This is a genomic window from Pannonibacter sp. (assembly GCF_051860505.1).
Taxonomy (GTDB): domain Bacteria; phylum Pseudomonadota; class Alphaproteobacteria; order Rhizobiales; family Stappiaceae; genus Pannonibacter.
Genome location: NZ_JBHYDX010000006.1, coordinates 55,504 through 113,174, shown reverse-complemented (window position 1 = coordinate 113,174; position 57,671 = coordinate 55,504). Strand labels below are relative to the sequence as shown.

The following is a 57,671-nucleotide window of genomic DNA, read 5'->3' as shown; positions in this document are numbered from 1 at the left end:
GCGGATGACCTGATGGGCCTGATGACCCCGGTGCTGAAGGGCGTCCTCACCGATGTCGGCTTTGCCAATGCGGTCAACGCCCAGCAGCTCTATGGCGGCCATGGCTACATCGCCGAATGGGGCATGGAGCAGTTCGTGCGCGATGCCCGCATCGCCATGATCTATGAGGGCGCCAACGGCATCCAGGCGCTTGACCTGGTCGGTCGCAAGCTGCCAGCCAACGGTGGCCGCGCCGTGATGACCTTCTTTGCCGAGGTTGGCGACTTCCTGAAGGCCAACAAGGAAAACGAGGCACTCGCCCCCTTCACCAAGCCGCTCAAGAAGGCGCATGACGACCTGCAGGCCGCGACCATGTGGTTCATGCAGAATGCCATGGCAAAGCCTGACAACGCCGGCGCTGGCTCCACGGACTACATGCACCTCTTCGGTCTGGTGGCCATGGCCTACATGTGGGCCCAGATCGCCAAGGCCGCTCAAGAGAAGATCGCGGCCGGCGAGGACAAGGAACGCTATGAGGCCAAGCTGGTCTTCGGCCGCTTCTTCATGGAGCGCACCTTGCCGGAAACGGCCGCGCATCTTGCCCGCATCTCGACTGGTGCAGACACCATGATGAGCCTGCCTGCCGAGGCATTCTGATCCGGATGGCCCGGCGCAACCGCCGGGCCACGCCTTGATCCCATGCCTGTGGTGTCATGCCATGACGGGAGGAACGCATGGCCGCGTATGTACTGCATTGCTTTGCCCAGTCGGGCTATTCCTACAAGGTCGCCCTGATGCTCCAGCTGGCCGGGGCAGACTGGGAGCCGCGGTTCGTCGACTTCTTCAACGGAGCCACCCGGTCGCCGGAGTTCCGCGAGACAGTCAACGAGATGGGCGAAGTGCCCGTGCTGGAGCATAACGGCCTCAAGCTGGTGCAGTCCGGCGTCATTCTCGACTATCTTGCCGAGGAGCTTGGCGAGTTCGGAGCCCGCACCGAGGAAGAAGCTCGCGAGATCCTGCGCTGGGTGCTGTTCGACAACCACAAGCTCAGCAGCTATGCGGCGACGCTGCGCTACCTGCGGCAATTCGCAAAGACCGGGGAAACACCGGTTACTGCCTTTTTCGAGGCCCGGGCCAAGTCGGCCTTTGCCATCCTCGACAAGCACCTGACTGGCCGCGATTTCGTGGTCGCGGACCGGCTGACGACGGCCGATCTGTCCCTGTGCGGCTATCTGTTCTGGCCCGACGAAATCGGGATCGACCTTGCCGCCTATCCCAACATGTCCCGCTGGCTTGACCGGCTTCGTGCCCAGCCTGGCTGGGCTCCCCCCTATGCGCTGATGCCGGGCCATCCACTGCCCGCATCTGCCTGACCAACCACGACATTCAGGAGGATTCCATGCCTGAGGCTTATGTATTTGACCACGTGCGCACGCCGCGCGGACGCGGCAAGAAGGACGGCTCGCTGCATGAGGTGACCGCTGTCCGCCTCGCCGCCGTCGCCCTCGAAGCCATCCGCGACCGCAACGAACTCGACACCAGGCTTGTCGATGACGTCATCCTGGGCTGCGTCGACCCGGTCGGCGAAGCAGGCGGCGACGTTGCCCGCGCGGCCGTGTTTGCTGCCGGCTATGACAATTCGGTGCCCGGCATCCAGATCAACCGCTTCTGCGCCTCCGGCCTCGATGCGGTGAACATGGCGGCCGGCCAGGTGATGTCCGGCCAGCATCAGCTGGTGATCGCCGGCGGTGTCGAGAGCATGAGCCGCGTCGGCATCGGCGCATCCGGTGGCGCATGGCCCGTGGATCCGCAGGTGGCCCTGCCCTCCTATTTCATGCCGCAGGGCGTGTCGGCGGACCTCATCGCCTCCAAGTACGGCTTCACCCGCGATGACTGCGACAGCTACGCGGTTGAGAGCCAGAAGCGCGCAGCACATTCCTGGGACAAGGGCTACTTTTCCAAGTCCGTCATCCCGGTGAAGGACGTCAACGGCATCACCATCCTGGCCAAGGACGAGCACATGCGTCCAGGCACCGACATGCAGTCGCTGGCCGCACTCGGCGCATCCTTCGAGATGATGGGGGCGATGGGAGGCTTTGATGCGGTCGCCGTTCAGGCGCATCCGGAGCTGGAGCGTATCACCCACGTGCACCATGCCGGCAACTCGTCGGGTATCGTGGACGGTGCCGCAGGCGTGCTGATCGGCTCGCGCAAGGCCGGCAAGTCGGCTGGCCTCAAAGCCCGCGCACGCATCAAGGCCTTTGCCAACATCGGCTCCGAGCCGGCGCTGATGCTGACCGGTCCGGTCGATGTGACGGAGAAGCTGCTGCGCAATGCCGGCATGAGCCTCAAGGACATCGACCTGTTCGAGATCAACGAAGCCTTCGCCTCGGTCGTGCTGCGTTTCCGTCAGGCTTTCGATCTCGATCCGTCGGTGGTCAACGTCAACGGCGGCGCGATCGCGCTCGGCCACCCGCTTGGCGCCACCGGCGCCATGATCCTCGGCACGGTGCTCGACGAACTGGAGCGCCGCGACCTCAACACCGCCCTCGTCACCCTCTGCATCGGCGCCGGCATGGGCACGGCGACGATCATCGAGCGCGTCTGACGGCTGTCCTCGGGGAGAACCACAATGGCTTACACGAACTTCACCCTTGAAACCGATGCCGACGGCATCGCCCTCATCACCTGGGACATGCCGGAAAAGTCGATGAACGTCATCGACATCTCGGTGATGGACGACCTCGACAAGATCATCGCGGATGTGGTGGCCGATGCGGCCATCAAGGGCGCCGTGATCACCTCCGGCAAGGCCGCCTTCTCGGGCGGTGCTGACCTCACCATGCTCGACGGCCTGCTCAAGGGCTTCCACAAGGAGCGCCGCAAGGATGCGGAAGCCGCAGCCAAGACGTTGTTCGAAGGCTCCCGCCGGCTGACGCTGATCTACCGCAAGCTCGAGACCTGCGGGAAACCGTTTGTTGCTGCGATCAACGGCACCTGCATGGGCGGCGGCACCGAACTGGCGCTGGCCTGCCATGCCCGCGTTGGCGTGGAAGATGACAGCTTCAAGCTGGGCCTGCCGGAAGTGAAGGTGGGCCTGTTCCCGGGCGCTGGCGGCACGCAGCGCGTCATGCGCATGACCGATGCCCAGGCGGGCCTCACCTTCCTGATGCAGGGCCAGACCCTGCGCGCCGACAAGGCCAGGTCGATGAAGCTCATCGACGATACCGCACCGGCCAAGAAGCTGGTCGAGACGGCCAAGAAGATGCTCAAGGCGGGCGTGAAGCCGGTGAAGCCCTGGGACGAGAAAGGCTTCAAGCTGCCGAACGGCCCGGTCTACTCTCCGGCCGGTTTCCAGTTCTGGCCGGCCGCCAACGCCATCTATCGCCGCGAGACCCAGGACAACTATCCGGGTATTCGCGGCCTGCTGAAGTCCGTGTTCGAAGGTCTGCAGCTGCCGATGGATCTCGCCCTGCAGGTCGAGAGCCGTTACTTCGCGCATGTGCTGCAGACACCGGAAGCAGCCAACATGATCCGCTCACTGTTCGTCTCCATGCAGGAGCTGAACAAGGGCGCACGCCGACCGGCCGACGTGAAGCCGAACAAGATCAAGAAGATCGGCGTCATCGGCGCAGGCTTCATGGGCGCAGGCATTGCCTATGTCACGGCCAAGGCCGGCATTGATGTCGTGCTGATCGACCGTGACCAGGCCGCCGCTGACAAGGGCAAGGCGCATTCGGACGAGCTGATGAGCAAGTCCGTCTCGCGTGGCCAGGCAACTGCCGAGGACAAGGAAAAGCTGCTGGCGCGCATCAACGCGACGCCGGACTATGACCAGCTGGCGGACTGCGACCTCGTCATTGAGGCCGTATTCGAAGACCGTGAGGTCAAGCGCGTCGTCACCGAAAAGGCCGAAGCAGCGCTGAAGGCCAAGGCGATCTACGCGTCGAACACCTCGACGCTGCCGATTTCCTCGCTGGCAGAAGCCTCGTCCCGCCCGAAGAACTTCATCGGCATTCACTTCTTCTCGCCTGTCGACAAGATGATGCTGGTCGAGGTGATCCTTGGCAAGAAGACCTCGGACAAGGCGCTGGCCATGGCGCTGGACTACATCAAGGCCATCAAGAAGACCCCGATCGTCGTCAATGACAGCCGTGGCTTCTACACCTCGCGCGTGGTCATGACCTACGTGCGCGAAGGCCTGATGATGCTGGCCGATGGCGTACCGGCGGCCATGATCGAGAACGCCGGCAAGATGGCCGGCATGCCGGTCGGCCCGCTGTCGCTCGGCGACGAAGTGGCGCTGGACCTCGCCTGGAAGATCGTCTCGGCCACCCGCAAGGACCTTGGCGTCAACTATGTCGAAGGCCCGCTGGACAACATCCTGGAAGAGATGGTGGTCAAGCGCGAGCGCTTCGGCCGCAAGAACAGCAAGGGCTTCTACGACTACAAGGGCAAGGAAAAGTCTCTCTGGGCCGGGATCCCGGATGTGGTCGGCAAGCCGAAGCCGGCTGACGCCTTCAATGTCGAGGAGCTGAAGCAGCGCCTTTTGGTGATGCAGGCCCTCGAAACCGCCCGCATCTTTGAAGAAAAGTGCCTGACGGACGTCCGCGAGGCCGACGTCGGCTCGATCCTCGGCTTCGGGTTCGCCCCGTACACCGGCGGCACGCTCAGCTACATCGACATGATGGGCACTCACGCCTTCGTTGAACTTTGCAAGAAGTTCACCAAGAAGTGGGGACCGCGCTTCAAGCCGAACAAGCTGCTGCGCGAAATGGCCAAGAACAACGAGAGCTTCTACGGCAAGTTCCCGCCGCAGGGCGAGGCCGGATCGGCAGCCGAGGCGGCCTGAGACAGGTTTGATTGAGTGAAATGTCAGGGGCGCAGTCGCACGGCTGCGCCCCTGCTGTTTGTGTGCATGCGTGCGCTTGAATTGACAATTTCAATCTAAAATTGAAAGATCAAAAAAATCAATCTAAAGTAACTTCTTCCAAACTAACGTAATAAACTCAAAGCGCCGCCCCCTGAATCGGAAACGATCAGAAGTTTTCCACAGCAGTGCTCTCAATGTTCTTTTTCACAACTGCGTGAACAAAAAGCACATCAGCTGTTTAATCAAATGCCACAGTCGGCATTGAAAAGGCATGTTCTTGCGCAAGCGAATTGGCTCGGATTTGATTTGTGCCTTGCGAAAAGGAAAAGCCCCGCGCGGTTGGAAACCGGGGGGCTTTTCCATGCAGTCCAGACATACTGGCAGATGTTCTCGCACTGTTTTCGACATTGTTCGTTCGTGATGGGGCCACGTATTCTCGAAAACGAAGCGAAACCGCTGCAAAAGATGCGTCAATAGTGACTTGCAAAGTGAGGCAAGCTGACCCGCACTGCACACGAACATAGGAAAGTTCGCATGATCCGCCAGATATGACGCAGCGGCAATAACGTCTTTCATCTAGATATATGCCGCTTTTCCGTGCCGCTGTCGTTGTCACAATCAGCCGTATATTTAACTAAACGTGCCAAAATAAATAGACCGAAGGCAAAGCTGACGAAACTTTGACCTATTGCGCCAGAGCGGCGTCTATAGAACACTCGTCCAAACCTCTTGCAGGGAGGGCAGGAACGTGTTGGAGCACACCCGAGGGACACGGCGGCTACAGGACGACTGGTGCCGTGCAGATACGCTGCAAGCGCTGGAAATCGCCTGCAAGCTGAAGCGTCTCGACTGGGCAGCTATTGCAAGACACTATGGCGTGCGTGCAGATCAACCGCATTGTCCGGCCGCGACGGTCGACTATCGAACAGCGATCATGATGTTCGAACATGTGGCGCAGGCCTGCAATGACGATGGCTTCATGCTGGATGTCGCCTCGTCCCTGCCTCTGGGCTTGTTTTCAACCTTCGACTACGTCGGCATGTGCGCACCTAGCCTGGCGACAGGCTTGATGAACTGGTCGCGCTTCTTGCCTCTGCGGACCAACTTCTACCGGCTGACCTTCACCGAGGAGGCTGAGTATGGGATCCTCGAATGGCATGTCCCCGACTGTGGGCTGCCCAGGATCCAGAGCACATATGAACGGGTGGCATGGGCTGTCGGACGCATCGAGTTTGCGATTCAGGACCCGACTGCAAGCCTTATCATCGAGATTTCCCAACCCGCTCCACGGCGCACCTCCGACTTCCAGCGCCGCCATGGCTCTCGGCTGCTGTTCGGCAGGCAATATGATCGCATCTACATTCCCAAGCACTATCTTGCTCTCCCAACCCCGCGCAGCGAGGCAAATCTCTACGCAATCGTCGAGCAGGCCGCGATCCGGGAAATGGAAGAATATGGCGGCCGCAATGAGCCCCTGACACGAGTGGCGGAGCGCATCAATGATGCGCTCAAGTCCGGCACCGTGTCTCTGGAACATATCGCAGCCGACCTTGGCATGTCGCAGCGCTCGCTGCAGCGGCTGCTGGAGGCGGAAGGCACGTCCTTCCGCAAGCTGACCGAAACGATCCGCCGCAACATGGCAGCGCGTTATCTGAAGGACACGTCCCTGCCGATGAAGGAAATTGCCTTCCTGCTGGGGTTCTCGGAACTCTCGGCTTTCTCGCGCGCGGTAAAGGCGTGGTATGGCGTGCCGCCGAAGACCGTACGTCTCACCGGCAGCCCCGGCACGGGTGAACCCCTGAAGCGGACGTCAGCCTAAGGGAATTTCCGCTCCACTGACAGCACGGGGATGCACATTGTCTCGCGATCCCTTATCTAGGGGGCCGGGAGTGCGACGCAGCGATGGAGCAAGACATGTCGGGTGATGGACTGAGCCGGTTCCTGGGCGATACGCCGTTGCGCGTTGCCGTCCGCCTGATTTTCCTGTCGCTGGTTGTCGGCGTCATCCTGTCTGCCCTTGACCTCGACCCGCTGGGTCTGGTCGACCTGTTGTTCTCGTTCATCCGCAAGCTTTGGAACATGGGCTTTTCGGCCGTCGAGCAGGTGGGACAGTATCTGGTCCTGGGGGCCGTCATCGTCGTGCCGCTGTGGATCCTCAGCCGCGTGTTCGCAGCGCGGCGCTGACCGGATCAGCCAGGCCGGCCAGCCTGTCCGGACTGTACCGCAATGGCGGCGCGCAGCAAGGTGAGATGGCGGTCAGCCAGTTCGTCGATATCCGCTGAATAGCCGCCGCCGAGCACGCCGGCCAGCGGAATGCCGCCCTGTCTGACCAGTCCGATGACATACTCGTCGCGGCGGCGGAGTCCCTCGCGCGACAGCGCCAACCGTCCGAGCTTGTCGCCTGCAAAGGGATCAACACCGGCGTTGTAAAAGACGATGTCGGGACGGGCTGCTTCCAGAACACCGGGGAGGACCTCCGCCAGCGCCTCCAGATAAACCGCGTCCTCGAGCCCGTCCGCGAGCCCGACATCAAGCGACGACGGTACCTTACGGACAGGATAGTTCTTTTCCGAATGCATCGAGAAGGTGAAAACGTCCGGGTCTGCGGAAAAGATATCAGCCGTTCCATCGCCCTGGTGCACATCAAGGTCCACGACCAGTGCGCGACGGATTACTCCATCGGCCTGCATGACCCGGATGGCAACTGCAACATCGTTGAAAACGCAAAACCCTGCCCCATGCGCCCAGCGCGCATGGTGGCTGCCGCCGGCCGTATTGCAGGCCAGCCCATGATCAAGTGCAAGATATCCGGTAAGCACCGTGCCCCCGGTCGCGCACCGACCGCGCAGGGCAACGCTTTCTGTCATCGGAAAACCGATTTCACGCGCGATAGGCGCCGGGACGTCGGCCGCAAACACCTGGTCGACATAGGCCCGGTCATGCGCCAGGGCGACCCATTCGGCCGGTGCCGGCCGGGGCCGATGGAACCTTCCGTCCGGGACCAGCCCCTCAGCCAGGGCCAGTTCGGCGACCCGGCGGAACTTGTTCATCGGGAACCTGTGTCCGTCTGGCAGGTCGGCACAGTAAGCCGGGTGATGCACGACCGGCACGTCAGCTGTTGCAAACATCAAACCACCTGCACGCCCTGCCCTGCCTTTGCTCCGTCAGGCCAGCGGACGAAAATGCTTCGACAGTTTCAAGGCCTGCCCCTGGTAATTGGAGCCGATTCCTTCGCCGTAAAGGCTGTGCGGCCGTTCCAGCATGTGTTCATAAACGAGGCGGCCAACGGTCTGGCCATGTTCAAGGATGAAGGGCACGTCATGGGAGCGCACTTCCAGCACCGCACGCGATCCGGTGCCGCCCGCACTGCCGTGGCCAAAGCCGGGATCAAAGAACCCCGCATAGTGGACACGGAACTCGCCAACCAGCGGATCGAATGGCACCATTTCAGCGGCAAACAGCGGCGGCACATGCACCGCCTCCTGGCTGACGAGGATGTAGAATTCGTTCGGATCGAGGATCAACTCGGCAGGTCCGCGCCGGTGGATCGGTTCCCAGAAGTCCAGCGGGTGATGGGCATCCTTGCGGTCGACATCGATGACACCGGTATGATGCTTGGCGCGGTAGCCGACGAGACTTCCCTCACCCTGCCCGGCCAGATCGATGGACAGTTGCACGCCGCCGCCGATGCGCTCATGGCCTCCGCTGACGAGACGCTGCAGTTGATGCACGCTTTCCAGTTCATTGTCTGCAATCAGCGGCTCGCCGATGCGAAAGCGGATCTGCGACAGGCGTGAGCCTTCGCGAACGAGGATCGGAAATGTCAGCGGCGAAATTTCAGCATACAGCGGACCGCGATAGCCGGCTGGAACCGTATCGAAGGCCCGGCCCTCGTCGGTAATGACCCGGGTGAAGACATCCAGCCGACCCGTGGAACTCTTCGGATTGGCCGTTGCCGATATCGCTTCCGGCAAGGTGAGGCTTTCCTGCAGGGGGACGATATAAACGCAACCGGTCTCCAGCACGGCCCCTGGTACGAGATCGATCGTATGCAGGGCGAATGCATCCAGCTTGTCGGCGACCATCACGCCTTGCCCGGGCAGAAAACTGGCACGAACCCGATAGGCGAGATTGCCGAGGCGCAGGTCGAGACTGGCGGGCTGTATCTGTCCATCCACCGGTGCGCTGGCACTGAGGATACCACCAGAGCGGAACATGTCCTCGATCATATGGGCGGGCAGAATGCCTTCAGGGCGCATGGACAGACCTCTCCAATTCGCATCGCGCCAATGACAAGGGCCATCAGCACGCCGGTCCTGTTGCTTAGCCGAAGGTTTCTCTCCGGCCAACCAAGTTTTCTGCCTGTGATTGACGCACTGCCGGGAATGGCGTAATGCGTCAGCTGTTCCGTGGTGATTTGGGCCGGCCGGCTTGCAGCCACGTTAAATAAGTAGCTAAAAAGGTCGGGAGGTGAATCCCGGCCCCTATGGCCGGTTTTTTTGTATCTGGAGCCTCGACCCATGACCGCATCCGACGACACGTCCGCCCGCACAGGCGCCAACAAGGACGGCCAGACCTCCGGCCTGTCGGGCATGCGCACTGCGACCCGTCTTGTGCATGGCGGTACGATCCGTTCCCAGCATGGCGAGACATCCGAGGCGATCTTCCTCACCCAGGGTTTTGTCTATCCGAATGCCGAAGCCGCCGAGGCGCGGTTCAATGGCGAGGATCCGGGTTTCGTCTATTCGCGCTATTCCAACCCGACCGTCGCCATGTTCGAACGGCGGATGTGCGAGCTGGAACAGGCCGAGGCCGCAATCGGCACCGCCAGCGGCATGGCCGCGGTCAATCTGGCGCTTATGGCCAGCGTCAAGGCGGGTGACCACGTGGTGGCAGCCAAGGCGCTGTTCGGTTCCTGTCGCTACATCGTCGAGACCCTGCTGCCGCGCTTCGGTGTGACCAGCACGCTTGTCGACGGCACGGATCTCGATCAGTGGCGCGCTGCAGTGACGCCAGCGACCCGAGCGGTTTTCCTCGAGAGCCCAACCAACCCGACGCTGGACGTCATCGACATCGCTGCCGTCGCCGGGATCGCTCATGCGGTCGGCGCGCGGGTGATCATCGACAATGTCTTCGCCACACCGATGTTCCAGTCGCCGCTCACACTCGGCGCGGACGTGGTCGTTTACTCGGCAACCAAGCATATCGATGGCCAGGGCCGCTGCCTCGGCGGTGTCGTGCTGTCAGATGCCAAGTGGATCGAGGACGAGGTGTTGCCCCTGGTGAAGCACACCGGTCCGGCCATGAGCCCGTTCAATGCCTGGGTGCTGCTCAAGGGCCTTGAGACACTGCCCTTGCGCGTTGCGCGCCAGACCGACAGCGCCGCCGCGCTTGCTGACCGGCTCGCCGGACATCCAGCGATCTCCCGCCTGATCTATCCCGGCCGGGCAGACCATCCCCAAGCCGAAGTCATTGCCCGCCAGATGACGGGCGGCTCGACCATGCTGGCCTTCGAACTGACCGGGGGCAAGGCCGCTGCCTTTGCCTTCACCAATGCGCTTCAGGTGATCAAGCTGTCGAACAACCTGGGCGACGCCAAGAGCCTGATCACCCATCCGGCCACGACCACACACAAGAACGTCGCCGAGGATGCACGCCTGGAACTGGGCATCACCGACGGAATGCTTCGGCTATCGGTTGGCCTCGAGGATCCGCTCGACCTGCTGGACGACATCGCGCGTGGCCTGGCTGCTGCGACGGCTGCCTGAACCCGGCCTTAAAGGACCCTGATGGCGGTGGCAATTCGTGCCGCCGCCGACACGCCGCACAGGGCGGCAAAGCCATAGGCAAGCAGCGCAAAGCCCGCCGGCCATAGGCACATCAGCGCAAAGACCAGAATTGTCTCCGCGCCTTCCGCGAGGCCACCGAGATAATAGAGCGACTTGAGCCCCCGGCGCGAAGTTTCAAGGCGCTTGCGCTCTGCCATGATGGCAAAGGTCAGGAAAGCCGCCCCGTTGGCGTAAAAGCTCAAAAGCAGCACCGCCGCGGCAAGAGCATTGCTGGAGGGATCCTGCAGCGCAAAGGCCAGCGGGATGGCGCCGTAGAACAAGAAATCGAACACGATATCCAGATATCCGCCGAGGTCCGTCCGTTCGGTTGCCCGCGCCACGGCGCCATCAAGACCATCGGCAAGACGGTTGGCAAGGAGCAAAGGCAACGCCATGAGCGGATAACCGGCCGCAATAAGCCCGGCAGCGGCCAGTCCAAAGCCGAGGCCGATAACGGTGACGGCATTCGCAGTCAAACCGATAGCAGCCACGGTCCGCCCGGCCGCATTGAGGGGCGGATCAATCAGCGGACGGAGGTGGGCGTCGAACATCTCATAGTTCCAGCTTAGTCTGTTCGCCTGTTTGCGCCGCAGCGCGGCCCGCGGCAAGCCCCCTGCCCGTCACAGCTGCGTCATGGATTGATCACGCAAAGTCACGCGGCCGGAGTCCTCGATCCTTGCCACCCCTGTGCAACAGGAAAGGATCCCCCTATATGCGTCGTCAAAGGGGACAACTGTCCCATCGCTCCGCAGGATTCAGCATGTACAGAGCAACGACACAGGGCATCCAGATCACGGTCGAGCCGATGTATCTGGAAGAGCAGTCAGAACCGAAGAACGGACGGTTTGTCTGGGCCTATACGATCGAGATCCGCAATCTCAGCGCCACGCCGGTCCAATTGCGTCGCCGGCACTGGATCATCACCGATGCAATGGGCCGTGTCGAAGAGGTCGAAGGCGCCGGGGTCATCGGAGAACAGCCCGTCATCCTCCCCGGCGAAGCCTTCGAATACACATCCGGCTGCCCCCTGCCGACGCCATCCGGCATCATGGAAGGAAGCTACAGCATGGAACTGCCGGACGGCCGGATGTTTTCGGCCGAAATTCCGGCGTTCTCGCTCGACACACCCTCGATGCGGCGCATCCTGAACTAGGCCTCAGGCAACGCGGAAGCGCGCCTGGGCAGAGCGCTCAATGGCGGCAACCGTCAGTTTGTCGAGGCTAAGCCGGTCGCGCAACAGTTCGAGGAGACGCAGTTCTTCCTCCGGCACATCGCCATCAGCAGCCGCAACTTCGACGGCAAGGGCATAGGCTGTGTCGTAGAGCCGCTGCGGCAGGCTTTCGGCGATGAGATCAAGGATGTTGTCGAGGCCTTCCGGATCCTGCAGCAGCTCGCCGCAGGCCTGGGCAACCTTGACGATGCTGTCGCCGTCAAACCCGGCAAAGACCGGCAGCGCCTTGACGAGGTCGCCGATGGAGTGGAGTTCATTGTCCGGCATGGCGCTGTCGGCGGCCGACATTGTCACCATCACATAGAGAAGAGCTTCCTGAACGCTGACTTTCTGGCTCATAGACACGAGGGCCTCTCCTAACGGGGCATGAATTTACCTGCCCGCACTGGTAATGCCTCCCCGGCGACAGAACAAGCGCCGCTTTGCGCTTGGGCCCGAGAGTTTCATTGACGGACCCTTGCGGCTTTTCTAGTGTCCGCCGACCTGCTGCCGCGCCGCACAACACCGGACGGTGGCCGGCTTTCCGTCTTGTTCAAGACATATGCATGGATCCCGCTAGACATGAGCGCACATACACTCCCTTCGCTTGACCTGTCGCCCGAATTCGTCGAGGCGGCCCGGACCTCCAAGGCCTGGCCGTTCGAGGAAGCCCGGAAACTGGTGAAGCGGGTGGAGAAACGGGATCCATCCATCCCGGTGCTGTTCGAGACCGGCTACGGCCCCTCGGGCCTGCCGCATATCGGCACGTTCGGAGAAGTGGCGCGCACGACCATGGTGCGCACGGCCTTCCGCCTTCTGACCGAAGACAAGATCCCGACGCGGCTCCTGTGCTTCTCGGACGACATGGACGGCATGCGCAAGATCCCGGATAACGTGCCGGACAAGTCGTTTCTTGAGCCCTACCTGCACATGCCGCTGACGGCGGTGCCGAACCCGTTCGGTGGCGATTTCGACAGTTTCGGCCATCACAACAACGCCATGCTGCGGCGCTTCCTGGACACGTTCGGCTTCGAATACGAATTCGCCAGCGCGACCGAGTACTACAAGTCCGGCAAGCTCGACGGCATCCTGCTGCGCGCGGCTGAACGCTATCAGGCGCTGATGGACGTGATGCTGCCGACGCTGGGCGCTGAGCGTCAGGCGACCTACAGCCCGTTCCTGCCGATTTCCCCGATCTCGGGCCGCGTGCTTTATGTGCCGATGAAGGAAGTCGACGCCAAGAACGGGACGATCACCTTCGAGGGCGAAGATGGTCGCGACTGCACGCTGCCGGTCACGGGCGGTCATGTGAAGCTGCAGTGGAAGCCGGACTTCGGTGCCCGCTGGGCAGCCCTCAGCGTCGACTTTGAAATGTTCGGCAAGGACCATGGTCCGAACATGCCGCTCTACGACAAGATCTGCGAAATCCTCGGCGGCACGCCGCCCGAGCACTATGTCTACGAGCTGTTCCTGGCTGACGACGGCGCCAAGATCTCCAAGTCCAAGGGCAATGGCCTCACCATCGACGAGTGGCTGACCTATGCCGCGCCGGAGAGCCTGGCGCTCTACATGTTCGGCAAGCCGAAGACCGCCAAGAAGCTCTATTTCGACGTCATCCCGAAGGCGGTGGACGAGTACTTCGCCTATGCGGAAAAGTTCCCGGCGATGTCGGCGGACCAGAAGCTGATGAACCCGGCCTGGCATATCCACTCCGGCGACGTTCCGGCGATCAACATGCCGGTGCCGTTCTCCATGCTGCTGAACCTGGTTTCGGCCTCCAATGCCGAGAACAAGGACGTGCTGTGGGCCTTCATCACCCGCTATGCTCCGGGTGTGACCAGGGAAACCCATCCGAAGCTCGACGAACTGGTGACCTTTGCCATTCGGTACTTCGATGATTTCGTCAAGCCGACCAAGCAGTTCCGCGCACCCGATGACGTCGAGCGGGCGGCCCTCATGGAACTCGATGCCGCGCTGGCGGCCCTGCCGGCTGGTGCCGATGGCAGCACGATCCAGGACGCAGCGCTCGATGTGGCGCGTAAGATCGAGCGGTATCGGGACCACGCCAAGAAGAGCCCGGACGGTGGTCCCGGTGTCTCCGTGGCCTGGTTCCAGGCACTCTACCAGGTGTTGCTGGGCCTGCAGCAGGGCCCGCGCTTCGGATCTTTCGTTGCGCTTTACGGCATTGCCGAAACGCGTGCGCTGATCGCCAAGGCCCTCAGCGGCGAACTCGTCGCCGGTTGAGCCAGCACGCAATCAATTGGGAACACCAGACCCGGGGGCGCCTTGCGCTTCCGGGTCTTTTACATCGAATGGATTGACCCAGTCCCGGTTCGCAGTGGTGCCAGGCGCGACGACAAGGGGTTCGCCCGCCTCACCACCAGAGGAGACACCAGGATCGACCATTCCCGGCTCAACCGGCGTGATCAGCAAAGGGGGCGCGAGTTCGGCGACCCATTCCGCTTGCCATTGCCCGACCTTTGCAGCGCGTGCGGCCTCGACCGCGGCGATATAGGTGTCCGGCGCGTCTTCCGTCGGCACGGCCCATCCCTGCGACACCAGCCATAGCCCAAGATCGGCCGAGCCTTTGGCACAGGTGGCAGAGACCTCGCGTTCGCCGACCGCCGCCACCCTCTGGCAGGACAACGTGTAGGCACGGACCAGCCCCTGAAGCGAAGACCTGGCGCGCGCACCACAGGGCCAGTCGCCGCCGAGCCGGGAGGTACAGGATTGCTTGGGCCCCAGCGCCGTGACATGGGCAATGTGGACAAGCAGGCGCCCCGCCTTCAACGTCCCGCCGTCCAGCACCACAGCAGCCTTCACCTCAAACGCATCCTTTGGCAATCCTGCCTCCGGATCCCTGGGCTCGGCCAGCTTGCCGACCGGCGCAACGCGGATCAAGGGACCAGAGACGTCCGGGGTCGCCATCCCAGGTGGGGACACATTGCGGATTGCCGACGGAGGCGGTGCCGGATCCTGTGCCTGGGTCAGAACGGGCCAGAGACCGGCGACGATTGCCGGGCAGACACACAGCACGCCTGCCATCAGGCGCACCGGGACAGACAGACGCAAAGCCATGACGCGCTCCGGAGGGTCGGCCGCCTGAGGTACAAGGCGACCGGGGTTACTGGCTGGCCCAGACGATCCTGGCGATCCAGTCGATCTGGGCAAGGTCGAGCACGACAATGGTGCCGGACGCGGACAAGGGATGCAACTCGATGGTGCGCGCCGTGCGGCGATGCAGCACATGCAGGTCGATCCCACCGTCACTGGTGCGCACGACCACCTTGTCCCCGCGCCGCACCGGCGCCTTTGGAGCGACGATCACCGTGTCGCCGTCACGATAGGCTGGCAACCAGCCGGTGCCAGAAATTTCTAGCGCAAACAAGGGATTGCCATCCAGGTCCGGAAACGGGATGGCGTCCCAGCCCTTTCCGACCGGGTTCCCTTCATCGTCAAAATACCCCTCGGTCGTCGCCTCCGGCAGCCCGGCAAAAGGCAGTGTGGTCCCCGCAGGCACCACCGGACAAGGCGGCGTCTCCTCCGGAGAGACGAGAGCGACAAACTCGGTCAACGGGGCCCCTGTCGCCTCGAGAACCTTGGCAAGGGATTCGGTTGACGGCCAACGCGGGCGGCCATCAACGGCGATCCGCTTTGACGGGTTAAAAGTCGTCGGATCCAGCCCGGCACGCCGTGCCAGGCCGGATGGCGATAGACCCTTGCGGGCCGCCAGGGCGTCAATCGCTGCCCAGACACGTTCGTGCGAGAGCATGGTGCTCACCTCCCGGGTTGCAATTCAGGAATATATCCCTTTCAACCGCACCAAACTCCGGCTATTATTCCTGATGTCAAGAAAATACTGCCCGAGAACCTTGGCCGCATCGGTTGTCCAACGCAAATGCAGCGTTTAGGGTCCGCGCCAGCCTGACGTGTTCGGGCGAATGGCATCCGGTAGAAACAACGGCTTTCCGACATGACGCTCATTTTCAAGATCCTGCCCGAGGCCCTGTGGCGCGATGCCATGAACGCGGGCGTGTTTCACGGTGCCCCCGTAGACCTTTCGGACGGCTACATCCATTTCTCGACTGCAGAGCAGGTTCGCGAGACGGCCGCGCGGCACTTCGCCGGCAAGACAGACCTCGTCCTTGCCGCAATCGACAGTGAAACCCTTGGTGACGCCTTGATCTGGGAGCCGTCGCGCGGTGGCGCGCTGTTCCCGCATCTGTATGCCCCTCTGTCCCCGGACCAGGTCCGTTGGGTGCAGCCACTTCCGCTCGGCCCTGATGGCGTGCATCTGTTTCCGGAGCTTGACGCATGATCACCTCGCTTGCCAGCCGCTTCGCCTTGGGCGCGCTTCATTGTCTCGACGCAGAAGCGGCCCATGGCGTGACGATCCGCGCGCTCGCGGCCGGCCTCCATCCACGCACTGACAACGCGCGGTACAAGTCGCTTGCCCAAACCGTTCTCGGTCTCGACTTTCCCAATCCTCTCGGGATGGCCGCCGGATTCGACAAGAACGGCGAAGTGCCTGATGCGGTGCTGGGACTGGGGTTCGGATTTGCCGAAGTCGGAACAGTGACGCCCCTGGCACAGGCCGGAAATCCGAAGCCCCGCCTGTTCCGCCTCCCCGCGGACTGCGGCGTCATCAACCGGTTCGGCTTCAACAACGAGGGCCATGCAGCCCTGCTCGCACGGCTGGAGGCCCGGCGCCGGCGCGGCGGCCTTGTCGGTGTCAATGTCGGGGCCAACAAGGACACGGCCGACAGGGTCGCTGATTATGTCGCCGGCATCCGGACCTTCGCGGCTGTGGCCTCTTACTTCACGGTCAACATCTCCTCGCCGAACACACCAGGCCTGCGCGACCTGCAGGCAAAGGAAGCACTGGATGCCTTGCTTGCTGCCGTCATGATGGAGCGAGACCGGGGCGCTGTCGCGGCGGGGCGCAAGGTGCCCGTGCTGCTGAAGATCGCCCCCGATGTCTCTTCAGAAGGCCTCGAGGATATTGCTGAGGCCGTGCAGCGGCATGCTGTTGACGGACTGATCGTGTCGAACACGACCCTGTCACGCGTTGGCCTGCGCGACGCGGCAACCGGCAAGGAGGCGGGGGGCCTGTCGGGACGTCCGCTGTTTCGCCGCTCCACCATCGTCCTTGCCCGCACGCGCAAGCTGGTCGGCCCGGACCTGCCGATCATCGGCGTTGGCGGGATTGATTCCCCGGAAGCTGCCTTCACCAAGATCACGGCAGGGGCGACGTTGCTGCAACTCTACTCGGCACTGGTGTTCAAGGGCCCGCAGCTCGTCACGGACATCCTGGCGCATCTGGACACCGAATTGCGCCGGCGCGGGTTGTCCAACCTTTCCGAAGTGCGGTCGGCCAATGTCGATGGCTGGGCCAATGAGACGCTGGACTGATCTCCAGCGTCTCCCAGTTGTCATGAGATCAGGAGCGGGCGTGCCGGAGTTCGGCCACTTCGGCCCGCAAGGCGCGCAATTCTTCAAGCACGAGTGTCGTCTCGGATTGCAGGGCCTTGCGGTCCTCCTGCGCTTCGTGCTCATGCTCGTCCTGCATTGCCGAAACAATGATACCGACGAAGAGGTTCAGCACGGTAAAGGCCGTGCAGAGAAGGAAGGGAATGAAAAACACCCAGGCATAGGGATGAACTTCCATTACCGGACGGACAATGCCCATGGACCAGCTTTCCAGCGTCATGACCTGGAACAGGGTGTAGGTCGAGCGACCGAGGTCCCCGAACCAATCGGGAAAAGTCGCGCCATAGAGTTTCGTCGCCATCACTGCAAAGACGTAATAAACCAGTGACATCAGGACGATGATCGATCCCATTCCGGGCAAGGCGGCGAGAAGGCCGCCAATGACGCGCCGCAGGGATGGGACAATCGAGATCAGGCGCAGGACACGCAAGATCCGCAGGGCACGCAATACCGAGAACGGCCCGCTTGCAGGAACCAGGGCGATGGCCACAATCGCGAAGTCGAACAGGCTCCACGGGTCCTTGAAGAAAGACAGGCGGTGAGCATAGAGCCGCAGCAGCAGTTCGACAACGAAGATCCCGAGGATCGCACCGTCGATGAAATGCAGTTGCGGGCCAATTGCCGCCATCACTGTTCCGCTGGTTTCAAGCCCCAGAGTAACCGCATTGAAGACGATAACCGATATAATGAATGCTTCCCAACGACGGGATGAGGTAAGTGCGAGAACAGCGTCACGCATGATGCAATAAGCTCCAGGCCGAGAGTTCGACGGCCGCACCGTGGCAAGGCTCCACGGTTCACGCAAGTGAAATTATTCTTTCTAATCAAACTGTAAGACGCTCGTTTCGGTCCGTGTGCAGGCCTTGCAGCGGGCACCATTTGAGCCGCCTTTGGAAATCCCGCCGCAACGCTTGACTTCCAGGCGGCAAGGGGCGATCTATGATCCCGCGCGGGTATGGTGAAATGGTATCATGCGAGCTTCCCAAGCTCTTGGCGCGGGTTCGATTCCCGCTACCCGCTCCAGTCCCCCTTGCCAAATGCCCCTCCATGCTGCTCCCTCTGCCCTAGCGGCAGGGTTAAGCTTTTGTTGTCGATGCTGCAAATTTTCGCGGTGGCGGTAAGGCCTGCCTAAGGTCTTATGCATCAGGATTTCCCGCATGTTTCAAGCGGCGGGGGACGCCAGATCATGACCACTTTGAACCTTGCCTTGACGTCAAAGCTCCAGGCAACTTTGGGCAAGCCCGGGGCCTATGCCTATGCCGTCTATTTCGATGCCGACGGGACAGCGCACTGGACCAGGATGGTTGTGAACGGCTCAGTCAGTTCCGATGGCACCTATGCCATCGACCTGCCTGAGCAGTTGAACGGGGGCAAGGTCTATTTCCTCATCCAGAGCCAGGATCCGACTGCCGCTCAGACCGACCTGACCACGCTCATTACGCAGCAGAGCCAGATCAACTGGGGGGCGGCCGCCCAGTATCAGTTCCGGTATGACAGTTTTGAGGTCACCCTTCTGGGGCAATCCGGTGATGTCGGCAATCTGACTTCCGTCGAGGGCTTCGGCATCCCGATGGAAATTGAGGTGCCTTATGCGGACGGCACCTCACAGTCGCGCGGGTATGCCGGCTCCGGGAGCGTGATGTTCTCGAACCTCAAGGACGCCAACGGTCAATCGCTCTACACGTTTTCTGACGGTCCGCTGGCCGGAACCTATCGCGCTGCCATCTCGCCGGCGCAGTCAGTTGCCCAGGCCAGCGGCAATCAGCCCTACACCGCGTCAAGCTGGAATGGCTACATTGATACGCTGAAGACAGGCGCACCTGGCGTTTCGGTCGGAGGCTTCTTCAATGGGGCCAAGGATGGCAACGGCGTCTATCACAAGGCGGGTTTCTTTGCCTATGAGCTGGAATGGGTATCGGGCACTGACGGTGGCCCCGGATATTTCTGGCTGAGTCCGACAGCGACAAGCCAGATCAAGGGCCACATCAAGATCACGGCCGACGCGCTCGCCAACAGCATCTATTCCACGCTCGGCAACGTGGAGATCTACGCCAGCAAGACCGATGCCACGGCCTACACGATCCTGAACTCCGGTTCCACGGAGATGAACACCGGCGCAAACACCCAATGGGGTGAAGTCCTGACGCAGTTCCTGACCGGCTTTACAGCCGGCTACTACGGCACGCTCGGACAGGCGCTCAACCCGTTCGTCAGCCAGACCGTGAACCTCAGCCACAACTGGAACTGGGACCCGACCTACGCATTCAGCCAGAATCTCGCGGGAAAGGAAGCGCCCTTCCACGACTTCTACTCACAGGTGTTCTTCAACCTCTCCAACTCCTATGGCTCCGGCTATTCCGACAACCTGATGTCAGCCTACGCCCAGGGGGGCCCGCTGATCTCCGTCTCGGAAGAGATCAATGGCGCCTGGAAAAACGTCGACGCCATCAACCTGACCCTGTTCGACGACAGCGAGACACCTGGCGGCTATGTCCAGCCAATTATCTACAACTACATCGCCCCGGTTGGCGAAGTTGACTACGGGACCAAGCAGTTCTTTCTCGGGAGCTACAACATCCCCGCGTGGGAAACCGTGAACCCATGCTCGATCACGCTGAATTTCTTCAATCAGAACGCCATCCTCAAGGGCGACGCGTCAATCACGCTCCGGATCTTTGACGGCACGGTGAATGGTGTGCCATCGTTCCAGGAGGTCACGCTCAATGGAACCGGCGGCGACAGTCTCTGGCAGAACTGGACTATCTCGCAGAATGCTGCAACCGGGACATATGTGATCAATCCCGTTCCCGACACGCCGCAAACCGCAGGCTCTCTGGTCATCAGCAGCCTGCCAACGGTTCAGAACGGCATCGGCTGGTACCAGGTCGTCGTCGGCAAGGGTCCGTCTGCCAAGACCTTCAATCTCTATACCAAGACCGAAGACGGCGCCTTTCTCAATCCCGCGGTCGCCAACCAGGCCGGCAGCCTTGCGGTGGACGGGCTCGCCCTTGTCAGCCCGCAGAGCTCGACGAACCAGACGATCGAGACTTTCGCAATCGACTTCCTCTACAGCGGCAGCGCGACACTTGACCCTGCCCTGCTGACCTGGAACACGGATCCGCTGCATGTCAGCCAGCAACCCGCAGGCACAGCGCCTGTCGCTGGCACGATCACGGGGACAACATTCACCGCGCTTGACGGACAGACCAACCTCGTCAGCAACACAGCCACCAGCACGACCGCCGAAGTTGCCTTTGCCTGGACAGGAGCGAATTCTGCGGCTGGAACCGCAAGCTGGATTTCCGGGACCACCAACAAGGTCAGCGCGACCAATCTCGCGGCGCTTTCCTTCCAACAATCCGGCGTGAACGTCCTTGCCCCCATCTTTGCGACCGGCGACATCGACGGAATGTGGCAGACCAACGCGGCACAGGCTCTGGGCAATGGAACCTATACGGTGACCGTGACCGAGATGCTGGCTGCCGGCAGTGGCATTGGCGCAGCTGTCGGTCCGGCGAGCAGTGCACTCACGCTGAAGGTCAACGTGGAAGAAGCTCCGATTGTAGCCAACACCACTGGCAACGGAATCAAGATCGATCTGACCAGCACACCCGATGCAGATGCAAGCTGGGTCCGCCTTGCTGCGGTTTCGGAAGCCTCTGACACGGGGATCACAGTTCTCGTCTACGCGGTCGATCAGGCCGGCAACTACATCAACAAGGCAGGTGCCACTGGCACCAACCTGACCTTGAAAGATGCAGTCCGCGGCAGCATCGGGGCAGCGACGGATGACAATGGCGACACGCTGGCACTTGGCACACAGTCCATCCTGCTGCGCCCGGGCGAGGAGCTGCGCTTCGCACTGTTGTCTGGCAATGACACGATCACACTCCAGCCGGACGCCGTCGTCACGGGCGTATCCGGTGGATCGCTCACCGTCAGCGTCGGCAATCTCACGCTTTCGGCAACGACCAACAATGACCTGAGCAGCGGCGCCCTGCTGGCTGACGCGCAACGCCGGACGGACCTTCCCCTGCTGTATCTGGATCAGGGGCAAACGTTGGACCTCCTGCTGACCGGCAGCACGTCCCTGACCAACAGCCTTGCCTTCGTCCGGCTCGATGTCGATCTGAACGGGGCGGTGAGCCTGAACGGGATCAACCTGAGCGAGGGGGCGGCTTTCCGCTCTGAAGTCGCCAGATCGCTGGATGCAGGCGGAACCTTCACTTTTACCGGCACCGAAACATCACCCGTTTCGGCAAATTGGACCGTCGCCGGCAAGAGCGGCTACTATGCCCCCGTCCTGAAAAGCGGCACGCAGGAACTCTTTGTGTTGGGGCTCGCCAATTCTGATGGCGCCGAACACATTCGCCTGCTTGGAGAAAACATCTTTGGCTTCGAGGATCTGACCGTTGCACAGGGCGGCGATTTTGACTTCAACGACCTGATCGTCGGGATCTCGATAGGATCTGGGTCCACATCGCAGATATTCGGCTGACCTTTCGAAATCTCAGGGCAACCGAATGTCACGGGGTGCCGCGGCCGACCGGCAAGGCCCGTTGGCGGGCCGTGCCGTGGGTTGTCTTGTGCCAATGATGCGGGCGGATCACGAAATCCCAGATGGCGCGATAGAAGGCGAGGCTGGCGCAAAGCCAGTAGACCGGGATTCCAGCCACATCAATCAACCGCAAGGGTATCGCCCGCTTTCGCGCGGCGGTCATACCGGCAAAGACCGTCGCGCCATAGCCGACGGTTGCTGTCAGACTGCTGAGGATGACGACCATTTGCCCGACAAGGGTCTCGGTCAGGGGCAAGCCCCAAAGGCCGAAGAGATATCCGATCATCACCACGGTGAAGACCGGATGGACCGCCAGGGTCACAAGGCTCCCGGCAATGAGGATGCTCATGGGGATGGTCTTGGCAAGACCGGCCTGCTTCAAAAGGAGAGCCGGATCGCGCAGGTGAACGAAGCAGGTCTGCAGCCATCCCTTGTACCAGCGCGCCCGCTGCGCAGACCAGGACTTCCAGGTGACTGGCGCCTCTTCGTAAGTGGTGCTGTTGAGGGCCGCGCTGTCATAGCCGAACCGGGCGAGACGAATGCCGAGATCTGCATCTTCGGTCACGTTATAGGGATCCCATCCACCCGCTGCGATCAGGGCCGACCGACGAAAATGGTTCGAGGTGCCCCCCAACGGAAAGGCCCAGCCTTCGGCCGAGAACCAGGGGATCATCTGATCGAACAGGATCGCATATTCCATCGCAAACTGGCGGGTGAAGAAGCTGTCGCCGGCATTGTCGATGGACAGGCTCGCCTGCAGGCAGGCAAGTTTTTCTGGCGACGCGCGAAATCGCTGCACCGCTCTCTTCAACTGGTCCGGTTCCGGGCGGTCTTCAGCATCAAAGATCGTGACGAATTCGCCTTTGGCCGCCGCCAGACCATAGGACAGGGCACGCGGCTTGGTGCGCGGATGCCCCTCGGGTACGACGACGACTTCCATATGCGAAAGCAAAAGGCCGCTGAAAGCGGCCTTTGTGTCGAGATCATCGCATTCGATGAGAAACTTGATATCCAGTTTGTCACCCGGGTAATCGAGGGCCGTCAGTGCCCTGACAAGCCCCGGTACGACCGCAGCTTCCCGGTAGAGCGGCACGAGGATGGTGTAAAGCGGCCACTCTTCCGAGGCAGCCGGCAGGGCGGCGACACCGAAATGCGGCTCGATCCGGTCACAGATGGCCAGTGTGCCGGCCCGGACCGCGCTGACAACCCTGCCATAGCCCGTTGAAATGCAGCTGAGGCCAACCAGGAGACTGAAAGCAAAAGCCTGCGCCTCCAAAGGCAGCAACAAGCCGGACGCAAAGCCGGTGCTGAGCATCGACAGGCCGGAATACTGGCCCGGCGTAACCCGCTCGCGGGCCGACATCTCCGGAAACCGCTGCTCGAGTTCACCAGCGGGTGCCTTGAGAACCGTGATGGCGATGCGCATCGCCGACGGGGTCGTGATGCGAATGCACCGGGCCCAGTCCGGATAACGGCCAAGAAGAGCCCGAAGTTCGATGAGATCCTCAGCTGCCGGAGCAATGGCATAGATGGGCCGCCCGGTCTCGATCCCGATCAGCAGCGGGCCAGCCTCCCCTTCGCCGAACTGCATCACCACATCGCCGATCACAAGTGGTCGAAACGACCCGTCCGGCAGGAACGGAACTGCACAAGTCTCCGCTACGGCGCTGTAGTAGGTCTCTTCGGTGATCAGGGAATGCCGCAGAAGATGGTGCGCCGGATTGCCACCGTGATAGGATGCCATCAGACAGGCCCAGTCCACCATTGCAGCCGGAAACCCGCGTGCGACAAGAACCATCAACTCTGGCTCTATCCATTCCGGGCGGTGTTGCGAGATGCCGAGATTTTCGGCAGACATTGGCACAACCAGGGATGGTTCGCGCCGCGAAGTCGGAAATGATCCGGTGTCTTCCAAACCCATGTGCTTGCCGAGCCTCCCTGATCGGTGTCGCCCAGATGCCTGGTGAACGTAACGGAATGTTAACCATCAAACGCAACATTCGCGCAATGGTTACATTGTTTCTTCTTTCTCTTTTCACGATTATAGTTAACTCGAAAGTTGTGGCGGCCGACGAACTGCCCGCCTCTGGCTCGTCTGCCATCCTTCTCACCCAGAACGTCCCAAACTTTTGGGATCCACGCAGCCTGATGGAGCGGCCGGCCGAGACGCCGGAACGGATCGAGTTCCTGTCAACGGATGACTTTCCGCCCTTTGCTTTCCGGGACAAGTCAGAGCGCTTGACTGGCTTCCATGTCGACCTTGCGCGCGCCCTGTGCGAGGAGTTGCAGAGTTCTTGCAGCCTGCGCGTCAAAGCCTTCGAGGCCCTGGCCGACGCGCTGGAGGCGGACGAGGGCAATGCAGTGATTGCGGGGCTCGCGAAAACACCGGAACTTGCCGGGCAGTTCAGTTTTACTGATCCCTACTTGCGCATGCCGGGCCGGTTTGTGACCCGTCTTGCCGACGGTGCCGGCCTGGATGGATTGCAGTTCGCAGGAACAGAGGTGTCCGTCGAACGTGGCAGCCGCCACGCCGCATTTCTCAGGGCGCGAATGCCAGAGGTGGTGCTGAGGGAATACGATACCATCACCGAAGCACGCGAAGCACTGCGGTCAGGTGACGTCGGTGCCCATTTCGGGGATGGCATGAGCCTGTCATTCTGGCTGGGCGGCGCCTTTTCGGAAGGCTGCTGCATGTTCGTTCCCGGCCCTTGGCTGGAGGACGCTTACTTCGGCAACGGCCTGCGCATCGCCGTCCGCCAGGACGACGCTGTCCTTCTCGAAGCGCTGAACTATGGTCTTCGTCGGTTGCAGGAAAAGGGCGTCTACAGCGAGCTCTACCGGCGCTATTTCCCCATCAGCTTCTTTTGAAGCCTTGGGCTGCGTGATTGCGGACCTGATCCTCCTCCGCTAGATCAGCACTGACTGGGCCTGAGCGCAGCCTTCATCAACCGTCCGTACCCCGAGCGAAAGCACACCTGCATATGACCGAACTCCTCTGGACACGCCCCGAGATGCCGCCCGTCGCAACGCTTTTGTTCGCGCATGGCGCAGGAGCTGCGATGGACTCCAGCTTCATGAACCGAATGGCGGCAGCACTGGCGGAAAATGGGGTTGCGGTGGCCAGGTTCGAATTTCCCTACATGGCTGCGCGCCGCAGCGGCGGCAAGAAGGCTCCGCCGCCCAAGGCTGAGTTGCTCGTCAGCGCATTTCAGACCGCCTTGCAACAGGTAATGCCGGAGGTCGAGGGCACTCTTCTCATCGGCGGCAAGTCGATGGGAGGCCGCGTGGCCGCAATGCTGGCCGGCGGCGCTTCGCTGCCCGGCCGGGTGATGGGTGTCGCCTGCGTCGGCTATCCCTTCCACCCCACCGGCAAGGCCGATGTCTGGCGCCTGGAGCCGTTGGCCGAATGCCGCCGACCGGTTCTCATAACACAGGGCGAGCGCGACCCTTTCGGATCTGCAGCAGACCTGGAATCTGTGGCCCTGCCGGACCAGGTCGCCATCACCTATCTGGAAGACGGCAACCATGACCTTGGCCCGCGCGGTCAGTCTCCCGCGACATGGGATGGCAACATTCACAGGGCTGCCGAGGCAATCGCGGCTTTTGCTGCCCGGATTGCCTGACACCTGACGTTCTTGCATCTGTCGCCGGCGGACTACTCCGCCGGCACGATCCCCTTGCCGGGTGCTTGTGCCGCATCATCCCCCGCGACCGCCGACCCGCGGCCCGGCTCGCGATGAAACACGATGCGGCCGATGTCATCGCCGATGACCAGCAGCGACGGAACCAGGAACAACACCAGAAGCGTCGCGGTTCCCAGACCAAAGACAATGGTAATGGTGATCGGCAACAGGAACTGCGCCTGGATATTGTCCTCGAACAACAGAGGCCCCAGACCGGCAATCGTCGTGAAGGACGTGAGGATCACGGCCCGCAGACGATCACAACTTGCCAGCACCGCCGCCTCGCGAAACGTCGTCCCCTCCCGGATGCGCTCGTCAAAGCGCGACACCAGAATAATCGCGTTGTTGACGAGAATGCCGGACAGGCCGAGCAGGCCGATCAGGCTCATCATCGTCAGTTGATAGTTCATGATGTAGTGGCCGCAGACAGCCCCAACCACGCCGAAGGGGATGATGACCATCACCACCAGTGGCCTTGCATAGCTGGCAAATGTCGCCGCGAGGATCACATAGATCATGACCAGTGCCATGAGCACGCCGACGCCCAGATCGCCCATGGCATTGGCCTGCTCTTCGGCTTTTCCGGCAAACTCGTAGGCAAGACCGTAGGTGTCTGCGAGGCGCGGCATGAACTCCTTTTGCAACTCGGCCACGATTTCCGTGTTCGAGGTGACCTTTGTGTCGATATCCGCCACCACGCTGACGATCGTCCGTCCGTCACGGCGCTGGATCACCGAGAAGCCCTGGACATCCTTGAGAGCGACGACTTCTGTGAGCGGCACGAACTCACCGCTCGGCGCGCGCAGCAGAAGGTCACGCAGCGCGTTCGAGCCCTGGCCATCAAAGCCCTGCCGGACACGCACGGTCACTTCCTCATCACCTTGAGCGAATTTCCGGGCGATTGCCCCTTCCACCGCATTGCGCACCTGACGCGCTGCCGTCTCGACCGTGAAGCCAAGTGCGCGGCCACGCGGGGTCAGCTGCATTTGCAGCTCCGGCTTGCCATAAGGCAGATCATCGGTGACACCGGAAGTGCCGGGATAAGCCGAGAGGGCATCCTGCAGTTCTGCTGCGGCCTGCTTGAGCCTGTGCAGCGGCGCGCCGGACAACCGGATGTCAAGGTCCCGCCCCGGAGGGCCGCCACGGGTCTGTGAAATCGAGAACCGGGCCAGCCCCGGGATCTCGGGCAGGGCCCGGCGCCAGGCCTGCACGATATCGGGGGTGCGAATGGTGCGCTCCTCCGACAGGGTGAGTTGCACCGAGATCGAGGCCACATTGTCGCCCCGGTTGTTGCCGGCACGGCCAAGCAGGGCATAGCTTGCCGCCACCAGCGTCTCGCCATTGTCCTGCGTCAACCGTCCTTCCGCCTCGTACAGCGCCTTCTCAATCGCCGCGACACCCGCAATGGCCTCGGCCTCCGGAATTCCGGCCTGGAAAAACACCTGGGCTTGAATGTTCTCGGACTCAGGCGAGGGGAAGAAGGTGAAGCCAACACGCCCGCCCCGTACAAGTCCCACCGTCATCAAGAGGCTGCCGATGGCGATGGCCAACACCACATAGCGCCAGTTGACCGCCAGCCTGACAAGGCCGCGGAACGGGCGGTCGCGGAACCATCCGAAACCGGCATCAAAGCTGCGCCGGAACCGGCCCGGCTCCTGCGAGGCCGGTGTGCTCTTTTCGCCTGCGCGATGGCGCAAGGCGGTCAAACCGGCCTCGACGGCAAGCGCGACCAGAAAGCAAATGCCGATGACGAGACCGGCAAAGACCAGCAGCCCGGTTTGGTTCAGCATCGCGCGCAAGGGGTCGGCGAGCATTGCCAGTGCCGGTGCTACACTCATCTCCGGCCGCTCGGCAACACCGATCAGGAACACCGCCGGCAGGCCCGCAACGAGCACAACGCGCCACCAGCTCCAGCCAGAGCGCGATCCAAGCGAATGCGAAAGATGCCCCGGCAGGACAAAGAAGCACTCGACCAACGAAGCCAAGATGATGGAAATGACCACCACCGGCAGAGCCATCATGATCTGCCCGAGCACATCCCCGATCATCAGAATAGGAAGAAACGCCGCAATCGTCGTTGTTCCGGACGCGATCACCGGCCAGAACATGGTGCTGGCGCCATTGATCGCAGCGATGTCCGGCGTGTCTCCCAAAGCCAGACGTGTCGCGGTGTGTTCCCCCACCACAATCGCGTCATCCACGATGACGCCCAGCATCATGATGAAGGCAAAGAGCGAGATCATGTTGATGCTCTCGCCAATCAGCCACATCAATCCGAGCGCTGCGCAGACAGCGACCGGAATGCCCGTGGCGACCCAGAGCGCGATCCGCCCGTTCAAAAACACATAGAGGATCAGGACCACGAGCGCGAGGCCGCCAAGCCCGTTCTCGACCAGCAGCAAGATGCGGCCCTCGACCTGATCCGCGCGCACATCATACTGCAGCAACTCGAGGGTTGGCGGCAGGGTTGGGCGAACTTCCTCGAGGTAAGAGGTCAGGATCTGAGCCGCCTTCAGGGTATCGGTATCCTCCAGCCGCAGGACCCGCAACTCGATGGCACGCCCCCCCTTCGAGAACCCCTGGAACTCGCCGTCATCGAAAGACCGGTTGACGTTGGCGATATCGCCGAGACGGGTCTTCTCGCCGGATTCGAAGGCCTTGACCTCGATGGAACTGATCGCTTCCGGAGACTGGGCCTCAGCCACGGCACGGATCTGTCGCTCGATTGCGCCGTTGAGATTGCCGGCAGGCAGATCCTCGGTGTTCTGGCTAATACGATCGGAAATGTCGGAGATCGTCAGATCGAGGCGGCGCAATTCGCGTTCCGGGACTTCGATCAGATATTCCGGCGAGCGATAGCCGTTGAAGTCCACACGGTCGATACCCCGGGCCAGAAGATCATCGCGGATCTTGCGGGCATAGACCTTCAGTGCATCCTCGGTAAACGGACCACGCACGGCGAGAGTGGCGACGGCGTCAGTGAAAGTGGAGGCTGAAACGACCGGCGCCTCCGCCTCGTCCGGCAGGGTGGAAATGGAAGCCACCGCCTGTTCGACGTCCGACAATGCCTTGGGCATGTCGGCGCCTTCCTCAAACTCGAGAGTGATCGTCCCCGAGCCTTCGCGGGCATAGGCGGCAATTTCCTTCAGAGCCGTCAGAAACCGCAGTTCCGGTTCCACCACTTCAAGCACATTGCGCTCGACATCCTCTGCCGACGCGCCGGGCCAGGCGATGCTGACCGTGATCCGGTCCGAACGGATGGTTGGAAAGAACTGCGTGTTGAGCTGGCTGAGACCGAAGACCCCGAACATCAGCATCACGGCCATGAGCAGGTTGGCCGCGTTCGGATGGCGTGCAAACCCGGCAACCCAGTTTCCCGCATCAGCGCGCATTTGTAGCCTCCGAACCTTGCGGACGTGCTGCGGCCGCATCTGGTGCGGCTGTTTCGCCGAGTGGGCGCACCTTGACGCCGCTGCCGCCACCCGCGATGCGGGTCGTCACGACGACGTCTCCATCCTGCAGCCCGCCGGAAACAATCACATAACCCTGATCATAGGCTTCGATCCGCGCGTCGCGCGGAGACATGCGGCTGTCATTGACCACATAGATCCGACCATCTTCATAGACCGCCGTCTCGGGCACCCGGGCCGTCGCAGGATAACTGCGGTCCGGAATAGAAATCTCGACGAATGCGCCAGGGCGCAGAGGAACGGCACCTTCCGGCGTCACCACCCTGGCAAAGACATCGACACCGCCCCGGGTTCGGGCCACATCGGCCCCAACCCGGTCCACATTCGCCCGGTACCGGACCGGCTCGGTTCCCAGGACCCAGGAGACCTCTACAGGACGTCCAACAAGTGAGCCAGTCTGGGCGATCAGCCGGCCGTACTGATTGTCGGAGAGGGTGAAGCGCACCTCCAGCTCGTCGCGCGCATAGAGCGAGGCAACCACATCATTGACATTGATCAGCCGCCCGACCTGGGCAGCTTCACTGCGCACGACAGCATCAAAGGGAGCGAGCAGCACCGTGCTGGCGAGATTGCGCTCGGCCAGTTCAAGACGCCATTGCAGCCGCTGGATGACCGCTGCCTGTTGCTCGATGCCTGTTTCTTCAACCGCCAGGGTGTTGCGCACCTGTTCCTCGGCTTGTCGGCGCTGCGATACCAGCAGACGCCGCTCGTCGAGCGCCCGTTCGGTCACGGAGCCGCTCTGGCGCAGCTGTTCGGCCCGCTCCAGGTCCCTTTCAGCAAATGCAAGTTGCTCACGGGCCCGCTCCAGGCTGTCCCGGGACAGGGCGACCCGGCTCTCGATCTCGATCTTCCGGGCCTCTGCTTCCTGGAGATTGGCACGCGCCTCCCGCACAGCCCCTTCGAAGTCAAACCGGTCAACAGCGACAAGCTCAGCGCCCTTCCGGATGCTCCCACCCGCTTTCAGTTCGGGATTGACGGAAATGATTTCACCGGCGACCAACGAGCGCAGGTCAACCTCGCGCCCGGCGGTCACCTCGCCATAAAGGCGAATGGCAGGGGTGTGATCGGCCAGCCGAACGGCAAGGGTCTCAACGGCATAGCTTTGTTCCTGAGCCGGGCGTTTGGGCACCTCTGGCTTGGTCAGAACAAAGTGCCGCATCCCCATCACCGCGCCAGCCAGCACCACCAACGCTAGCACCGACTGCAGCAGGGCCTTCAATACAAGGACAGATCTTCCGCTCCCTGGCCGGGGAACAGGCAGTTGGGTTTCGTCCTGATCCGGAACCTTGATGTCCCGCTTTGTCTCGACAGCCTGCAGCACGCGCAGCGCCTCCTTCATTCCCGTTATACAGCGGGAACAGGTGCGCTGGATCAGCCATGACACTGGTTGATCTGCCCAGGGGTACCCGAACAGCGTTGCCAGACCAAGGAAGATGACCTGATGGCCGTCTGCAGGCACACACAGGGTCTGCCGGGCAAACGGCGCACGCGCACCGTGATCTATCCCTCAAGTCACGGTAATCACGGGCACGGGTCAGCGGCAATCAGTCATTTGTCGCGATCTGTCGCAACAATCAGACGGCCTCAGCCTTGAACTCATAGCGGGTGCTGCAGAATTCGCAGGTCACGACGATCTTGCCGTCTTCAACCATCTCGGATTTCTCCTCCTCGGAGAAATTGACGAGGATCGCCTCGATCTTTTCCCGCGTGCACCGGCACCGGTCAGCGATCGGCTGGGCATCGAACATGCGCACGCCCCGTTCATGGAACAGGCGAAACAGCAGCCGCTCGACCGTGATCTCGGGATCGGTCAGTTCGTCGTCTCGGACAGTTGTGACGAGGCTCTTTGCCTCCATCCAGGCGTCGTCATCCTCGACGACATGCGCCTCAGCGCCTTCCGGCATGTCACCACCATGCAGGTCGGCCTGCTTCATGCGCTCCGGCGCTTCCGGCAGGAACTGCACGAGAATGCCGCCTGCGGTCCAGGCCTCCCCCGGGGCTTGCCCTTCACGGCGGGTGAACAGTTTGCCGACGGCCAGACGCACCTCGGTCGGGATCTGCTCCGAACGCGCAAAATAGCGGCGGGCAACTTCCTCAAGCGAGATCCCATCCAGTTCGACCATGCCCTGGTAGCGCTGCATGTGCTTGCCCTGGTCGATGGTCATTGCAAGATGGCCGCGACCCAGCAAGGTTGCCGGATCAGCGGTTTCTGCAGACGCGCCATGTCCGAACGCCTCGGCATCGAAGCGGGCATAGGCGCGGATCGCATCGGGACCGGAAAAGTCGACAACCAGCATCGAGACCGGGCCATCCGACTGGGTCTGCAAGGTGAAACGCCCGTCGAACTTCAGCGCCGTCCCGAGCAAGGCAGTCAGGACGATGGCCTCGCCCAGCAACCGCGCCACGGGAGCCGGATAGTCGTGCCGGTCTAGGATCTGGTTCAGCATCGGACCGAGCGCAACCGCACGGCCGCGCACATCCAGCCCCTCAACCGTGAAAGGCCGGACCGCATCGGCTCCGGCCGGCGTCAGTCCATATGCTGCAATGTCGAATGCCACGGATCCGCCCTCAAACGCCGTTGAAGCACCAGGCGAGAATACCCTTCTGCGCATGCAGCCGGTTCTCTGCCTCGTCAAACACCACTGAATTCGGCCCATCCATCACCTCGGACGTGACTTCCTCGCCGCGATGGGCCGGCAGGCAATGCATGAACAGCGCGTCGGCCTTCGCCTCGGCCATCAGACGCGTGTTAACCTGATAGGCGCTGAGCAGGTCGTGACGGCTTTCTTCGTCGTCATCGCCCATCGACACCCAACAATCGGTGACGATGCAGTCTGTGCCCTTGACGGCTTCAAAGGGATCATCGGTCACGACGATCGAGGCCCCCTTGGCCCGCGCTGCTGCGACGAGATCAGCTGGCGGGGCCAGTTCTGCCGGTGTCGCAATGCGCATCTCGAAACCGAGGCGGGGCGCCGCATGGATCCAGGACGCCAGCACGTTGTTGCTGTCGCCGGTCCAGGCAATCGACTTGCCTTTGATCGAGCCGCGATGATCCTCGAAGGTCATGATATCGGCCATGATCTGGCACGGATGCGAGCGCTTGGTAAGACCATTGATCACCGGAACGGTGGCGTTGGCGGCCAGTTCCTTGAGATCGCTCTCGCTCAGGATCCGGATCATGATCGCATCGACGAAACGCGACAGAACACGGGCCGTATCGGCGATGGTCTCGCCGCGGCCAAGCTGCATCTCGGCACCGGTCAGCATCAGCGTCTCACCGCCCAGCTCGCGCATGCCCACATCGAAGGAGATGCGTGTCCGGGTCGAGGGCTGCTCGAACACCATTGCCAGCACCTTGCCAGCCAGCGGGCCTTCGCCGCGGCGCACGCCGTTTCGCTCGCGCTTCAGCTTGCGGCCGAGGTCCAGGATGGCGCGCAGCTCATCCCCCTCAAAGTCGGTGAGATCCAGAAAATGACGCAGGGACTGGGACATGGTATCAGGCTCCGGCCTTCTCGGCGGCAACGTCTGCCGCGACGGCCTTGGCGGCGGCTTCAATACGGGCGACGGCTTCGCCGATTTCGGCATCGGAGATCGTCAGCGGCGGCAGGATGCGCAACACGTTGTCGCCGGCAGGCACAACCAGCAAGCCGTTGGCACGGACCTTGGCCAATACTTCCGTATTCGGACGCACGCATTTCAGGCCGAGCATCAGGCCGCGCCCACGTGTCTCCTGCAGGACCTCAGGATAAGCGTCGATTACGGCGGCCAGTTGCTGCTTGAACAGAAGCGACTTGCGCTGCACTTCTTCGAGGAAGCCCGGCTCAAGGATCACGTCAAGCACGGCATTGCCGACGGCCATCGCCAGCGGATTGCCGCCGAAGGTGGTGCCGTGAGTGCCCGGCACCATACAGGCGGATGCGGCTTCGGTGGCAAGGCAGGCCCCCATGGGGAAACCGCCGCCAATGCCCTTGGCAACGCCCATCAGATCCGGATGGATGCCAGACCATTCATAGGCGAACAGCTTGCCCGTCCGTCCAACGCCCGTCTGGATCTCGTCGAAGATCAGCAGGATGCCTTCCTCGTCGCAGATCTCACGCAGCTTGCGCAGGAACTCGGCCGGGATCTCGCGAATGCCGCCCTCCCCCTGCACCGGCTCGATGCAGAGCGCAGCCGTGGTCGGACCGATGACGGCCTTCAGCGCGTCGAGGTCGCCAGCGGGAACCTGCAGGAACCCGGGAGCCTTCGGCCCGAAGCCTTCAAGGTACTTTGCCTGGCCGCCGGCTGCGATGGTCGCGATGGTACGGCCATGGAAGGCGCCTTCGAAGGTAATGATGTCGATCCGTTCCGGATGGCCATTGGCATAATGGAAACGACGCGCCGTCTTGAAGCAGGCCTCCATCGCCTCGGCGCCGGAGTTGGTAAAGAACACCCGATCTGCGAAAGTCGCCTCCGTCAGCCGCCGTCCCAGCTTCTCCTGACCCTGCATCTGGTACAGGTTGGAGACATGCCAGAGCTTGTCCGCCTGATCTTTCAGGGCAGCGACAAGATGGGGATGTGAATGACCGAGGGCATTTACGGCAATACCTGAACCACAGTCGAGAAATCGGCGGCCATCCGACGTCTCCAGCCACACGCCTTCTCCACGGACGAAATCAAGTTCCGCCCGAGCGTAGGTGCCGAAAAGTGCCGACGCCGTCATATGCTCAACTCCTCATGCGGGGGTCGGGGCTACTTGCCCCGGAAAACCTCTCCGGTTCAGGGATACGTATTGGGATGCCAAAACGGACTGTGCCGCCCGTGACAGGCGGCACAAGAAACGAGCGACGTTTATACACCGCCCAACGCTGCGCCTGTCAATGCAATTGGCGCGAATCCGCCACTGCCGAGTGTCGCGGACTGGGGGCGGCGTTATCTGGGGAAAAGTCGTTTCGTCCCCGGTTCATGTGCCCCGTCTCCTTGCCTCGCTTTTGGCCGCCATTGTACTGTCCTGTCTGTCGGATACGACATCTCGTGCTGTAGATCACCAAATCATACTGGATATGCCACGTTGGGCGCGGAGCATGCGCGCCTTAACAACTGGTTACTGCCTAAATTTACAATCTACAGCCGGAAACGGCGGGGTGTGACGGATGAGCTGGACTGACGAACGCGTGGAACTGCTGAAGAAGCTCTGGTCGGATGGCCTGAGCGCGAGCCAGATTGCTGCCGAACTCGGCGGGATCACGCGCAATGCGGTGATCGGCAAGGTGCATCGGCTTGGACTGTCCGGACGCGCCAAGGCGGTTGCGCCGACGGCGAAGCCGCGGCGGGCCCGCACACCCGCAAGTGCTGCGCCGTCTGCGCCACGTCCGGCACAGGCACCGGTGGCGCAGAGCCGCGGGGCAACGGCCTTGAAAATGGAACCCATGGAAGAAGCCGCGCTCGACGTCGAGCCGCAGGTGGAACCGATGGCAGAAGTCGTTCCGATCACCGAGCGGGCAACAATCCTGACCCTGACCGAACGCACCTGCAAGTGGCCGATTGGCGATCCAAGCACCCAGGACTTCTACTTTTGCGGTCGCCACTCTGATCCTGGCGTGCCTTATTGCGCGCATCACTGCCGCATCGCCTATCAGCCGGTCAATGATCGCCGGCGCGACAAGGACCGCAAGCAACTCGCTCGCGCCTGATACAGATCTCAGAGGGGGCCAACCAGTCTGTGGTCCCCTCGCCCAGGTTAAGGCCCGCCGGAGCGATCGCCCGGCGGGCCTTTTTCATCTCCTGCGAAAAACGCCGCACACAGCAAAAAGCCCGCACGTGACGGGCTTTCTCGGATCAAGGCACTGGCCGGGTTGATCAGATGGCAACCGCGAACTGGTCGTTGAAGGCGTAGCCTGCGCCGCGCACCGTGCGGATCGGGTCTTTCACCTTGCCCCTGTTTATGGCCTTGCGCAAACGGCCGACGTGCACATCCACCGTCCGCTCGTCCACATACACATCATGGCCCCAGACGCCATCGAGCAATTGCTCACGGGAAAAGACGCGGCCAGGCGAGGTCATCAGGAACTCGAGCAACCGGAACTCGGTCGGGCCGAGATGGATTTCCTTGCCGTTGCGGCGGACCCGATGCGTCTCGCGGTCCAGCTCGATGTCACCGGCGCGGAGCATGGTCGAGACCACCTCCGGACGGGCGCGGCGGAGGATCGCCCGAACACGCGCCATCAGTTCCGGGATCGAGAACGGCTTGACCACATAGTCGTCCGCGCCCGTCGCAAGACCACGGATACGCTCGGCTTCCTCACCGCGGGCCGTGAGCATGATCACAGGAAGACGCTCGGTTTCCGCTCGGGCACGTAGACGTCGGCAAAGTTCGATGCCCGACAGGCCCGGCAGCATCCAGTCGAGAAGCAGCAGGTCCGGCTGGCTTTCGCGCAGCCGGATTTCAGCTTCATCCCCGCGAGCACAGGACTCGACGGAGTAACCTTCAGCTTCCAGGTTGTAACGCAACAACAGGCTCAAGGGCTCTTCGTCTTCAACGATCAGAACCTTAGGCATTCACACGCTCCAGCAAACAGACGCGGGGACCCGCGTCAGGCATTCTCGAGATCGGCAAGGCCGGTTTCGTCGATCTTGCGGCGGGCTTCCAGCAACTGGTTGCCGGTGACCATGAAGTAGACGTTTTCCGCAATGTTGGTCGCGTGATCGCCGATGCGCTCGATGTTCTTGGCGCAGAACAGGAGATGCGCGCACTGGGTGATCTTGCGCGGATCTTCCATCATGTATGTCAAGAGTTCCCGGAACAGCGAGGTGTAGATTGCATCCACCTCGTCATCGCGTTCGCGAACGGTCTGTGCCGCCACGGCGTCGTGACTGGTGTAGGCATCCAGAACTGCCTTCAGCTGGTTCAGCGCCAGCTCAGCCATGTGCTCGACGCCGAAAGCGGCCTTCTTCGAGTTGAAGTCGCCATCGATGGCGATGACGCGCTTGGCGATGTTCTTGGCCAGATCGCCGACGCGCTCAAGGTCGTTGGCGATACGTCCGGCCGCCATGATCTCGCGCAGGTCCTGGCCCATCGGCTGGCGCAGGGCGACGATGCGGATGAACTTGGCTTCGATTTCCTGCTGCAACTCGTCGAGACGGGCGTCCTGCAGGATCGTCTTGTGCGCTTTCTCCAGATCCTGCGACAGCAGCGCTGTCACGGCGTCATTCACCAGCGCTTCGGCAAGGCCGCCCATCTCGGCGACCCGGCCGGCCAGCGCGCGCAGTTCTTCATCATAGGAACTGACGGTATGCTCGGACATGTTCAAATCCTTCTCGCGTTGGAGGACCAGAGGACTCAGCCGAAACGGCCAGTGATATAGTCCTGCGTACGCTTGTCCTGCGGGTTCGTGAAGATGTCCTGCGTTGCGCCTTCCTCGACAAGATTGCCAAGGTGGAAGAACGCGGTGCGCTGGGACACGCGGGCGGCCTGCTGCATCGAGTGGGTCACGATCACAATGGTGTAGTTCGCGCGCAACTCATCGATGAGCTCTTCCACCTTCGCCGTCGCAATCGGATCCAGCGCCGAGCAGGGCTCGTCCATCAGGATCACTTCCGGGCTCACGGCAATGGCGCGGGCGATGCAGAGGCGCTGCTGCTGGCCACCGGACAGGCCCGTACCACCTTCATCAAGGCGATCCTTCACCTCGTTCCAGAGGCCTGCCTTCTGCAGGCTGGCCGAGACAACTTCGTCCAGTTCGGCCTTGGTCCGGGTCAGGCCATGAATACGCGGGCCGTAGGCGACGTTTTCATAGATCGACTTCGGGAACGGGTTCGGCTTCTGGAACACCATGCCGACCTTGGCCCGCAGTTGGACCGGGTCAACGCGCGGATCATAGATGTTTTCGCCGTCGATGGAGATATTGCCTTCGACACGGCAGATGTCGATCGTGTCATTCATGCGGTTCAGCGTCCGCAGGAATGTCGACTTGCCACAGCCCGACGGGCCGATGAAAGCCGTTACGGAACACGGTTGAATGTTGATGTTCACGTCCTTGATGGCGTGCTTTTCGCCGTAATAGACCTGAACGTTGTTCGCGACGATCTTGTGCTGGGCGAGGTCCACATCATTCTCCAGATTTACAGAAACGTTCATCGGATGTCCCCTTCTTACCAACGGCGTTCAAAGCGGCGACGCAGGACGATCGCGACCAGGTTCATGACAACAAGGAATATCAGCAGGACGATAATCGCGCCGGAGGCTCGCTCCACGAAGGCGGGGTCACCACGCTGCGTCCAGTTATAGACCTGCACCGGCAGGGCTGCGGCCGGATCAAGGAAGCCTTCAGGCGGGGCACCCGGGAAGCTTCGGACGAACGACACCATGCCGATGAGCAACAGCGGAGCGGTTTCGCCGAGCGCCTGTGCCAGACCGATAATCGTCCCGGTCAGGATGCCAGGGGCAGCCAGCGGCAGCACGTGATGGAAGATCGACTGCATCTTCGACGCACCCACACCCAGGGCGGCATCGCGAATGCTCGGCGGCACAGCTCTCAGGGCCGCGCGGGTCGCGATGATGATCGTCGGCAGGGTCATCAGGGTCAGCACGAGGCCACCAACCAGGGAGGCCGATTGCGGCATACCCATGAAATTGATGAACACCGCAAGGCCGAGAATACCGAACACGATCGACGGAACCGCCGCCAGATTCGAGATGTTCACCTCGATCAGGTCGGTGAACTTGTTCTTCGGTGCGAATTCCTCGAGATAGATTGAGGCAGCCACGCCGATCGGAACAGCCAGGACGAGAACGATCAGCATCATATAGGCCGAGCCGATGAAGGCGATCCCGAGACCCGCAGCTTCCGGACGAAGATCAGAAGCATCCGGTCCGAAGAAGAAGTCCCAGTTGAAGCCGCTCGTCAGAATGCCTGCGTCCTGCATCCGCTCGGCAAGTAACAACTGACCTGGCGTGATGTTGCTGTCGAGCTTCGCACTCTCCAGGGTTACGCGCCCCTTGAAATAGCCATCAACGCGACCGTTCGCATAGGTCTTGAACTTCATCGTCTGACCGACGAGTGACGGATCGGCCAGGACCATGTTGCGCAAAGTCGCAGGCGCTTCCTTTGACAGAAGATCAAAGATCTCCTTGTCATTGACGTCAGCGGTGTCAACCTTGTCCCGCTCAAGCTGCTCCATCAAAGCAGACCTGAGCACATTACCGTAACCGACAGTACTGACCTTCTTGAGTTCCTCGACATCCCGTGTGCCGGACTTGTCGAGCACGCTGGCTGTCAAGGGCACATCAATCGTGATGAAGGCCTGGCTGAACGAACCGAGGCCACTCGCGAGCACCGACCACAGCAGGATAACGAGCGCCACCAGGCCGACAATAACTGCCGACAGGCCATAGAGACGGAAGCGCTGCTCGGCTGCATTGCGACGGCGCGTGCGCGCGTCGGGATTGTAGATCGACTTCGTCGGAGAAATGGCGACATCGGTCATTCGTATTGCTCCCGATACTTGCGGACGATGTAAAGCGCCACCACGTTGAGACCCAGGGTAAAGATGAAAAGGGTCAGCCCGAGTGCGAAGGCAACCAACGTCTCAGGCGAGGCGAATTCTGTATCGCCGGTGAGCTGACTGACAATCTTCACAGTGACGGTGGTCATGGCCTCGAGAGGGTTGAGGCCGAGTTTTGCTGCCGCACCAGCACCCATGACAACGATCATGGTCTCGCCGATAGCCCGGCTTGCAGCCAGGAGGATCGCTCCAACGATGCCTGGCAAAGCGGCTGGCATCACGACCTGACGGATGGTCTCGGAACGCGTGGAACCAAGCCCGTAGGCGCCATCCCGGAGCGACTGCGGAACAGCGTTGATGATGTCATCGGACAAGGATGACACGAACGGGATCAGCATGATCCCCATCACGATCCCCGCTGTCAGAACCGACGAGGAGCTGTTTCCAAGACCAAGCGGCTGGGCGAAATAGTCGCGCAGGAAAGGTCCGACCGTAATCAGCGCAAACAGACCGTAGACGATGGTCGGAATGCCGGCCAGCAGTTCCAGAAGCGGCTTGGCGACCGAGCGCATCGGCTTGGATGCGTATTCCGCCATGTAGATCGCAGCGAACAGCCCGATCGGCACGGCAAACAGCAGTGCCACGAGGGACACGTAGAACGTACCCCAGAGCAGCGGCAGGATACCGAGTTCGGATCCACCACGGAACTGCGGGTTCCAGACAAGACCAAAGAAGAAATCTGCGGCCGAGTGCATCTGGAAGAAATTGTAGGTCTCAAAGACCAGTGAAAACACGATACCGAATGTCGTCAACACCGCTACAAGCGAGGCAGCGATCAACATGACGACGGTAAATTTTTCGGACGCGTTGCGAGCGCGATAGTCCTTGCTGATCCGGGACAATGACCAGAACAGGCCACCGATTGCCACGGCAATGACCACAATGGTCATGAACAGTCGGGAGGTGTTGGAATAGTCTCGGTAGGCTTTGGCAGCCTCAAACACCTCCGGCCCGACATCAGAGCCGAGAGCGACCCCGGCCTCGGCCATGCGGCTCCGAACATTGCTGAAATCAGCCCGCATCTGGCTGATATCAGCTTCGGACAGGGCACCATTGGCCGACAGAACTTCAAGCCCTTCTGCAATGCGGCGGACATCCGTCATCACCAGCGTCATTGCGGTGCCATCGGCAACGATCGAGCCGACGAGGCTTTCGGAGGACATCCGTTCGATCAGCAGAGGGGCAAGGAACAGCCACAGGCCTGTCAACACCAGGGCCGGAACTGCAGTGAACAGGAAAACGACCTGGCCGTAGTGCCCGGGCAGCGAGTGCAATGCCCGCTTGTCACCGCCGACGAGCCCGAGAGCGCGTCTGCGACCAGCAACAGCCCCGAGAATGGCCAGCACGATAACGATGAGAAGAAGGGCGCCGAGGCTCATTGGCTATCCAATCCATGAGAAAATGGGTGGCGCTTCAGCGCCACCCTGGACTTTCGGTACGCCAGGTCCGCTTAGTTGAGCGGGCCCATCACGACTTCGTCGGCAACTGCCTTCTGGGTCGCAGCCAGTTCCGGGTCGGAAACGAGGCCATACTGAGCGAGCGGGCCATTCGGGCCAGCGATGTCGTCAGACATGAAGAACTCGACGTATTCCTTCAGGCCCGGGATGACGCCGATGTGCGCCTTCTTGACGTAGAAATACAGCGGACGCGAGACCGGGTACTCACCCTTGGCAATGGTCTCGACGCTCGGCAGAACGCCGCCCATGGTTGCGACCTGGAGCTTGTCGGTGTTGTTCTGGTAGAACGACAGGCCGAACACGCCGATGCCCTGCTGGTTGGCAGCAACGCGAGCCAGGGTCTCGGTGTAGTCACCGTCGATGTCGATGGAGACGCCATCGGTACGAAGTGCCATGCAGCCCTTGGCAGCGGCCTTGTCGCCGTTGGCGGCAGCGATCAGAGCTTCTTCAACGCCATTGGCCTTGCAGCCAGCGTGCAGAACCTTTTCGTCGAACACTTCGCGGGTGCCGTGCTTGGTGCCCGGGATGAAGGCGAGGATGTCCTGAGCCGGCAGGTCGGCGCGGACGTCGCTCCACTTCTTGTTCGGGTTGGCAACGAGCTTGCCATCTACCAAGACCTGAGCGGCCAGAGCGGAGTGCCAGTCAGCCGGGGTGAACTCGAACTTGTTACCCTTGATGTCCGAAGCGAAGACGATGCCGTCATAGCCGAAGCGGACTTCCATGATGTCCGTCACGCCGTTCTTGGCGCACAGCTCGATGTCAGACTTGCTGATACGGCTGGACGAGTTGGCGATGTCGATGGTGTTCTCACCAACGCCTTCGCACAGCTTCTTACGGCCAGCACCCGAACCGCCGGATTCCACGACCGGGGTCGGGAAGTCAGTGTTTTCGCCGAACGCTTCAGCAACGATCGAGGCGTAGGGGAGAACGGTGGAGGAACCAGCGATCTGGACCTGGTCGCGGGCCTGAGCGACACCAGCAACGGCAGTAGCAGCAACCGCGATGGCCGCCACGCTAACGAGAGACTTAAACTTCACTTGACCACTCCCTTCGAATGTCAAGGTTTCTAGATCACCACCAGATCCTGTTAAGAACCTAGGCGATGGGCGGACCATAGGTCGGCGTGATGTGACTCGTATGACACTTGCATATCAATTTCATGACACTACAATTAATTGGATTTATTTGGTTTTCTGCTTCAAGCCGCACGGATCCAGTCGTCTGTATGACGCTTTTGTGCCGAGACGGAAACCATCCGGACCCTGTCCAGATTGCGTATGCCAAAAGCTGAAACAACCGCCGCCCTGTATCAATTTCCGGCAAGGACGGGGGCGATACGGATGCGCTGCTCGTTCCGCTCCGCGTCGGGAAGCGGGATGAGGCCTTTCTCCTTCAGGTAACCGGATGGCCCCCAGGCCTCTTCCCGCGTCAATTCGGACACATAGTCCGCAATGGCGGGGACATTGCCGACATGCTCCAGTTTGACATAGATGAACAGCGGGCGGGCCAGCGGATAACTGCCATTGGCGATATTGGCGAAGTCCGGCTCAATGCCCTGGATCAACGCTCCCTTGAGGTGGCTCGTATTCTTGTTCAGGAACGAGAACCCGAAAATACCGAGCGCCTTGGGATTGGCATCGAGAAACTGCACGATCAGGTCATCATTCTCGCCCGTGTCGAGAAACGCCCCGTCTTCCCGGATTGCATGGCAGGCCTTGCCCTTGAGACCAAGTTTCGCGGCGTCTTCAATCAGCGCACAGCCGCCTTCCATGGCCATTTCCACGAAGGCGTCGCGGGTTCCAGACGTTGGCGGGGGGCCTAGAACCTCGATCGGGCTGTCGGGAAGGGCTGGATCAATCTGCGACCATGTCCGGTAGGGATTGTCCACCAGCGTGCCATCAACCGGCACCTTGGCCGCCAGCGACAGGAAGATCTGCCGAAGTGTCAGGTTGAAATCCGGCGCATCCTTGTAATTGGCAACAACGATGCCGTCATAGCCGATCTTCAGTTCGGCTGCGGTGACGCCGTTGGCGGCACAGAACTTGGCTTCAGAAGCCTTTATCGCCCGTGACGCGTTGGTAATGTCCGGAGTCTGTGGGCCGGTTCCGGCACAGAATATCTCCATCCCGCCGCCGGTTCCGGTCGATTCCACAATCGGCATCATGATCTTGCCCGACATGCCGATGCGTTCTGCGACCGTCTTCGAGAACGGAAACACCGTCGAGGACCCGACGATCTGGAGTTGTTGACGTTCGAAGGCAGCAGCCGATGCCATCCCGCAAAGCCCCAGAATCCCAACAAGTCCGAGTTTGATACCAGCAGCGTACACCCCACACTCCTGTCTGCCATTGCCCTTGCCAGACAGATATCGCAACTCGTTGAGACTAATGTGACAAAGCGGCGCGCTTCTCTTAGCCGGCAATGCGACCCGACGGTCTGTCCGCCGGCGGCACAGGTTCTGGAAAGGTAACAGCAAACCGGGCCCCTTCGCCTGGTCGGCTGTCAATATCCAGCCGCGCCCTGTGCCGGGTCAGGATATGCTTGACGATGGCGAGCCCCAGGCCGGTGCCCTTCATTGCCCGGCTCGATGCGACATCGACCCGGTAGAACCGCTCCGTCAGACGGGGCAGGTGTTCAGGCGCGATGCCTTCGCCGTAATCCTTCACCGCCAGACACCAGCCGCTCGGCTTGCCCGTCTCGATCGAGATATCGATCCGCTTGCCGATGCTGCCGTATTTCAACCCATTCTCGATCAGGTTCTCGGCAACCTGGATGAGTTCGTCGCGATCCCCGCGCACGAGAACTTCACCGGCAGGAGCCGTCAGGCCGATCTCGAGATCCAGTTCCCGTGCCAGCGGCGAAAGGGCATCCATCGTGTGCCGGACGATCTCGGCCAGGTCGACCTGCGTTTCCGGCCGGACATGGGCTTTGAGCTCGATCCGCGACAGGGAGAGAATATCGTCGATCAGCCGGCGCATCCGGTTGGCCTGATCAAGCATGATGGCCAGAAACCGTTCCCGCGCCACTGCATCTTCCTTGGCCGGTCCCTGCAGCGTCTCGATGAAGCCGGTCAGGGAGGCCAGCGGTGTGCGCAGTTCATGGCTGGCGTTGGCGACGAAATCCGTGCGCATCCGCTCAAGCCGGCGCTGTTCGGTCAGATCCCGGATGGCAACCAGAAGGAAATCCGGATTGCCGCCGGTTGCGGTCGCGCCATTGGCCGCAGGCATGTGGATCGGTGCAATGCTGGCCTCGAACCAGGATTCCGTCGGCACCTTTTCGGCCCACTCGATCCGCTCCACCGTGCCGTTGGTGCGGGCCCGGTCGAAGGCCTCGAGCAGCGACGGCGCGCGCAGGCCGAACGACACCGGATCTCCGGGCCTGACGCCGCTGTAGCGGGCCCGAGCCACAGTGTTGACATAGCGGGTGATCCCGCGCCCATCGACCAGGAAACAGGGCATCGACAGCGCATCCACCGTCACCTTCATTCCGGTGCCTGGCCACAGGCGCCTTTGCTCGCGGCGGTCATCCAGCAGGATTGCAGGTGGCAGCAGTCCGGGGCGTGGCGTGACAAGGACAATGACCAGGAGCAGTGCCGCAGCGGCGAGCACAGCGGGAACCGGCACCCCATAAACGGCGACGGCAAGCCCCATCAACAGCAGGACAGCAAACAGCAGCCACTTTACATCGAGAACTCTGCGCAAGGGAGACGCCACAGGACCGCTACGCGGCGCAGGTTCGGTCACTTCGGTATTGTCGGCCATGGCACTCTCCGGCGCCTCCTCCCGGCTCTTGAGACTGGTGCAAAACTGAACCGGCCAAATAACACAGCGCAGATGTCAGTTGCGCGACAATTGCCCCGTCAATCCACACGCGCGCAATAAGGTGGCTCACCAAATCCTGCGTCTGGACTCAGCGCCGCCTGGCCATCGCCGCCAACCTGGCAAGGCAAAGCGGCCAACCGGCCGGTGAGGCCATCTGGGCCCGGTACTTGTCCGCACTTTCGCCGTGACGGATGAAGTCCGTATGAACCAGTTCCAGCCGCGTTGCCTCGCCTGCTTCGCGGAAGGACATCATCACGCGACTGGCCGCCGCAGGATCGGCAATGGTCTGGCGGTCCGGCGTAATCTGCCAGGCGAGGCGCAGATACAGCGGTTGCTCGATTGACAGCACGGTGCCCCAGACGATGCGTGTCCCGCCCCGGTCCTGCTCGTAGCATTGGCCGCCGAGGTGGGGATCGATGCCGATATCATCGAGGCTGTCACCCAGAAACGTGTATTCGCGTGGCCACCAGGCCGCGAACCGCTCAACCACCAGTTCAAAGGCTTGTGGCCGGGCGAGCGGTAACACGACTTCAAGGGATATGGACTGCTCGGGATTGGACATGGTCTATTGCCGCCGGTTTCGTGTTCACGGGCCCGCCAGACGGGCGCGTCTTCAAGGCCCCGAACCTAACCAAGGCACATTACCGATTCACGGCAGTTCGGCAATGGCGCAGGCCGGCAACCGGGTTTTCCGGTTGTCGGCAGCCTCGTTTCGCCCCGGAGTGACCCAGATGCCCAGGCTCGTCCACGACCTTCATTTCGATCCCGCCTATGGCACGGCTGTTGAGGTTCTGCCTGGCATCCGGCGGCTGACCGCAGCCAATCCCGGCCCCTTCACCTTTCACGGCACCAACACCTATCTCGTGGGAACACAGGATCTTGCCGTAATCGACCCAGGCCCTGACGATGACGCCCACATCGCGGCTATTCTCCGGGCAGCCGGCGGTGCGCGAATCAGCGCGATCCTCGTCAGCCACACGCACAAGGATCATTCACCGGCTGCCCGCCCCCTGGCGCATCGCACCGGAGCAAAGATCATCGGCTGCAGACCGCATCACAGCGCCCGCGATCTGGCACTGGGGGAAATCAATCCGCTTGATGCCAGTTCTGACCGGGAGTTCCGGGCGGATGAGGAACTTGCCGACGGGGCGGAACTGCATCTTGCCTCCGGGCGGTTCGTCGCCGTTGCAACGCCAGGACACACGGCAAACCACCTTGCCTTTGCCCTTCCGGACGAGAATGTCCTGTTCTCCGCTGATCACGTCATGGCCTGGTCGACATCCATCGTTGCACCACCGGACGGATCGATGCAGGACTATCTGGAGTCACTCGATGTCCTGCTGCAGCGCCCCGAGGCAACCTACCTTCCCGGACATGGCACCATGCTGCGCGCGGCGCATGACTATGTGGCAGCCCTGAAAGACCACAGGCTTCGGCGGGAGGCCGCAGTCCTTGCCGTCCTTGGCGACGTTCCCCTGTCGGTTCCGCAGATCGTGGATGCTGTCTATGTCGGCCTTGAGTCATCCCTGAAGGGCGCAGCGGCCCTGTCGGTGCTTGCACAACTGGAGCGCCTGATCGCACTGGGTCTGGTTCAACCTGGCCACGACGGCGGTCTGTCGGACCACTACATCAGAGCCGAATGACGCCTCAGTCACCCCTGCGGCAGGTCTTCCTCGTAAATCTCGTCGAACTCACCAGGCAGGGCCCCAGGGACTGGCGGCACTGCCGCCGGCTTCATCGACGGCAAGGGCACGGCTCCTGCTCCAGCGGACTGCGGCTCTCCGGTGAGCAAAGGCAGTTCTTCCACCACAGTGGCAGCCGCCTCCTCCGCCGTCACTGTGAGCTTTGCGATGTCGCCATAGGCTTCGGTCAAGGTCTCGTCGAGAGCCCGGTAAAACCCGCGAATGCGCCAGGCGTTAAGCCCGAGATCATGGGTCGGCAATTCACTCCGCGCCCTGACATCAAGCAATGCGCCTGTGCGGTCCGGGCGAACCCGGATGGTCAGGTCGCTCGCAATTGCCACCACCGGCACATGTGTCTTGGCTTCAATCAGGGTCGGCGCGTCCCGCATGTCCGGCGGCAGTTCGGCAAGGACAGTCCATCGTTCCTTTTCAATGACCTTGAGGACCGCCGCATGCAGATCTGACGGACTGATGCGGAAGCGCCGGGAGACGATATCCGGATAGGCAACACGCTGCAGTTCTTCGCGGACGGCGGCGGCGGCGCTTTGGGTCGCACGCTCGCCTGCAAACGAAGGCGGATCACGCAGATCGGTGCTGACATCGGTCAGCGGCGGAAATGCTGCGGTGGCGGCCAGCACAGCGCCTGCAGGAGCAAGCATGATCAGACCATAGAACAGGCCACGGACGGCATCGGCAACACCGATCCCCCCCCTGTTCCACCAGTTCGTAATCGCGATGCAACTCATCGCGACACCGGTGAGGCCGAGAACGACGGCAGCCAGAAGCGTATTGGCCAGGTCCTGCGCGCCAATAACGCCGGCCCGATGGGCCAGAACGCCCGCCAGCAAAGTCGGCATGCCAAGCGCCGCGATGAAGCGGGCGGCACGTGCCAGTTCGGAACGGCGGACTGGATATCTCTTGCGCAATCGGCCCCCTCCGGCTGCCTGAGCCTGCAAGGGCGCATCCTAGCCGAACGTTGGGCAAATACCAGACAGAAGGGCCGGCGGATCAGGCTTCCATTCGATCAAGCCAGTCGAGAAGATCATCAAGACCATCAAAAACATGGTCGGCATGTGGCGCCAGAACAGACGCGCCTACAGTGCCGGTTGTGACGGCAACGCGGCGCACACCGGCATTTCGGCCAGCGTGCATGTCGTGCAGGCTGTCGCCGACCAGGGCGATCTCATGCGGCGCCAGGCCGGTCTCCCGGCTGAAGGCCAGGATCATGCCCGGCTCAGGCTTCGGGCCATGGCCACTGTCATAGCCGAAGACATGGGCAAAGCAGTCGCTGAGGCCGAGCGCTTCCATCTGGGCGCGGGCGGCGGCTTCCGTATCATTGGTCGCGATGCCGAGGACATAGCCGGCTGCGTGCAACGTGCGGATCGTGGGTTCGAGCGTTGCAAACGGGGCAAGGCTTTCAAGGCCAAAGCGGAAGAGATGTGCTTCCATCTCCATCAGCAACGCCCGGGTGTCCGACACGCCGAGCACGCGGGCCCACTCATCCAGCACGGTATCATTTGCGCCAGCGACAAAGGGCGAGTTCGGGTCGAACAGCCCTTCTTTCAGGTCGAAACCGCTGATGCGGGCAAGTTCCCCTTTCAGGACAACATCACCTTCGGCCATTGTCTCGAGCAGGCGACCGAATGCAGGTGACCAGGTTTGCTGGAAATCGATGAGGGTGCCATCCTTGTCAAAGAGGATCGCCTTGATCGCCGTCTGCGGGCGTGCACTCATGAACCGTCTCCGGGGCGGCGGGTCCTGTGACCGGCCGCCGCATCGTCTTCGTGTTCCCTGCTGCCACGGACCGGCTTTGGGCGCTTGAGAGCGGCCACGGCTCCGGTGACGTCAGGCACCGACGATTCATCCGCCGGGTAAGGGAAACAGCCACGCCCATTGCAATTGCGCAAGCCCATGCAGACGATTCGCCGCGTCAACAGGGCTGAGAACAACACAAGCTCGTGGATACTGCTCCTTGCGCGGCCATTTGGCGCCTCGATCCACATGACGATGCCCTTTGCAAAGAACCGGCGGAACTCCGGCAAGACAAGACCACGAATGGACACATGAATTGTTCAAGCGCCCGGGAACGTGCCGCTGGTCACGCAACGGAGACGTTCTGTCACGAAAGTTCAAGCCGATGTCGCTGTTTCACTCTTTTCGCCGGCTTTGCTTGAGAGTATGAGTTAACCAAGCGTCACCTCTACCGTGTGAAGCTTGGGATCCGTGTTAATTTTCAGTAGTTTGCACTGCAAAAGAAACACGCGCCCGAAGCGCTGGCCATAAGGCCGCCGCAATCGAAGCGCAGCAGTTCTCCTGTCAACGCCCCCTAACCGGATATTCGTTCATGTCGAGCGCAACCGAGAAGAAACCAGAGACTGCCCCGAACCTCGTGCAACAATACAAGCCTGTCGCTATTCAGGCCGTATCGGCTGCCATGTGCGTGAAGTCTGCCGGGACCGCCAAGCGCTAACCGGCCTTGCAACTGCCCCGGCGCCAGGCAGTCCGCTGCCTGCGCCGGAGGGCTGCGCGCCAACAGCCCCTCCCTTTACTTTGCTGACAAATCAATAACTTCGGCTTGGCGGAAGTCTGTTCCCATGGCATGGTCCGGCAAGTTGATATTGCCGGCGGAGCCAGGGACATGATCATCGTCTATACGCCGACCACAAACGGCTTTGCCCGATCAGAGGTTCCCTCCGGCGGCAACATTCCGATGACGGCGGTCTGGATCGACCTGTTCAACCCGACCCACGAGGAACAGCTTGCCGCCGAGCACATGATGGGGGCCGAGATCCCGACCCGCGAGGAAATCGCTTCCATCGAGACATCCGAGCGGCTTTATGACGAGCCAGGGGCCATTGTCATGACAGGCCTGCTGCCGATGGCAGCGCGCACGCCGGACCCAAAGCTCTCCTCCGTCACCTTCGTCCTCAGCGCCAAGCGCCTGGTCACCGTGCGCTATGGTGAGCCGCAGTCGATCGTCAATTGTTCCCGCAAAGTGCAAAGTGATCCCACCATTCCTCGCAATGGACCGGGGGTTCTTTTCGTGATGCTCGACATCATCATCGATCGCTGCGCCGATGTGCTGGAGGAAGCGTCAGATTCCTTCGACAAGATGTCGGTCAAGGTGTTCGAGGAAGGGCTGAGTTCACGCAAGGCTGACACCTATCGCGCCGCAATCCGCATGCAAGGCCGCATCGGCCTGCAGGTTGCCCGCATGCATGACGTCTGCGCCAGCCTGCTGCGCCTGTTCCTGTTTCTTGCCAGCAGGGCGCAGCGGGTCGGCCTGACCGATGAACAGACCGCCGCCTGCAAGACCTACGGCCGTGACATCCAGTCGATCAAGGAACATGCCGACGCACTCGACACCAAACTGAGCTTCCTGCTGGACGCGACTGTCGGCCTCGTCAATCTGGAGCAGAACCAGATCATCAAGATCTTCTCGGTTCTTGCCGTCATCTTCATGCCGCCGACCCTGATCGCCTCGATCTACGGCATGAACTTCGAGGGCATGCCCGAGCTGAAGTGGGAGTATGGCTATCCCTATTCGCTCGGCCTGATGGTGGTCTCGGTCGGCCTTACCTTCCTCTATTTCCGCATGAAGAAACTGCTCTGAGACCGCAGGGACCGAGCAGCTTCGGCCGGGTTGTCAGGGATAGAGGCGCGCCTTGTCCCAGGCGTCATCCCCGCTCGGGCGGGTAAAGCGGACCCGGTCATGCAGCCGGAACGGGCGATCGTGCCAGAACTCGATCTCCAGCGGCGTGATCCTGAGGCCGGTCCAGTGGTCGGGACGCGGAATGTCGCCAATGCCGAACTTGGCCGTGTAGCGCGCCACTTCCTTTTCCAGCGCAAATCGGCTTTCGAGCGGGCGTGACTGCTTCGACGCCCAGGCACCGATGCGACTGCCTCGGGCGCGCGACTGATAATACTCATCCGCCTCCGCATCGCTGACGAGGTCGACCAGTCCGCGCACCCGGACCTGCCGGCGCAGCGACTTCCAATGGAAGCACAGCGCGGCCTTGCGGGCCGACAGCAGTTCACGGCCCTTTGCACTTTCCAGGTTGGTATAGAAGACGAAGCCTCGTTCATCGAAGCCCTTCAGCAGCACCATCCGGACGTTCGGCAGCCCGTCCGGATCAACCGTGGCAAGAGCCACCGCGTTGGCGTCGTTGATCTCCTTGGGCTCGGCATCGGCAAGCCATTTGGCAAAAAGCTCAAATGGCTCCGCTACTTCCGTGAAATCACCGTTTGTTAAGTCTTTTGAGGAAGTGTCATCACTCTGGGTCATTGGCTCTGTCGGCTGGTCTGGGTGGGGTATCCGGTGGCCGTCGGGGCGGCGTGATCCGGGTGAGAAGGGCCCTAGGTGATGCGTAACCTTCCATATCCGGGATTGCTTTCCAAGCGTCTCGGGCTGCTTGCGACGTTTTTGTCGGTCAACATTGGTCTTGGAGCCTGCGCCCAGATTAGCGGGCCACTTGCGACCAGCGATGTGGTCGACATGAGTGATGTCACAGGCTCCATCAACAGTGCAGGCAGCGGGCTGGCCACGGACCCGTCCGGCACCGGTTCCCAGGCACCTTCGTCCGACATCGATGCGACAGACCGGCAGTTGATCGCCCTCGCCATTGCCAGCGCACCAGCGTCAGGCAACGCGATCAATGTCCCCTGGCTCAATCCGGCGAGCGGCAATTCGGGCACGATCATCGCGCTCACCCCGGAAGGACGGGACCTGCTTGGCTGTGTCGCCTTCCGCACCACCGCCAACACCATCCAGGGTGTCCGGGCCTATGACGGCAATGCCTGCCGCGATGCGCGCCAGCAAATGGCGGTGATCAATCTGGCGGAAGCCAAGACCTGACGCAGCGGGAATTGCACCAGTCCGGGACAAGCCTGATCTGGCACAACGGCTTCTCGCATCATATATTCCAGGCACGATAGTATGACCGGCAGACGCCTGCGCCGACCCCCGGCGCACCTGCCCCAACAGCGGACCACACATGCGCGATCCCTACTCCGTGCTTGGCGTACCCAAGTCGGCGACCGAACAGGACATCAAGCGAGCCTTCCGCAAGCTCGCAAAACAGTACCATCCGGATCAGAATGCCAACAATCCGGAGGCTCAGTCCCGGTTTTCCGAAATCAATCAGGCCTATGAGATCCTCGGCGACAAGGACAAACGGCCCAAGTTCGACCGCGGCGAAATCGATGCTGATGGCAAGCCGAAGTTCCAGGCGCACGGCTTCGAAGGCTTTTCAGACTTCGATCCGTTCCGCGAAGCCGGAAGCACACGCGGCTTCCGCGCCTCGGGCGGACCGACGGGCGGTGCGGCAGGCGGTGGCTTTGATGATATCCTGAATGACATCCTCGGTGGGTTCGGCGCCCGTCGCGGGCCCGGGGCCGCAGGGGCCGGCAGCGCGGGCACGGGGCGCTCGTCCATGCCACAGCCCGGCAAGACGGTCGACATCACGCTTGCAGTCACGCTCGAGGAATTGGCCCGCGACGGCAAGGCGCGCGTGACGCTGCCCTCCGGCAAGAGCGTCGACATGAGAACCCCGGCCGGCACCGAAGAAGGGGACAAGATCCGCCTGCGTGGCCAGGGCCACCCTGGCCTCAATGGCGGCCCAGCGGGTGACGTGGTGGTTGAAATCCGCCTGCGCCCCCACAAGCTGTTCGAGGTCAAGGCGTCGGATCTGCATCTCGATCTGCCACTGACCCTCTATGAAGCCGTGCTGGGGGCCAAGATCCGCACGCCGACGCTTGATGGCGCCGTCAATCTCACCATCCCGGCCGGCTCCAGCAGTGGCAAGGTCATGCGACTGAAGGGCAAGGGCCTTCCGACCAAGGCCGGCGGTCACGGCGATCTGTTGGTAAGGCTCGAGATCGTACTCCCGCCACACGGCGATGAGGAACTCGCCACCTTGATGAAGGCCTGGAAGGAAATCACGCCCTATCCGGCGCGCGGACCCGAATTCGACTGAGCACGAGGCTCCATACACAGTTCACCCTGTCGCGGCGTAGGCCGTGACAGGCTGAGCTTGATGACAAACCTCGACCTCACCGCCGTCATCCGGCCAAGCGCAGCGCCGAGCCGGGACCGGAGAGTCGAGGCTTCTATCTTTTGTTCCGTTAAACCCGGAGAGACCCTGGCTCGCCGGTCCCGGATCTCCGCTTCGCTCTCGTCCGGGATGACAATCGAGGGGTTGTCTGCAATCTGAGCCTGTCGCGGCGTAGGCCGTGCCAGGCTTTCCATTTTCGGATCAGACCGAATTCAGCCACGGCCCTTGGACATGAACGCTGTAAAGGCAGTGATCGCCTCCGCAGAGGACAGACGCGACGCAAAAAGCTTCGCCTCCTCGTCCATGCGCTGAAGCAGATCGGTCCGGTCGCCGCGCAGCAGATCCCGCGACAGGCGCATCGCCTCCACCGGCTTGGACGCGATGGCATGTGCTGTCGCAAGCGCGCGCGCCTCGAGGTCGTCCTCAGGCACCACGTGATTGACGAGACCGGCCGCATGCGCTGCTTCGGCGCTGAACCCTTCTCCAAGACACAACAGTTCAAAGGCACGCGGATGCCCCATCAGGCGCGGTGCCAGCAGGCTGGACCCCGCTTCCGGCACCAGTCCCAGATCCACGAACGGCGACTTGATCAGGCTGCGGGGACTGGCGAACACCATGTCGCAATGCAGAAGCAGCGTGGCACCCACGCCAATGGCCAGGCCGTCGACGGCGGCGACCAGCGGCTTCTGCGACCGCGCCAGAGCATCGAGAAACTGCAGCACCGGCATCTTGGCAAAGTCGCCCTTGCCCGCATGTTGCAGGAAGTCGGCAATGTCATTGCCGGACGTAAAGGCACCCGGACTGCCGCAGATCAGATGACACCGCACATCGCTGTCAGCGTCACCGGCCCTCAGTCCCTCGGCCAGCGCCGTGTACATGTCGCCGGTGATGGCGTTTTTCTTCTCGGGGCGGTCAAAGCGCAGGACATTGACGCCGCCGTCGCGGTGGATGCGGATCATCTCGGGGTCTCCTTGAGCGCTCAGGACGCCTGGGCCAGCGGGTCATAGGCAAGGATGCTGGCCGACGAACCGGTGACATCACGGGCAAGGCCAGTGACCTCGGTCAGCATCGTATCGGCAAAGAACTGGGCCAGCAGACGACGATGGGCGGTTGCCTTTGCATCAACGTCCTGATGCAGCGCACCCTTGGCGAGCAACGCGGCTCCAAGCGTCAGTCCGGCCAGGCGCAGATAGGGCGTTGCGCCGGCCTGCGCCTCGGCGATGCGACCATCCGCCAGTGCCTGCTGCATCCAGCCGGTCGCCTCGGTGAGGTCGGCAATCGCGGTCTCCAGTGGCTTGGCCAGGACTGCGACGCCGGCGTCCCCATGCGCCTTTGCATCGGACGCAATGGCCGACAGGTCTTCGAGGAAGCCCTTCACATGCGCGCCGCCGGACAGTGGCAGCTTGCGCTGCACCAGATCGATGGCCTGAATGCCATTGGTGCCTTCGTAGATCGGGGCAATGCGGGCATCGCGCAGGTGCTGTGCCGCGCCGGTCTCCTCGATGAAGCCCATGCCGCCGTGGATCTGCACGCCGAGCGAGGCGCTTTCAACGCCGAAGTCGGTCGACAGGGCCTTGGCAATGGGGGTCAGCAGCCCAGCGCGGTCGCTCCAGTAAGTCTTGTCCTCGGCGGTCGAGGCAAGGCGCGCGCGGTCAATCGCGTGGGCGCAGGCGTAGCAGATCGCCCGAGCTACCTGGGTGCGGGCCTGCATGCCGAGCAACATTCGCTTGACGTCCGGATGCAGGGCAATCGGGCTCATGCCATCGCCCGTGTCGCCGGGTGCCTTGCCTTGACGACGGTCCAGAGCATAGGACAGCGCCTTCTGGTAGGCCCGTTCAGAGACACCCAACCCCTGCACGCCCACTGCAAGCCGGGCGTTGTTCATCATCGTGAACATGCAAGCAAGGCCACGGTTTTCCTCGCCGATCAACCAGCCGGTTGCCCCGCCCTCATCGCCATAGATCATGGTGCAGGTCGGCGATCCGTGGATGCCCATCTTGTGTTCAACGCCGGCGCAGCGCACGTCATTGCGCGCGCCAAGGCTGCCATCCGGATTGACCAGGAACTTCGGCACCAGAAACAGCGAGATGCCGCGCGTTCCCGCCGGCGCATCCGGCAGGCGAGCCAGCACGAGATGGACGATATTGTCCGTCATCTCGTGCTCGCCATAGGTGATATAGATCTTCTGTCCGAAGATGCGGTAGGTGCCGTCAGGATTGCGCTCCGCACGTGCCTTCAGGGCATTGAGGTCGGAACCAGCCTGCGGTTCGGTGAGGTTCATCGTGCCGGTCCATTCGCCGGACACGAGCTTTTCGAGATAAGTGGCCTTCAGGTCCTCGCTGGCGTGCTTTTCCAGCGCTTCGATGGCGCCGACCGTCAGCGTCGGGCAAATAGCAAAGGCCATGGAACCCGAGTTCCACATTTCCAGGGTCGCGATATAGAGCATCAAGGGTAGGCCCTGTCCGCCATGGGCCGGATCGGCGGCAAGCCCGTTCCAGCCACCTTCGATCCACTTGTGATAAAGATCGGTCCAGGCCTGCGGGATCGTGACCTTGCCGTCCTTGAACGGTGTGCCGGTCTTGTCGGACATGGCGTTGAGCGGGGCGATCTCCTCGGCCGTGAAGCGCCCTGCCTCGGTCAGGATTGCCTCGACGAGATCGTCAGAGAGTTCGTCCATGCCAGGCAGTGCACGAAGCTCCTGCAGCCCGGCGACATGGTTCAGGGTGAAGGCAATTTCAGACAGAGGCGCGCGATACATCGGTTTCTCCCTCTTGCGCGAGCGCTTGCCGCTTGACGGCAGCGGGCCTAGCCCCCAAAACGCCGCGCAACGTTCTTGATTGCAGGTGAACGTACAGACGTTTACGTAAACGTCAATACCATTACCCATCGGCAGCCTTTGCTCCGGGCAGAGCCTGCCTTCGATGAGGCCGGGATGAGCACCACAATGCAACGCTGGTCCGTGGATTTGAAGTCCACCGCATGGATGACCTCCGGGGTGCTGCAGCCGGTTGCCGACGCACTGGTTGCCGGGGCATTGGTCGGGGTGCCGACCGAGACTGTCTATGGTCTGGCAGCCGATGCCACCAATGGGATTGCCTGTGCGGGCATCTATGCTGCGAAAGGTCGGCCGAGCTTCAACCCGCTGATCTCGCATGTCGAGAGCCTTGAGGCTGCCCGGCGCCACGGCATCTTCGACGCGCGCGCCCTGAGTTTGGCCAACGCTTTCTGGCCGGGCCCGCTGACGCTCGTGGTGCTACGCCAGGAAGGCTCCCCGATTGCGGATCTGGTGACAGCCGGACTGGAGACACTGGCGTTGCGGGTCCCCGACGCCCCCGTGATGCGCTGGCTGGCCGAGGCCAGCGGGCGGCCGCTGGCGGCACCGAGCGCCAATCTGTCCGGAAAGATCAGCCCCACCACGGCCGATGACGTCATCGGTGACCTTGCAGACAAGGTTGCGCATGTGATTGACGCGGGCCCCTGCCCGATCGGACTGGAGTCCACCATTGTCAGCCTGGCGGGTCCGCGCCCGACACTGCTTCGTCCCGGCGGCCTGCCACGAGCTGCAATTGAAGCCGTCCTTGGTGAAAAGCTGGTCGTTGCGGAAGCTGACGACGCCGCTCCGATGGCTCCGGGCATGATGACATCGCATTATGCCCCCGGCGCACGCGTGCGCCTTGACGCCAGAGACGTGCAGCCCGGCGAGGCCTTGCTTGCTTTCGGATCCGTGCCACCGGAGAACGCTGGCCATGCGGTTGAAGTGTTCAACTTGTCCGTCGCAGGAAACCTTGCAGAAGCCGCAGCCAATCTGTTCAAGGGCCTGCGGGTTCTCGACCGCTCGGGCGCAGCGACTATCGCGGTGCAGCCGGTCCCGGAAAAGGATCTGGGCGAAGCGATCAATGACCGCCTGCGCCGGGCCGCCGCGCCGCGCAGCTGATCCCGGCACAGGCCTTCGATATCAGTAGTTCAGGTAGGACGAGCCAAGAGTGTCGCGGTACTTGTCGACCCAGGCCTTGTTAATTTTGGCGATGGTGCCGTCCGCTTCTGCTTCCTTGAAGCAGCGGTCAAAGTCGGCCGCATGGGCCGGGTCGCGGAACTGCATGACGTAGGGCGACGGCTCGAACAGCGCATTGAACCGGACAGGCTGGTTCGGATCGAACGGCAGCGTTTCCCTGCTTTCCTGCAGCTGCCGGCTGTATTCGGCAAAGATCATGCCGTCCCCAACGGCCGCCGCCGCCCGCCCGCCAAACACGAGCTTGTTCTGGGTGATCTGGTCTGCCATTTCGCGATACTCGGAGAAGCCCTTGCTGGCGTCACCGAAGCCTGGAATGATTTCAGCAGCGCCCTTGAAGGCCACAACGCTGTTGCCGTTCAGGTCGACAAGGGTCTCGAACGGCTGCGGACGCGAGGCCAGGAACGCAACGCCATTCTGATAGGCGATATACTGGGACGTCGGTGTGCCGGGCAGCGGCAAGCCGGGAGGAATGGTTGTTACGGCGTCGCCGGCACCGTCCTTGAAGCTGGCCCAGTGGCGCGTGAACGGCTGGACTTCGAATTTCACCGTATGGCCACAGCGCTCCAGGGTCGTCTTGATGATTTCGGCTTCGCGGCCCGTGCCGTCCGCATTCATCATCGGCGGCAGGTCACCGGCGAGAATTTTGATCTCGGCTGCATTGGCCGTCAAACATGCGGCAGACACCAGAAAGAAGCTCACACTCACCCGCAACATATTCCGCATTGTATGCTCCTTGCGTCTGGCGATCCTGAGAAGACTTTGCAAGTGATCCGGATCGGACATCCTGTATGGCGGTGCGCCTCCTGTCCCAAACAAGCGAAAATCGCACCATCATGATCAACTGTATTCGAAAAAAATGAAGCATATCCTAAAGTTAAATTTGCAGCATCAACGTTATATTTTTATAAATATTTGAAAGAGCTACCAGTTTCCTAATTCTTACATGGATTTTTATAGAATTTTTATTGTGAGCCGCTTGTAAACTTACGTATACAAATCAAGTTACATCAAAAATTATGCCCTTGATATTATCTGCAGGGCCCGCTTATTCACAGTTTTGCCGGCGTACGTTACGGTAATCCGCTCGACGTTCCGCGACGGAATCACGTATTCAATAGTTAGACGGGTGATGCAGCGGACCTCCCCTCGAGCATAGCGATGCTCGCACCTTCCAGAGGACTTGGCCTTGCGGCCAGGTCCTTTTTTCTTTGCCTTTTTCCAGGCGCATGCTTGCGGAAGACCCGCTCTCACCATTCGCCAATGTTTGACCTGACGCATTGACAGGCCTTGCGTCATGACGCTCACTGGCAGCTCTCGCCTCTCCTTTTCGAGCCGCCCCGGAGCCGTCTTGTCCACCCTGTATATTTCCCATCCGTGCTTCCTTGACCATCTGACACCGATTGGCCATCCGGAACGGCCTGATCGGTTGCGGGCAATTGACCGGGTCCTGGAACACGAGCGCTTTCAGTCGCTGGAACGTGACACAGCGCCGATGGGCGCAATCGAGGACATCGCACGCGCTCATCCCGGTGCTTATATCGACAGGCTCTACAAGGCGGCGCCGCAGGAAGGCCTGGTGCGGATCGATGCAGACACGACCATGTCACCGGGCAGTTGGGAAGCCGCATTGCGCGGCGTGGGCGGAGCCTGCCGGGCCGTCGACGAAGTCCTGGCCCGAAAGGTCGGCAACGCCTTCGTCGCCTCGCGCCCGCCTGGCCATCATGCCGAGCATGATCGGGCCATGGGGTTCTGCCTCTTCAACAATGTTGCAATCGCCGCCCGCTACGCGCAGGCACGCTATGGCCTTGGCCGGGTCGCCATCGTTGACTTCGACGTGCATCACGGCAATGGCACCCAGGATATTTTCTGGGCCGATCCGTCGGTGATGTATGTCTCCACCCATCAGATGCCGCTTTATCCCGGTAGCGGCGCGGCAGATGAGCGGGGCGACGCCGATACGATTGTCAATGTGCCGCTGGCCGCCGGCGACGACGGAGCCATCTTTCGCGAAGCCG

49 protein-coding genes, 1 tRNA gene and 1 riboswitch (2 of these 51 only partly in view) are annotated in these 57,671 nt (G+C 61.8%); of the genes, 22 read left to right on the top strand and 28 right to left on the bottom strand.

Annotation, left to right across the window (positions count from 1 at the left end):
- From ACTIFE_RS06165 to ACTIFE_RS06140, 6 genes are all read left to right on the top strand, one after another.
- Positions 1-636, top strand: the 3' portion of a protein-coding gene (locus ACTIFE_RS06165; RefSeq protein ID WP_439528284.1) for an acyl-CoA dehydrogenase C-terminal domain-containing protein. The gene continues 1,155 nt to the left of window position 1, outside the view; 636 of the gene's 1,791 nt are visible here — the last part of the coding sequence; its start codon lies off the left edge, out of view; the stop codon is at positions 634-636.
- 77 nt (positions 637-713) lie between these two features.
- Positions 714-1,352: a glutathione S-transferase family protein gene (locus ACTIFE_RS06160; protein WP_439528283.1), complete on the top strand. Its 639-nt coding sequence runs from the start codon at positions 714-716 to the stop codon at positions 1,350-1,352.
- Between the two features lie 26 nt (positions 1,353-1,378).
- Positions 1,379-2,587: an acetyl-CoA C-acetyltransferase gene (locus tag ACTIFE_RS06155; RefSeq protein WP_439528282.1), complete on the top strand. Its 1,209-nt coding sequence runs from the start codon at positions 1,379-1,381 to the stop codon at positions 2,585-2,587.
- 24 nt (positions 2,588-2,611) lie between these two features.
- On the top strand, positions 2,612-4,831 hold the full coding sequence (locus tag ACTIFE_RS06150) for an FAD-dependent oxidoreductase (RefSeq protein ID WP_439528281.1): 2,220 nt from the start codon (positions 2,612-2,614) through the stop codon (positions 4,829-4,831).
- Positions 4,832-5,600: 769 nt separating this feature from the next.
- Complete coding sequence (locus tag ACTIFE_RS06145) at positions 5,601-6,671, top strand: helix-turn-helix domain-containing protein (protein WP_439528280.1); 1,071 nt, start codon at positions 5,601-5,603, stop codon at positions 6,669-6,671.
- Between the two features lie 95 nt (positions 6,672-6,766).
- Positions 6,767-7,036, top strand: coding sequence for a DUF6460 domain-containing protein (locus tag ACTIFE_RS06140; RefSeq protein ID WP_439528279.1), 270 nt, complete (start codon positions 6,767-6,769; stop codon positions 7,034-7,036).
- Positions 7,037-7,041: 5 nt separating this feature from the next.
- Here ACTIFE_RS06140 and ACTIFE_RS06135 read toward each other — a convergent pair whose 3' ends face one another.
- Positions 7,042-7,980, bottom strand: coding sequence for a histone deacetylase family protein (locus ACTIFE_RS06135; protein ID WP_439528278.1), 939 nt, complete (start codon positions 7,978-7,980; stop codon positions 7,042-7,044).
- Between the two features lie 36 nt (positions 7,981-8,016).
- Positions 8,017-9,111 (bottom strand): 2'-deoxycytidine 5'-triphosphate deaminase, encoded by a 1,095-nt coding sequence (locus tag ACTIFE_RS06130; protein WP_439528277.1) that lies wholly within the window; start codon positions 9,109-9,111, stop codon positions 8,017-8,019.
- Between the two features lie 140 nt (positions 9,112-9,251).
- A riboswitch (SAM riboswitch) is annotated at positions 9,252-9,331 on the top strand.
- Between the two features lie 41 nt (positions 9,332-9,372).
- On the opposite strand from ACTIFE_RS06130, the gene ACTIFE_RS06125 reads away from it, so the two are divergent.
- Positions 9,373-10,620 carry an O-succinylhomoserine sulfhydrylase gene (locus tag ACTIFE_RS06125; protein WP_439528276.1) on the top strand — a complete coding sequence of 416 codons (1,248 nt, stop codon included), beginning with the start codon at positions 9,373-9,375 and terminating at the stop codon, positions 10,618-10,620.
- Between the two features lie 8 nt (positions 10,621-10,628).
- Here ACTIFE_RS06125 and ACTIFE_RS06120 read toward each other — a convergent pair whose 3' ends face one another.
- Positions 10,629-11,231, bottom strand: a complete 603-nt coding sequence (locus tag ACTIFE_RS06120; protein WP_439528275.1) for a CDP-alcohol phosphatidyltransferase family protein — start codon at positions 11,229-11,231, stop codon at positions 10,629-10,631.
- A gap of 209 nt (positions 11,232-11,440) precedes the next feature.
- Here ACTIFE_RS06120 and apaG point away from each other — a divergent pair, with 209 nt between their 5' ends.
- Entirely contained in the window at positions 11,441-11,833 is a 393-nt protein-coding gene (apaG, locus tag ACTIFE_RS06115; RefSeq protein WP_439528274.1) for a Co2+/Mg2+ efflux protein ApaG, read from the top strand.
- 3 nt (positions 11,834-11,836) lie between these two features.
- Here apaG and ACTIFE_RS06110 read toward each other — a convergent pair whose 3' ends face one another.
- Positions 11,837-12,250 carry a tellurite resistance TerB family protein gene (locus ACTIFE_RS06110; RefSeq protein ID WP_439528337.1) on the bottom strand — a complete coding sequence of 138 codons (414 nt, stop codon included), beginning with the start codon at positions 12,248-12,250 and terminating at the stop codon, positions 11,837-11,839.
- Between the two features lie 222 nt (positions 12,251-12,472).
- Here ACTIFE_RS06110 and ACTIFE_RS06105 point away from each other — a divergent pair, with 222 nt between their 5' ends.
- Entirely contained in the window at positions 12,473-14,134 is a 1,662-nt protein-coding gene (locus tag ACTIFE_RS06105; RefSeq protein ID WP_439528273.1) for a lysine--tRNA ligase, read from the top strand.
- Positions 14,135-14,146: 12 nt separating this feature from the next.
- On the opposite strand, the gene ACTIFE_RS06100 is transcribed toward ACTIFE_RS06105, so the two are convergent.
- Positions 14,147-14,968: a thermonuclease family protein gene (locus tag ACTIFE_RS06100; RefSeq protein ID WP_439528272.1), complete on the bottom strand. Its 822-nt coding sequence runs from the start codon at positions 14,966-14,968 to the stop codon at positions 14,147-14,149.
- Between the two features lie 46 nt (positions 14,969-15,014).
- The gene (locus tag ACTIFE_RS06095) at positions 15,015-15,662 is read right to left on the bottom strand and encodes a S24 family peptidase (protein WP_439528271.1); all 648 of its coding nucleotides are present in this window, start codon (positions 15,660-15,662) and stop codon (positions 15,015-15,017) included.
- Between the two features lie 201 nt (positions 15,663-15,863).
- Between ACTIFE_RS06095 and ACTIFE_RS06090 the strand changes: the two genes are divergently transcribed.
- Complete coding sequence (locus ACTIFE_RS06090) at positions 15,864-16,208, top strand: DUF952 domain-containing protein (protein ID WP_439528270.1); 345 nt, start codon at positions 15,864-15,866, stop codon at positions 16,206-16,208.
- A complete protein-coding gene (locus ACTIFE_RS06085) occupies positions 16,205-17,302 on the top strand; it encodes a quinone-dependent dihydroorotate dehydrogenase (RefSeq protein ID WP_439528269.1) in 1,098 nt (365 codons plus the stop codon). Before ACTIFE_RS06090 ends, ACTIFE_RS06085 begins: the two co-directional genes overlap by 4 nt.
- A gap of 28 nt (positions 17,303-17,330) precedes the next feature.
- Here ACTIFE_RS06085 and ACTIFE_RS06080 read toward each other — a convergent pair whose 3' ends face one another.
- Positions 17,331-18,119, bottom strand: a complete 789-nt coding sequence (locus ACTIFE_RS06080; RefSeq protein ID WP_439528268.1) for an ion transporter — start codon at positions 18,117-18,119, stop codon at positions 17,331-17,333.
- A 210-nt stretch (positions 18,120-18,329) separates the two neighbouring features.
- On the opposite strand from ACTIFE_RS06080, the gene ACTIFE_RS06075 reads away from it, so the two are divergent.
- Positions 18,330-18,403, top strand: a tRNA-Gly gene (locus ACTIFE_RS06075).
- Between the two features lie 163 nt (positions 18,404-18,566).
- Positions 18,567-21,878 carry a beta-1,3-glucanase family protein gene (locus ACTIFE_RS06070; RefSeq protein ID WP_439528267.1) on the top strand — a complete coding sequence of 1,104 codons (3,312 nt, stop codon included), beginning with the start codon at positions 18,567-18,569 and terminating at the stop codon, positions 21,876-21,878.
- A 28-nt stretch (positions 21,879-21,906) separates the two neighbouring features.
- Here the strand turns inward: ACTIFE_RS06070 and ACTIFE_RS06065 are convergent, their stop codons facing one another.
- Positions 21,907-23,796, bottom strand: a complete 1,890-nt coding sequence (locus tag ACTIFE_RS06065) for a glycosyltransferase family 2 protein (RefSeq protein ID WP_439528266.1) — start codon at positions 23,794-23,796, stop codon at positions 21,907-21,909.
- A gap of 38 nt (positions 23,797-23,834) precedes the next feature.
- Here ACTIFE_RS06065 and ACTIFE_RS06060 point away from each other — a divergent pair, with 38 nt between their 5' ends.
- The gene (locus tag ACTIFE_RS06060) at positions 23,835-24,806 is read left to right on the top strand and encodes a transporter substrate-binding domain-containing protein (RefSeq protein WP_439528265.1); all 972 of its coding nucleotides are present in this window, start codon (positions 23,835-23,837) and stop codon (positions 24,804-24,806) included.
- A gap of 113 nt (positions 24,807-24,919) precedes the next feature.
- Positions 24,920-25,561 (top strand): alpha/beta family hydrolase, encoded by a 642-nt coding sequence (locus ACTIFE_RS06055; protein ID WP_439528264.1) that lies wholly within the window; start codon positions 24,920-24,922, stop codon positions 25,559-25,561.
- Positions 25,562-25,593: 32 nt separating this feature from the next.
- On the opposite strand, the gene ACTIFE_RS06050 is transcribed toward ACTIFE_RS06055, so the two are convergent.
- The 5 genes from ACTIFE_RS06050 to ACTIFE_RS06030 all read right to left on the bottom strand — a co-directional run bounded on the left by ACTIFE_RS06050 (position 25,594) and on the right by ACTIFE_RS06030 (position 33,790).
- Positions 25,594-29,013, bottom strand: a complete 3,420-nt coding sequence (locus ACTIFE_RS06050) for an efflux RND transporter permease subunit (protein ID WP_439528263.1) — start codon at positions 29,011-29,013, stop codon at positions 25,594-25,596.
- Entirely contained in the window at positions 29,003-30,412 is a 1,410-nt protein-coding gene (locus ACTIFE_RS06045) for an efflux RND transporter periplasmic adaptor subunit (protein WP_439528262.1), read from the bottom strand. Before ACTIFE_RS06045 ends, ACTIFE_RS06050 begins: the two co-directional genes overlap by 11 nt.
- Positions 30,413-30,665: 253 nt before the next feature.
- On the bottom strand, positions 30,666-31,649 hold the full coding sequence (locus ACTIFE_RS06040) for an Hsp33 family molecular chaperone (RefSeq protein WP_439528261.1): 984 nt from the start codon (positions 31,647-31,649) through the stop codon (positions 30,666-30,668).
- A gap of 10 nt (positions 31,650-31,659) precedes the next feature.
- Positions 31,660-32,583 carry an ornithine carbamoyltransferase gene (argF, locus tag ACTIFE_RS06035; RefSeq protein WP_439528260.1) on the bottom strand — a complete coding sequence of 308 codons (924 nt, stop codon included), beginning with the start codon at positions 32,581-32,583 and terminating at the stop codon, positions 31,660-31,662.
- Positions 32,584-32,587: 4 nt separating this feature from the next.
- A complete protein-coding gene (locus ACTIFE_RS06030; protein ID WP_439528259.1) occupies positions 32,588-33,790 on the bottom strand; it encodes an aspartate aminotransferase family protein in 1,203 nt (400 codons plus the stop codon).
- 430 nt (positions 33,791-34,220) lie between these two features.
- Here ACTIFE_RS06030 and ACTIFE_RS06025 point away from each other — a divergent pair, with 430 nt between their 5' ends.
- Positions 34,221-34,760, top strand: a complete 540-nt coding sequence (locus tag ACTIFE_RS06025) for a GcrA family cell cycle regulator (RefSeq protein ID WP_439528258.1) — start codon at positions 34,221-34,223, stop codon at positions 34,758-34,760.
- 166 nt (positions 34,761-34,926) lie between these two features.
- Here ACTIFE_RS06025 and phoB read toward each other — a convergent pair whose 3' ends face one another.
- The 9 genes from phoB to ACTIFE_RS05980 all read right to left on the bottom strand — a co-directional run bounded on the left by phoB (position 34,927) and on the right by ACTIFE_RS05980 (position 44,471).
- Positions 34,927-35,625: a phosphate regulon transcriptional regulator PhoB gene (gene phoB / locus ACTIFE_RS06020; protein ID WP_106751691.1), complete on the bottom strand. Its 699-nt coding sequence runs from the start codon at positions 35,623-35,625 to the stop codon at positions 34,927-34,929.
- 35 nt (positions 35,626-35,660) lie between these two features.
- Positions 35,661-36,371, bottom strand: a complete 711-nt coding sequence (gene phoU / locus ACTIFE_RS06015) for a phosphate signaling complex protein PhoU (RefSeq protein WP_439528257.1) — start codon at positions 36,369-36,371, stop codon at positions 35,661-35,663.
- 35 nt (positions 36,372-36,406) lie between these two features.
- On the bottom strand, positions 36,407-37,204 hold the full coding sequence (gene pstB / locus ACTIFE_RS06010) for a phosphate ABC transporter ATP-binding protein PstB (RefSeq protein WP_439528256.1): 798 nt from the start codon (positions 37,202-37,204) through the stop codon (positions 36,407-36,409).
- 14 nt (positions 37,205-37,218) lie between these two features.
- Positions 37,219-38,553 (bottom strand): phosphate ABC transporter permease PstA, encoded by a 1,335-nt coding sequence (gene pstA, locus ACTIFE_RS06005; RefSeq protein WP_439528255.1) that lies wholly within the window; start codon positions 38,551-38,553, stop codon positions 37,219-37,221.
- A complete protein-coding gene (pstC, locus tag ACTIFE_RS06000) occupies positions 38,550-40,010 on the bottom strand; it encodes a phosphate ABC transporter permease subunit PstC (RefSeq protein ID WP_439528254.1) in 1,461 nt (486 codons plus the stop codon). The genes pstA and pstC overlap by 4 nt, the downstream gene beginning before the upstream one ends.
- Positions 40,011-40,081: 71 nt before the next feature.
- Entirely contained in the window at positions 40,082-41,125 is a 1,044-nt protein-coding gene (locus tag ACTIFE_RS05995) for a substrate-binding domain-containing protein (RefSeq protein ID WP_439528253.1), read from the bottom strand.
- Between the two features lie 272 nt (positions 41,126-41,397).
- Entirely contained in the window at positions 41,398-42,363 is a 966-nt protein-coding gene (locus ACTIFE_RS05990) for a substrate-binding domain-containing protein (RefSeq protein ID WP_439528252.1), read from the bottom strand.
- Positions 42,364-42,499: 136 nt separating this feature from the next.
- Positions 42,500-43,849: an ATP-binding protein gene (locus tag ACTIFE_RS05985; protein ID WP_439528251.1), complete on the bottom strand. Its 1,350-nt coding sequence runs from the start codon at positions 43,847-43,849 to the stop codon at positions 42,500-42,502.
- A 148-nt stretch (positions 43,850-43,997) separates the two neighbouring features.
- Positions 43,998-44,471: an SRPBCC family protein gene (locus ACTIFE_RS05980; protein WP_439528250.1), complete on the bottom strand. Its 474-nt coding sequence runs from the start codon at positions 44,469-44,471 to the stop codon at positions 43,998-44,000.
- A gap of 169 nt (positions 44,472-44,640) precedes the next feature.
- Between ACTIFE_RS05980 and ACTIFE_RS05975 the strand changes: the two genes are divergently transcribed.
- Positions 44,641-45,552: an MBL fold metallo-hydrolase gene (locus tag ACTIFE_RS05975; protein ID WP_439528249.1), complete on the top strand. Its 912-nt coding sequence runs from the start codon at positions 44,641-44,643 to the stop codon at positions 45,550-45,552.
- 8 nt (positions 45,553-45,560) lie between these two features.
- Here the strand turns inward: ACTIFE_RS05975 and ACTIFE_RS05970 are convergent, their stop codons facing one another.
- Positions 45,561-46,517, bottom strand: a complete 957-nt coding sequence (locus ACTIFE_RS05970; protein ID WP_439528248.1) for a DUF1499 domain-containing protein — start codon at positions 46,515-46,517, stop codon at positions 45,561-45,563.
- 82 nt (positions 46,518-46,599) lie between these two features.
- Positions 46,600-47,325, bottom strand: coding sequence for an HAD family hydrolase (locus tag ACTIFE_RS05965; RefSeq protein WP_439528247.1), 726 nt, complete (start codon positions 47,323-47,325; stop codon positions 46,600-46,602).
- Positions 47,326-48,229: 904 nt separating this feature from the next.
- Here ACTIFE_RS05965 and ACTIFE_RS05960 point away from each other — a divergent pair.
- Positions 48,230-49,204, top strand: a complete 975-nt coding sequence (locus tag ACTIFE_RS05960) for a magnesium transporter CorA family protein (protein WP_439528246.1) — start codon at positions 48,230-48,232, stop codon at positions 49,202-49,204.
- A 33-nt stretch (positions 49,205-49,237) separates the two neighbouring features.
- Here the strand turns inward: ACTIFE_RS05960 and pdxH are convergent, their stop codons facing one another.
- A complete protein-coding gene (gene pdxH / locus ACTIFE_RS05955) occupies positions 49,238-49,876 on the bottom strand; it encodes a pyridoxamine 5'-phosphate oxidase (protein ID WP_439528245.1) in 639 nt (212 codons plus the stop codon).
- Between the two features lie 78 nt (positions 49,877-49,954).
- Between pdxH and ACTIFE_RS05950 the strand changes: the two genes are divergently transcribed.
- On the top strand, positions 49,955-50,446 hold the full coding sequence (locus tag ACTIFE_RS05950) for an RT0821/Lpp0805 family surface protein (RefSeq protein ID WP_439528244.1): 492 nt from the start codon (positions 49,955-49,957) through the stop codon (positions 50,444-50,446).
- A 139-nt stretch (positions 50,447-50,585) separates the two neighbouring features.
- Complete coding sequence (locus ACTIFE_RS05945) at positions 50,586-51,566, top strand: DnaJ C-terminal domain-containing protein (protein ID WP_439528243.1); 981 nt, start codon at positions 50,586-50,588, stop codon at positions 51,564-51,566.
- Positions 51,567-51,856: 290 nt separating this feature from the next.
- On the opposite strand, the gene ACTIFE_RS05940 is transcribed toward ACTIFE_RS05945, so the two are convergent.
- Together ACTIFE_RS05940 and ACTIFE_RS05935 are read right to left on the bottom strand one after the other, a co-directional pair.
- Positions 51,857-52,603, bottom strand: a complete 747-nt coding sequence (locus ACTIFE_RS05940; protein WP_439528242.1) for a crotonase/enoyl-CoA hydratase family protein — start codon at positions 52,601-52,603, stop codon at positions 51,857-51,859.
- Between the two features lie 20 nt (positions 52,604-52,623).
- Positions 52,624-54,402, bottom strand: coding sequence for an acyl-CoA dehydrogenase (locus tag ACTIFE_RS05935; RefSeq protein WP_439528241.1), 1,779 nt, complete (start codon positions 54,400-54,402; stop codon positions 52,624-52,626).
- A 186-nt stretch (positions 54,403-54,588) separates the two neighbouring features.
- Between ACTIFE_RS05935 and ACTIFE_RS05930 the strand changes: the two genes are divergently transcribed.
- The gene (locus ACTIFE_RS05930) at positions 54,589-55,578 is read left to right on the top strand and encodes an L-threonylcarbamoyladenylate synthase (protein ID WP_439528336.1); all 990 of its coding nucleotides are present in this window, start codon (positions 54,589-54,591) and stop codon (positions 55,576-55,578) included.
- 21 nt (positions 55,579-55,599) lie between these two features.
- On the opposite strand, the gene ACTIFE_RS05925 is transcribed toward ACTIFE_RS05930, so the two are convergent.
- Positions 55,600-56,379 (bottom strand): ABC transporter substrate-binding protein, encoded by a 780-nt coding sequence (locus tag ACTIFE_RS05925; protein WP_439528240.1) that lies wholly within the window; start codon positions 56,377-56,379, stop codon positions 55,600-55,602.
- Positions 56,380-57,004: 625 nt separating this feature from the next.
- Between ACTIFE_RS05925 and ACTIFE_RS05920 the strand changes: the two genes are divergently transcribed.
- Positions 57,005-57,671 carry the 5' portion of a histone deacetylase family protein gene (locus ACTIFE_RS05920; protein WP_439528239.1) on the top strand. It continues 263 nt past the right edge of the window, so the window shows 667 of its 930 coding nt (coding positions 1-667); its start codon is at positions 57,005-57,007; its stop codon lies beyond the right edge, outside the window.

Excerpts from the sequence above, each read along its gene's own strand:
- ACTIFE_RS06160 (WP_439528283.1), top strand. The coding sequence starts at position 714 with ATGGCCGCGTATGTACTGCATTGCTTTGCCCAGTCGGGCTATTCCTAC.
- ACTIFE_RS06155 (WP_439528282.1), top strand. The coding sequence starts at position 1,379 with ATGCCTGAGGCTTATGTATTTGACCACGTGCGCACGCCGCGCGGACGC.
- ACTIFE_RS06150 (WP_439528281.1), top strand. The coding sequence starts at position 2,612 with ATGGCTTACACGAACTTCACCCTTGAAACCGATGCCGACGGCATCGCC.
- ACTIFE_RS06140 (WP_439528279.1), top strand. The coding sequence starts at position 6,767 with ATGTCGGGTGATGGACTGAGCCGGTTCCTGGGCGATACGCCGTTGCGC.
- ACTIFE_RS06135 (WP_439528278.1), bottom strand. The coding sequence starts at position 7,980 with ATGTTTGCAACAGCTGACGTGCCGGTCGTGCATCACCCGGCTTACTGT.
- ACTIFE_RS06130 (WP_439528277.1), bottom strand. The coding sequence starts at position 9,111 with ATGCGCCCTGAAGGCATTCTGCCCGCCCATATGATCGAGGACATGTTC.
- ACTIFE_RS06125 (WP_439528276.1), top strand. The coding sequence starts at position 9,373 with ATGACCGCATCCGACGACACGTCCGCCCGCACAGGCGCCAACAAGGAC.
- ACTIFE_RS06120 (WP_439528275.1), bottom strand. The coding sequence starts at position 11,231 with ATGTTCGACGCCCACCTCCGTCCGCTGATTGATCCGCCCCTCAATGCG.
- apaG (WP_439528274.1), top strand. The coding sequence starts at position 11,441 with ATGTACAGAGCAACGACACAGGGCATCCAGATCACGGTCGAGCCGATG.
- ACTIFE_RS06110 (WP_439528337.1), bottom strand. The coding sequence starts at position 12,250 with ATGAGCCAGAAAGTCAGCGTTCAGGAAGCTCTTCTCTATGTGATGGTG.
- ACTIFE_RS06105 (WP_439528273.1), top strand. The coding sequence starts at position 12,473 with ATGAGCGCACATACACTCCCTTCGCTTGACCTGTCGCCCGAATTCGTC.
- ACTIFE_RS06100 (WP_439528272.1), bottom strand. The coding sequence starts at position 14,968 with ATGGCTTTGCGTCTGTCTGTCCCGGTGCGCCTGATGGCAGGCGTGCTG.
- ACTIFE_RS06095 (WP_439528271.1), bottom strand. The coding sequence starts at position 15,662 with ATGCTCTCGCACGAACGTGTCTGGGCAGCGATTGACGCCCTGGCGGCC.
- ACTIFE_RS06090 (WP_439528270.1), top strand. The coding sequence starts at position 15,864 with ATGACGCTCATTTTCAAGATCCTGCCCGAGGCCCTGTGGCGCGATGCC.
- ACTIFE_RS06085 (WP_439528269.1), top strand. The coding sequence starts at position 16,205 with ATGATCACCTCGCTTGCCAGCCGCTTCGCCTTGGGCGCGCTTCATTGT.
- ACTIFE_RS06080 (WP_439528268.1), bottom strand. The coding sequence starts at position 18,119 with ATGCGTGACGCTGTTCTCGCACTTACCTCATCCCGTCGTTGGGAAGCA.
- ACTIFE_RS06070 (WP_439528267.1), top strand. The coding sequence starts at position 18,567 with ATGACCACTTTGAACCTTGCCTTGACGTCAAAGCTCCAGGCAACTTTG.
- ACTIFE_RS06065 (WP_439528266.1), bottom strand. The coding sequence starts at position 23,796 with ATGTCTGCCGAAAATCTCGGCATCTCGCAACACCGCCCGGAATGGATA.
- ACTIFE_RS06060 (WP_439528265.1), top strand. The coding sequence starts at position 23,835 with ATGATCCGGTGTCTTCCAAACCCATGTGCTTGCCGAGCCTCCCTGATC.
- ACTIFE_RS06055 (WP_439528264.1), top strand. The coding sequence starts at position 24,920 with ATGACCGAACTCCTCTGGACACGCCCCGAGATGCCGCCCGTCGCAACG.
- ACTIFE_RS06050 (WP_439528263.1), bottom strand. The coding sequence starts at position 29,013 with ATGCGCGCTGATGCGGGAAACTGGGTTGCCGGGTTTGCACGCCATCCG.
- argF (WP_439528260.1), bottom strand. The coding sequence starts at position 32,583 with ATGTCCCAGTCCCTGCGTCATTTTCTGGATCTCACCGACTTTGAGGGG.
- ACTIFE_RS06030 (WP_439528259.1), bottom strand. The coding sequence starts at position 33,790 with ATGACGGCGTCGGCACTTTTCGGCACCTACGCTCGGGCGGAACTTGAT.
- ACTIFE_RS06025 (WP_439528258.1), top strand. The coding sequence starts at position 34,221 with ATGAGCTGGACTGACGAACGCGTGGAACTGCTGAAGAAGCTCTGGTCG.
- phoB (WP_106751691.1), bottom strand. The coding sequence starts at position 35,625 with ATGCCTAAGGTTCTGATCGTTGAAGACGAAGAGCCCTTGAGCCTGTTG.
- phoU (WP_439528257.1), bottom strand. The coding sequence starts at position 36,371 with ATGTCCGAGCATACCGTCAGTTCCTATGATGAAGAACTGCGCGCGCTG.
- pstB (WP_439528256.1), bottom strand. The coding sequence starts at position 37,204 with ATGAACGTTTCTGTAAATCTGGAGAATGATGTGGACCTCGCCCAGCAC.
- pstA (WP_439528255.1), bottom strand. The coding sequence starts at position 38,553 with ATGACCGATGTCGCCATTTCTCCGACGAAGTCGATCTACAATCCCGAC.
- pstC (WP_439528254.1), bottom strand. The coding sequence starts at position 40,010 with ATGAGCCTCGGCGCCCTTCTTCTCATCGTTATCGTGCTGGCCATTCTC.
- ACTIFE_RS05990 (WP_439528252.1), bottom strand. The coding sequence starts at position 42,363 with ATGGCATCGGCTGCTGCCTTCGAACGTCAACAACTCCAGATCGTCGGG.
- ACTIFE_RS05985 (WP_439528251.1), bottom strand. The coding sequence starts at position 43,849 with ATGGCCGACAATACCGAAGTGACCGAACCTGCGCCGCGTAGCGGTCCT.
- ACTIFE_RS05980 (WP_439528250.1), bottom strand. The coding sequence starts at position 44,471 with ATGTCCAATCCCGAGCAGTCCATATCCCTTGAAGTCGTGTTACCGCTC.
- ACTIFE_RS05975 (WP_439528249.1), top strand. The coding sequence starts at position 44,641 with ATGCCCAGGCTCGTCCACGACCTTCATTTCGATCCCGCCTATGGCACG.
- ACTIFE_RS05965 (WP_439528247.1), bottom strand. The coding sequence starts at position 47,325 with ATGAGTGCACGCCCGCAGACGGCGATCAAGGCGATCCTCTTTGACAAG.
- ACTIFE_RS05960 (WP_439528246.1), top strand. The coding sequence starts at position 48,230 with ATGATCATCGTCTATACGCCGACCACAAACGGCTTTGCCCGATCAGAG.
- pdxH (WP_439528245.1), bottom strand. The coding sequence starts at position 49,876 with ATGACCCAGAGTGATGACACTTCCTCAAAAGACTTAACAAACGGTGAT.
- ACTIFE_RS05950 (WP_439528244.1), top strand. The coding sequence starts at position 49,955 with ATGCGTAACCTTCCATATCCGGGATTGCTTTCCAAGCGTCTCGGGCTG.
- ACTIFE_RS05945 (WP_439528243.1), top strand. The coding sequence starts at position 50,586 with ATGCGCGATCCCTACTCCGTGCTTGGCGTACCCAAGTCGGCGACCGAA.
- ACTIFE_RS05940 (WP_439528242.1), bottom strand. The coding sequence starts at position 52,603 with ATGATCCGCATCCACCGCGACGGCGGCGTCAATGTCCTGCGCTTTGAC.
- ACTIFE_RS05935 (WP_439528241.1), bottom strand. The coding sequence starts at position 54,402 with ATGTATCGCGCGCCTCTGTCTGAAATTGCCTTCACCCTGAACCATGTC.
- ACTIFE_RS05930 (WP_439528336.1), top strand. The coding sequence starts at position 54,589 with ATGCAACGCTGGTCCGTGGATTTGAAGTCCACCGCATGGATGACCTCC.
- ACTIFE_RS05925 (WP_439528240.1), bottom strand. The coding sequence starts at position 56,379 with ATGCGGAATATGTTGCGGGTGAGTGTGAGCTTCTTTCTGGTGTCTGCC.